Annotated in this window: 47 protein-coding genes and 2 tRNA genes (1 of these 49 running past the window's edge); 27 read left to right on the plus strand and 22 right to left on the minus strand. The window is 35.4% G+C overall.

The features are described from left to right. The 4 genes from G530_RS0114090 to G530_RS16995 all read left to right on the plus strand — a co-directional run. Positions 1-68, plus strand: partial view of a universal stress protein gene (locus G530_RS0114090; protein ID WP_026935150.1) — the final stretch only. It extends 808 nt beyond the left edge of the window; only the last 68 of its 876 coding nucleotides appear in the window; its start codon lies beyond the left edge, outside the window; the stop codon is at positions 66-68. A 167-nt stretch (positions 69-235) separates the two neighbouring features. Then, positions 236-841, plus strand: a complete 606-nt coding sequence (locus G530_RS0114095; RefSeq protein ID WP_026935151.1) for a hypothetical protein — start codon at positions 236-238, stop codon at positions 839-841. 132 nt (positions 842-973) lie between these two features. After that, entirely contained in the window at positions 974-1,468 is a 495-nt protein-coding gene (locus G530_RS0114100) for a YqiA/YcfP family alpha/beta fold hydrolase (protein WP_026935152.1), read from the plus strand. Positions 1,469-1,478: 10 nt separating this feature from the next. Continuing rightward, on the plus strand, positions 1,479-2,375 hold the full coding sequence (locus G530_RS16995; protein ID WP_035716504.1) for a helix-turn-helix transcriptional regulator: 897 nt from the start codon (positions 1,479-1,481) through the stop codon (positions 2,373-2,375). 11 nt (positions 2,376-2,386) lie between these two features. Here the strand turns inward: G530_RS16995 and G530_RS17000 are convergent, their stop codons facing one another. Together G530_RS17000 and G530_RS17395 are read right to left on the minus strand one after the other, a co-directional pair. Then, the gene (locus G530_RS17000; protein ID WP_026935153.1) at positions 2,387-2,728 is read right to left on the minus strand and encodes a cyclic-phosphate processing receiver domain-containing protein; all 342 of its coding nucleotides are present in this window, start codon (positions 2,726-2,728) and stop codon (positions 2,387-2,389) included. Beyond that, a complete protein-coding gene (locus G530_RS17395) occupies positions 2,703-4,409 on the minus strand; it encodes an AAA family ATPase (protein WP_051199801.1) in 1,707 nt (568 codons plus the stop codon). Before G530_RS17395 ends, G530_RS17000 begins: the two co-directional genes overlap by 26 nt. A 289-nt stretch (positions 4,410-4,698) precedes the next feature. Here G530_RS17395 and G530_RS0114120 point away from each other — a divergent pair, with 289 nt between their 5' ends. The 5 genes from G530_RS0114120 (at position 4,699) to G530_RS17010 (ending at position 7,682) form a co-directional block, all read left to right on the plus strand. Continuing rightward, positions 4,699-5,367: a hypothetical protein gene (locus G530_RS0114120; RefSeq protein WP_026935154.1), complete on the plus strand. Its 669-nt coding sequence runs from the start codon at positions 4,699-4,701 to the stop codon at positions 5,365-5,367. A 4-nt stretch (positions 5,368-5,371) separates the two neighbouring features. Then, positions 5,372-6,022, plus strand: a complete 651-nt coding sequence (locus G530_RS0114125) for a GTPase domain-containing protein (RefSeq protein ID WP_026935155.1) — start codon at positions 5,372-5,374, stop codon at positions 6,020-6,022. 95 nt (positions 6,023-6,117) lie between these two features. Continuing rightward, positions 6,118-6,495, plus strand: a complete 378-nt coding sequence (locus G530_RS0114130) for a hypothetical protein (protein ID WP_156888642.1) — start codon at positions 6,118-6,120, stop codon at positions 6,493-6,495. Further along, positions 6,492-7,235: a hypothetical protein gene (locus G530_RS0114135; RefSeq protein ID WP_026935157.1), complete on the plus strand. Its 744-nt coding sequence runs from the start codon at positions 6,492-6,494 to the stop codon at positions 7,233-7,235. Before G530_RS0114130 ends, G530_RS0114135 begins: the two co-directional genes overlap by 4 nt. Before the next feature lie 78 nt (positions 7,236-7,313). Then, a complete protein-coding gene (locus G530_RS17010) occupies positions 7,314-7,682 on the plus strand; it encodes a hypothetical protein (protein ID WP_205619200.1) in 369 nt (122 codons plus the stop codon). 120 nt (positions 7,683-7,802) lie between these two features. Here the strand turns inward: G530_RS17010 and G530_RS0114145 are convergent, their stop codons facing one another. From G530_RS0114145 to G530_RS17860, 4 genes are all read right to left on the minus strand, one after another. Further along, positions 7,803-10,367, minus strand: a complete 2,565-nt coding sequence (locus tag G530_RS0114145) for a GmrSD restriction endonuclease domain-containing protein (RefSeq protein ID WP_026935158.1) — start codon at positions 10,365-10,367, stop codon at positions 7,803-7,805. Positions 10,368-10,370: 3 nt separating this feature from the next. Next, positions 10,371-12,293, minus strand: coding sequence for a DUF262 domain-containing protein (locus G530_RS0114150; protein ID WP_026935159.1), 1,923 nt, complete (start codon positions 12,291-12,293; stop codon positions 10,371-10,373). Positions 12,294-12,450: 157 nt separating this feature from the next. Continuing rightward, on the minus strand, positions 12,451-12,582 hold the full coding sequence (locus tag G530_RS17940) for a type I restriction-modification system subunit M N-terminal domain-containing protein (RefSeq protein ID WP_205619201.1): 132 nt from the start codon (positions 12,580-12,582) through the stop codon (positions 12,451-12,453). 170 nt (positions 12,583-12,752) lie between these two features. Further along, positions 12,753-12,917 carry a hypothetical protein gene (locus G530_RS17860; RefSeq protein WP_240472171.1) on the minus strand — a complete coding sequence of 55 codons (165 nt, stop codon included), beginning with the start codon at positions 12,915-12,917 and terminating at the stop codon, positions 12,753-12,755. Here G530_RS17860 and G530_RS17945 point away from each other — a divergent pair. The 5 genes from G530_RS17945 to G530_RS0114175 all read left to right on the plus strand — a co-directional run bounded on the left by G530_RS17945 (position 12,855) and on the right by G530_RS0114175 (position 24,174). Continuing rightward, a complete protein-coding gene (locus G530_RS17945) occupies positions 12,855-12,983 on the plus strand; it encodes a hypothetical protein (protein WP_422678748.1) in 129 nt (42 codons plus the stop codon). The genes G530_RS17860 and G530_RS17945 overlap by 63 nt on opposite strands. A 215-nt stretch (positions 12,984-13,198) precedes the next feature. Then, positions 13,199-14,770: a DNA cytosine methyltransferase gene (locus tag G530_RS0114160; RefSeq protein ID WP_026935160.1), complete on the plus strand. Its 1,572-nt coding sequence runs from the start codon at positions 13,199-13,201 to the stop codon at positions 14,768-14,770. Between the two features lie 6 nt (positions 14,771-14,776). Then, positions 14,777-17,179 (plus strand): hypothetical protein, encoded by a 2,403-nt coding sequence (locus G530_RS0114165; protein WP_026935161.1) that lies wholly within the window; start codon positions 14,777-14,779, stop codon positions 17,177-17,179. A gap of 6 nt (positions 17,180-17,185) precedes the next feature. Continuing rightward, complete coding sequence (locus tag G530_RS0114170) at positions 17,186-18,667, plus strand: hypothetical protein (protein WP_026935162.1); 1,482 nt, start codon at positions 17,186-17,188, stop codon at positions 18,665-18,667. Continuing rightward, positions 18,667-24,174, plus strand: a complete 5,508-nt coding sequence (locus G530_RS0114175; protein ID WP_026935163.1) for a hypothetical protein — start codon at positions 18,667-18,669, stop codon at positions 24,172-24,174. The genes G530_RS0114170 and G530_RS0114175 overlap by 1 nt, the downstream gene beginning before the upstream one ends. A 27-nt stretch (positions 24,175-24,201) precedes the next feature. On the opposite strand, the gene G530_RS17015 is transcribed toward G530_RS0114175, so the two are convergent. Further along, positions 24,202-24,864 (minus strand): HhH-GPD family protein, encoded by a 663-nt coding sequence (locus tag G530_RS17015; protein ID WP_051199802.1) that lies wholly within the window; start codon positions 24,862-24,864, stop codon positions 24,202-24,204. A gap of 382 nt (positions 24,865-25,246) precedes the next feature. Between G530_RS17015 and G530_RS17020 the strand changes: the two genes are divergently transcribed. The 5 genes from G530_RS17020 (at position 25,247) to G530_RS0114205 (ending at position 29,203) form a co-directional block, all read left to right on the plus strand. Continuing rightward, positions 25,247-26,617: a phage integrase SAM-like domain-containing protein gene (locus G530_RS17020; RefSeq protein ID WP_051199803.1), complete on the plus strand. Its 1,371-nt coding sequence runs from the start codon at positions 25,247-25,249 to the stop codon at positions 26,615-26,617. 3 nt (positions 26,618-26,620) lie between these two features. Further along, entirely contained in the window at positions 26,621-27,244 is a 624-nt protein-coding gene (locus tag G530_RS0114190) for a hypothetical protein (protein ID WP_026935164.1), read from the plus strand. Between the two features lie 261 nt (positions 27,245-27,505). Next, positions 27,506-27,781, plus strand: coding sequence for a helix-turn-helix domain-containing protein (locus G530_RS0114195; protein ID WP_026935165.1), 276 nt, complete (start codon positions 27,506-27,508; stop codon positions 27,779-27,781). Between the two features lie 10 nt (positions 27,782-27,791). Further along, positions 27,792-28,181 (plus strand): hypothetical protein, encoded by a 390-nt coding sequence (locus G530_RS0114200; RefSeq protein ID WP_026935166.1) that lies wholly within the window; start codon positions 27,792-27,794, stop codon positions 28,179-28,181. A gap of 101 nt (positions 28,182-28,282) precedes the next feature. Further along, positions 28,283-29,203, plus strand: a complete 921-nt coding sequence (locus tag G530_RS0114205; protein ID WP_156888643.1) for a hypothetical protein — start codon at positions 28,283-28,285, stop codon at positions 29,201-29,203. A gap of 66 nt (positions 29,204-29,269) precedes the next feature. Here the strand turns inward: G530_RS0114205 and G530_RS0114210 are convergent, their stop codons facing one another. Beyond that, entirely contained in the window at positions 29,270-29,740 is a 471-nt protein-coding gene (locus G530_RS0114210; protein WP_026935168.1) for a DUF4468 domain-containing protein, read from the minus strand. Between the two features lie 222 nt (positions 29,741-29,962). Further along, positions 29,963-30,217: a hypothetical protein gene (locus G530_RS0114215; RefSeq protein ID WP_026935169.1), complete on the minus strand. Its 255-nt coding sequence runs from the start codon at positions 30,215-30,217 to the stop codon at positions 29,963-29,965. 166 nt (positions 30,218-30,383) lie between these two features. Here G530_RS0114215 and G530_RS0114220 point away from each other — a divergent pair, with 166 nt between their 5' ends. Both G530_RS0114220 and G530_RS0114225 read left to right on the plus strand, forming a co-directional pair. Then, entirely contained in the window at positions 30,384-30,746 is a 363-nt protein-coding gene (locus G530_RS0114220; RefSeq protein WP_026935170.1) for a hypothetical protein, read from the plus strand. A gap of 387 nt (positions 30,747-31,133) precedes the next feature. Further along, positions 31,134-31,559 (plus strand): hypothetical protein, encoded by a 426-nt coding sequence (locus G530_RS0114225; RefSeq protein ID WP_026935171.1) that lies wholly within the window; start codon positions 31,134-31,136, stop codon positions 31,557-31,559. Between the two features lie 152 nt (positions 31,560-31,711). Here G530_RS0114225 and G530_RS0114230 read toward each other — a convergent pair. The 4 genes from G530_RS0114230 to G530_RS0114245 all read right to left on the minus strand — a co-directional run bounded on the left by G530_RS0114230 (position 31,712) and on the right by G530_RS0114245 (position 36,770). Next, positions 31,712-31,795: transfer RNA gene (locus G530_RS0114230), tRNA-Leu, on the minus strand. Between the two features lie 16 nt (positions 31,796-31,811). Next, positions 31,812-31,884: transfer RNA gene (locus tag G530_RS0114235), tRNA-Gly, on the minus strand. A 334-nt stretch (positions 31,885-32,218) separates the two neighbouring features. Further along, a complete protein-coding gene (gene mutS, locus G530_RS0114240; protein WP_026935172.1) occupies positions 32,219-34,834 on the minus strand; it encodes a DNA mismatch repair protein MutS in 2,616 nt (871 codons plus the stop codon). 103 nt (positions 34,835-34,937) lie between these two features. Then, on the minus strand, positions 34,938-36,770 hold the full coding sequence (locus tag G530_RS0114245) for an ABC transporter ATP-binding protein (RefSeq protein WP_026935173.1): 1,833 nt from the start codon (positions 36,768-36,770) through the stop codon (positions 34,938-34,940). A gap of 367 nt (positions 36,771-37,137) precedes the next feature. Here G530_RS0114245 and G530_RS0114250 point away from each other — a divergent pair, with 367 nt between their 5' ends. Next, positions 37,138-38,661 (plus strand): tetratricopeptide repeat protein, encoded by a 1,524-nt coding sequence (locus G530_RS0114250; protein ID WP_026935174.1) that lies wholly within the window; start codon positions 37,138-37,140, stop codon positions 38,659-38,661. A gap of 25 nt (positions 38,662-38,686) precedes the next feature. Here the strand turns inward: G530_RS0114250 and G530_RS0114255 are convergent, their stop codons facing one another. From G530_RS0114255 to G530_RS0114275, 5 genes are all read right to left on the minus strand, one after another. Continuing rightward, the gene (locus tag G530_RS0114255; protein ID WP_026935175.1) at positions 38,687-39,247 is read right to left on the minus strand and encodes a Pycsar system effector family protein; all 561 of its coding nucleotides are present in this window, start codon (positions 39,245-39,247) and stop codon (positions 38,687-38,689) included. A gap of 143 nt (positions 39,248-39,390) precedes the next feature. Continuing rightward, positions 39,391-39,726, minus strand: a complete 336-nt coding sequence (locus G530_RS0114260) for a hypothetical protein (RefSeq protein ID WP_026935176.1) — start codon at positions 39,724-39,726, stop codon at positions 39,391-39,393. A 257-nt stretch (positions 39,727-39,983) separates the two neighbouring features. Then, entirely contained in the window at positions 39,984-41,480 is a 1,497-nt protein-coding gene (locus G530_RS0114265) for a YfcC family protein (RefSeq protein ID WP_340139856.1), read from the minus strand. Positions 41,481-41,549: 69 nt separating this feature from the next. Beyond that, the gene (locus G530_RS0114270) at positions 41,550-43,571 is read right to left on the minus strand and encodes a S9 family peptidase (protein WP_026935178.1); all 2,022 of its coding nucleotides are present in this window, start codon (positions 43,569-43,571) and stop codon (positions 41,550-41,552) included. 66 nt (positions 43,572-43,637) lie between these two features. Further along, the gene (locus tag G530_RS0114275) at positions 43,638-44,066 is read right to left on the minus strand and encodes a hypothetical protein (protein WP_026935179.1); all 429 of its coding nucleotides are present in this window, start codon (positions 44,064-44,066) and stop codon (positions 43,638-43,640) included. Positions 44,067-44,229: 163 nt separating this feature from the next. Between G530_RS0114275 and G530_RS0114280 the strand changes: the two genes are divergently transcribed. Beyond that, complete coding sequence (locus G530_RS0114280) at positions 44,230-44,775, plus strand: RNA methyltransferase (protein ID WP_026935180.1); 546 nt, start codon at positions 44,230-44,232, stop codon at positions 44,773-44,775. Here the strand turns inward: G530_RS0114280 and folK are convergent. Next, positions 44,772-45,908, minus strand: coding sequence for a 2-amino-4-hydroxy-6-hydroxymethyldihydropteridine diphosphokinase (folK, locus tag G530_RS0114285; protein WP_026935181.1), 1,137 nt, complete (start codon positions 45,906-45,908; stop codon positions 44,772-44,774). The genes G530_RS0114280 and folK overlap by 4 nt on opposite strands. Before the next feature lie 154 nt (positions 45,909-46,062). On the opposite strand from folK, the gene G530_RS0114290 reads away from it, so the two are divergent. After that, the gene (locus G530_RS0114290) at positions 46,063-46,719 is read left to right on the plus strand and encodes a queuosine precursor transporter (RefSeq protein ID WP_051199807.1); all 657 of its coding nucleotides are present in this window, start codon (positions 46,063-46,065) and stop codon (positions 46,717-46,719) included. A 31-nt stretch (positions 46,720-46,750) separates the two neighbouring features. Then, the gene (locus G530_RS0114295; protein ID WP_026935183.1) at positions 46,751-49,456 is read left to right on the plus strand and encodes an AsmA-like C-terminal region-containing protein; all 2,706 of its coding nucleotides are present in this window, start codon (positions 46,751-46,753) and stop codon (positions 49,454-49,456) included. Positions 49,457-50,209: 753 nt separating this feature from the next. Here the strand turns inward: G530_RS0114295 and G530_RS0114300 are convergent. Continuing rightward, a complete protein-coding gene (locus G530_RS0114300) occupies positions 50,210-51,007 on the minus strand; it encodes a DUF2797 domain-containing protein (RefSeq protein WP_026935184.1) in 798 nt (265 codons plus the stop codon). Between the two features lie 113 nt (positions 51,008-51,120). Between G530_RS0114300 and G530_RS0114305 the strand changes: the two genes are divergently transcribed. Together G530_RS0114305 and G530_RS0114310 are read left to right on the plus strand one after the other, a co-directional pair. Beyond that, a complete protein-coding gene (locus tag G530_RS0114305; RefSeq protein ID WP_026935185.1) occupies positions 51,121-52,632 on the plus strand; it encodes a GH3 auxin-responsive promoter family protein in 1,512 nt (503 codons plus the stop codon). A gap of 17 nt (positions 52,633-52,649) precedes the next feature. Beyond that, positions 52,650-53,246, plus strand: coding sequence for a sugar O-acetyltransferase (locus tag G530_RS0114310; protein ID WP_026935186.1), 597 nt, complete (start codon positions 52,650-52,652; stop codon positions 53,244-53,246). A 91-nt stretch (positions 53,247-53,337) separates the two neighbouring features. On the opposite strand, the gene porV is transcribed toward G530_RS0114310, so the two are convergent. Both porV and G530_RS17720 read right to left on the minus strand, forming a co-directional pair. Continuing rightward, positions 53,338-54,510, minus strand: coding sequence for a type IX secretion system outer membrane channel protein PorV (gene porV, locus G530_RS17025; protein WP_051199804.1), 1,173 nt, complete (start codon positions 54,508-54,510; stop codon positions 53,338-53,340). A gap of 12 nt (positions 54,511-54,522) precedes the next feature. Beyond that, positions 54,523-55,962 (minus strand): hypothetical protein (locus G530_RS17720; protein ID WP_035716513.1); only part of this gene is annotated, 1,440 nt, incomplete at its 5' end.

The raw sequence follows: 55,962 nt of genomic DNA on the forward strand, positions 1-55,962 counted from the left end.
ACCTGTCTTTCCCTTTTCTCATACTACCAGCTAAATCCAAAGGATCTAAAAATCATGAAATAAAGTAGTTTTCATTTTCCATAGCTTAAATGTCTAAAAGTGAATTCTAAATAGTAATAATATGCCAGTATTTGGTTTTCAGGGTGATTATTGTTCATAGAACAAGTCATTTTGTAATTAAGATTTTCTTAAATAACAAAATGGAACAAAAATTTTATAAGAGATTGGTAATTGAATGAACCAATCTCAAGAAAAATACTATATCCTTTTTCCAAAGTGGAGCCTTGATCCAAACCAATGGTCGATGGTGATGGATGGCACTGCAGTTATTTTAACCTTATTAGGATTTATTATAGCATTCTGGCTATACAAGGTTCAGCGTGAAGACAAGGCTACAGATGCCCATCGATTTTTTATCGCTTCTTTACCAGAATTAAAGACCTCTATAACCCATGCGATCAAAGATCTAAACGAGTTTAAAGAATCACTTGATCTGGATAAAGTTGTAGATCCGGTACTTTCAGTTTCTCTTAACGATAAATTTCTGGAAAAGGTCAATCTGGTAGCTTTAAACCGATATTATGCAAAAAACGATAAAGCCAATCTAGAACGATTCAATAAATTACTCGTAGACTCTAATTTTTTCGGTGACTATCGTGATTATATCACCAATCAGATCAAATATTTTAGGTCGATATATCTGGAAAGAGAAGAAGATCATTCAGGTGATATTTCCCAAATGAAAAACAAAATCAGGGATGTTTTAGATAATGATATTTCCAGGTTTGAAGAGATTCTCGAGAATATAGATCTACTATTAGAAGAACCTCCCCAGAAATAATTCGCTTCTACGATCTTAATTTAAAACTCTTTCAGGATCACTCCCGTAAGTTTAAAATTTTGAATTCCAGCTTAACGACATATTTTGTCGTCTTCTCTTGTTTTATTTGTTCTGAACATTTAAATTAACAGAATGAATATTTTATACCTCCACGGACTACAGAGTAAACTTAGTCCTGAAAAAAGAAAAGTATTGGAAAAATACGGAGAGGTTTTCGCTCCGGATATTGATTACTCCGAAGATCACCTCCGATATGTAGAAATTCTTCAGCAATTTCCTGAGACCGAATTCAATGTCATAATAGGCAGCAGTATGGGTGCTTTAAATTCCTATATAATTTCAAACTGGATCGGCAGGCCAGCTCTTCTGTTTAATCCTCCATTATCCAAACATCCCTGGAGTGTTATGTATTCTGTACCAAAATTTATTAAGGGCAATGCTTCAAAACAATTTGTTTTAGGAGCAAGAGATGAAGTGGTAGATCCACGAGAAACCTTAAACTACATAGCGAATCAGCTTTCCAACGATGAACTTACTATAAAGATCTATCCCCATATGGGTCACCGGATCCCTCTTGATTTCTTTGAAGCTGAAGTAAAGCAATTCTTCGACAAAATCTGTCACTAAAAATTATTTTATGTCTGTACGCCAAACTATAAAACGATACACTAAAATCATTTCATTACTCCGGCTGCGTCCAATGAGTTTTAAGGAAATTCAGGAAGAAATGGAAAAAGACCCAGATGCCGTTGAGGAAAATCTTACTACTTCAATACGCACTATGCAACGAGACATCAAGGCCATCGCTTCGATATATGATATAGAGATTAAAAATGATTTAAAGATCAATAAGTATCATATAGTTGAAGACGTAGAGGATCTTCCTTCAAGAAGGCTTAGAGAGAACTTTGAAATTTTGAATGCTATTAGAATGTCCAGAGGATTTGGTGACAGCCTGATTTTTGAAGAAAGAAGATCTCTGGGAACAAAACATATGACCGGATTAATTCATGCGATTCAAAGTAATTTATATGTTGAGTTTATTTATGAAAAGTTCTGGGATGATTCGATAAAGAAAAGAAAAGTTGCCCCCATTTCTTTAAAGGAATCAAGAAATAGATGGTATCTCATTGCCAGGGATGAAAAAGATGGTAAAGTGAAGAATTTTGCCTTAGACAGAATTAAAAATCTGACCATAGAGAAAGATAATTTTGTACCTGTACACTATGATGTGGATAAAGAATTCAGTCAGAGCTTTGGAATTATCAACGGTACCGATGAAAAAGCTACTGAAGTCATTTTATCTTTTACTCCGGAACAGGGTAGATATATAGAATCGCTACCACTACACCATAGTCAGTCAATAATAGTCAGATCAAAAGAGGAGATTAGGTTCAAATATTTCATCCGCCCAACCTATGATTTTAGGATGGAGATTCTTTCCTATGGCAGCAAGATAAAAGTAATTAAACCTGAAAGCCTTCAGAAGAAGATTGTAAATGAATTGCAGACTACCCTGGCTCAGTATGGCTAATTGATACTATATTATTCCAAACTTCTTAGAAAATTTCTCAGAAGCCGGTTAATATTCGCTTTTCCAACAGGATTAGCACTCTGGGAACTCCACAGTGGTGGCGGAACATTATGATCCAGGCAGTAATTAACTAACCATTTAGCACAATCATATCCGCTGGGAGTATCTTCACCAAGATCATGATCAAAACAGATTCCTTCTGGTAAACCGTTTGTCAGAATCCAGTCCTTAAACTGAAAATAATTCTTTAACCAAACAACTTCCACCTCTTTGCCAATAGGACTGTAAGCTAGCCAGTCCATTCTCCTATCTGCTGGATCACGCATATCATCGAGCCAGATTAGCACCTTCATCCGGCTTCTTTTGGAATCCAACAATCGTTTTCTTTTCGGCTTTAAATCCACTTCCAGTATTTCCAAGCTTTTCCTGAGCACAGAATTCCACGATTCCTTTGAAATCAATTTTTTCAGCATTGATAATTTCATGCATAAAGATCTTACGGGTTATATTTTCAATTTCTCCTCCTGAAAACTTATACCTGCGAGCTAATTCCAGGTATTGTTCTGAAGCCAGAAAGTCAATTTTATTTTTCCAGATCTCTTTTCTAGCTTCCTCCCCTGGTAGATTTATCTGAACCTTGAACAGGAAGCGCCTGGCAAACGCAGGATCCAGGTTATCAATAAGATTCGTTGTAGCAATAAATATCCCCTTAAAATTCTCCAGCTCTTCCAGGAGAATATTCTGAATGGTATTTAGAGTCTGAGCAATGGAAGAGTCTGACACATCCAATCTCTTTGATAGAATAGCATCTGCTTCATTAAACAATAGAATAGGTGTATTCCCGGCAGAGTCGGCCAAACTTTCATATTTGGTAAAAATCTTTTTAATCAACTTTTCACTATCCCCAAACCACTTGGACTTAGTTTCACTAATATCCACTTTCATCACCTCCCTACCTGTACTTTTAGCGATTTGCAAAACACCTTCCGTCTTTCCTGTCCCCGGAGGACCATAAAAGATGCAATTAAAGCCTGATGGAAGCGATTTTTCTTCTAATTGCTTCTGAATTTTTCTAAACCGGTCATTTTCTAATGCATTCGAAAGTAACCTTAGATTCTTTTTTTCCTCCGAATTGTAAAAGAGCTGCTTTGCCCGAATTTCCTGATGAACTATAAGATCTCGTTTGTCATTTTCAGAGATCTTAATCCCTTCATCCTCCAAAAGCTTCAATCCTTTCTTACCTAATCTTAATCTCGAGTCATTGAAGAAATTAGCCTTATCCAATTCCAACAAATTAGAACTGATCAGGATATTCTTACCAGAAATAAATTCCTGGGACTTCCGTATTTTCAAGACTGATCTATACTCAAAAATGTTTAACAGGCGAGACATGCTTATAGCCTCATCCCCAGAGATACTTATCCATAGCATATAAACCAGAATCGCCTGTTCCATACTTGACAGTTTCAAGTTTAGAATCTCCTTAATAAACTTAAAGTTCGAATATGATTCCAGATAATACCGTATCCGGCCTACACATTCATACTCATTGATTTCTTTATCCTCACTTTGATCTGCGAGATCAAAACATTTTTCAAGTACTTCAATAGCCGATTCTACGGTATTATTAGGTTTAGGTATGGGAAATTTGTCTTCAAGAATATACTCCTTAACAATATCAGGTATTATATAGCTCTCCCTTCTTTTACTGAATTTCCCCGTAGTCATTTTAGCCTCAATTAGAAACTGCCTTTTCAGATTACTAAAAGTCTCAGACTGAGCTAGGATATCAATTACGTTACATTTTAGATGATTGCCTATGGAGGTATAATCTACCATCTCATCTTCTATAAACTGGGTAAAGATTATAGAAAAAAGGTAGGCTTCAACTGGAGTTATCCTCAGATTAACTGATAAAAGATGTAGTTCTGATTCAAGTTTATTAAAAATGGAGGCTTCAAACTTTTTTTCTTTAGAGGTGTTATAAATGGTAGAAATCGCCTGTAAAGTCTTTTTATTTACTTCTATTTTCATTCACTGATTCTTTTCCACAAGATTAATAGCAGTGAATGCCAGATCGTGACGCTAAAGACTAAAATTTAATTTCTGACAAAATCTTACGCATTTATTCGAAAACGTTAATCTTCCGATTCTGCACGTTTACTCAACAACATATTTTCGTGTGGGCAAAAGTTATAAATTGTAAGAAATTTAGCTTGAAGTAATGAGTCAGGTAATTTTACGGTTAACCGTTATCTAAACCGAAGTTTTTAGTTACTTTAGAAATCTAATTCAGCCCTAAAATCTATTTACTAAACTATTAATGCCAGCCATAACTACTGATTACTCGAACACTTGCGAGGAAATTAAATATTACCATAAACAAATCCTGGAGGAAGCCAACCATAATTCAAAAATCAAGGAATTATATAAAGGTTGTCAGATCTTATTCAGCCCTTTACATCCTAAACCTAAATTTCTCTTAATTGGTTTCAATCCAGGGGGAGGTTATTATAAATGGCATGGAGAAATTGTAGAGCAATTCAAACCAATGCCGGCTCTTGAATATTATCTAAATAAGCACACCCTAGGTGAGCAAACCAAAACTCTTTTCAAAAAAGCGGGTAAAAATTATGAACTTGAGCATTCCACAGTAAAGATTAATTTCTATACCTGGGCAACTGATAATGTATCAGACTTCAATGAACTTATGCGATTATTACCTAAGGAGCTCAGTGCAAACTTATTTCATTATTCAAGGGTTTGGACCAAACAACTGATAGAAAGTATTCAACCTGAATACATTATTTGCGAAGGATTTAAAGCCTTTGATGAAATTGAGGTTCTATTCTCCGATAAATCGAAAGTAAATCATGAAGAACATGTTAGATCATTCATGACTGTAGAGGGAACCAAAATAATTGGATATAAGAGAAACCAAGGTAGTATTATAGGAAAAAGCGAAATAGCCAACTATTTAAATAAATTTTAAAATTATGACTTCACTACTAATACCCTGGCCATTAATAGTTTCTGCAGTAAAAGTCATTGCCGGAGTATCAACATTAGGATTAGGCTACTATGGTTTAAAAAAATTAGGATTATTCGAAAAAAAGAAAGACATAACAATAGCAGTACTAGGACTAAAAGGTTGTGGAAAAACAACCCTACAAAATTACTTAAGACAAACTGAGCATGAGGAAAACACTCCAATAAGCGGAATCGATTTAAATGAAATTATTCTTAGTCATGGAAATAAAAAGATAAGACTAAAGAAAGGAAAAGATGTTTCTGGAGATGACACCGCTATTATGCATCAATATGAAAATGTTATAGATGAATCTGACCATATTATATTTATCACTGATAGCAGCAGACTTATAACGGAAGCTAATTATCTTAGGAAGAGCAGGGGGTTATTAAACAAAATAAATAAAAAGATTAAAACATCGGAAGGGGATAAGAAATTAATTCTCATTGGATCACATCGGGATTTACTACAAAATAGAGGTCCCAATAAAAAAATAGATGATTCCTGGTTATCTAAACAGTTTTCAGGTTTGAATGATAATATAGCAGTTACAGTATTAATAAACTTAACCAATAAGAAAGACCTTTTGGGATTCAAAAAATCACTTTTTAGCTAGGCATGGAGCAAATAATATGGATACAACATGAAAACCTAAATGAAAGCTCTTATCTATTCATAAACAACCGAAGAGTAACTAATTTGAATTCAGCTTTGGCAACCGAAGCAATTCATTTATTGATAGAGGAAAAAGGAATTCTACGAAGAATCGACTTTTCTAATAAGTCTGGAGACTTAAAGAATATTAAATTTTACAAAGATAGATTCTTAATAACTGGAGCTCTTCTTGATAAAGATGAGAAAAACAGAAAGATGACCTACAACTATTCTTTTATACGAGGTAAATTGGAAGCAGGTAAAATTAAAAATGACTTTTTCGATGTTGTTGAAAATAAATTAGATAAGAGAGTCGATCATTCGGCAATTTCTGAAGCTATTTCCATTATTCAGAAAAAAAAAAGATCTATTAATTTCAAGTATATTTTAATAATAATATTAATCCTAACAGCCTTAATTTTCGTAATATCATGAATCATGAAGTAATTATATTCGTTAACGAAGACGATGCAGTAGCCTATGAATGGGAAACAAGTAAATACCAGCTCACGGAAAATAATGTTGAGTTGATTGATATAAATGAAGTTGAGAACCTTAAAAAAAGTGGTATCATTTTCTCTGGAAATGCGAGACCAGGATTAAACTCCATTTATATAAAGCATCCTTTTGCTAATCAGGAATATGTAGAATTAGAAAGCTCCCCAGGTGTAATTCAAAGAGAAAAGTTGAACAACTTTTCTATGATTTGTCGCCTTTTAGGCGCAACGAGAGTAAATACTAATTACACTTCTACGAAATTTATTGATTCTGAAATGGCTGCTAAATTTGGAATTTCCATTCCTAAAGGTAGCCTAGATGTTGAGACCAAGAAGAAAAGAGAGGAAGCAAACCAAGAAGATTACGTTCTTAATGACACTTATGGAGAAGGTCAACCTCCAAAACTAGAACAAGTTTACGATTTCGTGCGAAAAAAAGGGCTAGATATTGACAAAGATATTCAAGCCTTAATCAATAAACGGGATCCCCAGTACGGTTTAGATAATAGACTGAAAACTCATAATGTTAAACTTGAAGTCTCTAATGAAGTAAATAATCTTTTTGAAGTTGCGGCTAATGTTGGGGCTGTGAAAAGTTTGGTTTCAATTTCAGGTAATTACCAGCAAAAAATTTCTTCTCAGGAGAAAATAGTCTTAGAAATTGAAGTTGAATTTTAGAATATAGGAGTGTTAGAACCAAACCGACCGTACCACCGTTACGAAATTGATTTATTATTCACCAAGAGAAAAGCTGAAATGCAAAAAGAGGCATTGGTAAGAGGCAGTGATAGCAGAGCTTTATATACCGATTGCTACACCGGAGAAACTTTGCGTGGTGGTGATCGATATGACTACGAACATATCCGATCTTCAGAAGCAGTTTTCATTGAGTATCGCGACCGATTGACAAACCATGAAATTGCAGAAGTGGTAAACTGCCCTGAGAATGTCGCTGTTACTTTGCGTACAATTAATCAGTCTAAGGGAAAAATGAGGCTGGAGGATTGGCTGTCTAACCAGGATAACGTCGCTAAACACAAAATTAATCTTCCTCTTGCGAAAAAATCAGCAGCTAATGCAGATAAGGGAATTAAGCAGAAAGTAAAAGAAATAGTTTCTAGATAGTTTGAAACTTAACCGGAGTTAATGGATAGCAGGACGCTTTGATGAGTTAGAAAAAGTCCATAAAGCATTTTTGTGAGTCTATGATTATCGTTCGGGTTTACTTATGGAAGTAATTTTAAACTATTTACTTAATACAGACTTTTTTGAAATAAAATCGGTATTTATAGCAGAAATAATCTTAGAAATGTTCACCTCTATATCCGAGTTATATAATTCTTCATCAACTATTTGTCTTTTGCATATCCAGCCATTATTCTCTTTTGAATAATTCTCTAGCTCCTTAACCTTATTATGATTATATCTAAACCCAAAATTTATCCTTTGTGGTTCGAATTCTAGAGTTACTACCGCATCGCCTATTTCAAATTCATCTTCTTCAATTTGTATTCTAAATTCACCTACATTCTTCTTGTAGTAAATCCTAAATCCTCTATAAAAAGTTTGTTTTGTAAAATCATCTACTATATAATATCCATCCCAAATCTCATCATCGATTTGCCATTGTGAATCTTTCTCTATTAATTTTTCTATAAGGTCATTTCTGTAGTTGGATAATAGAAACTGCTTATCATTATTGTTCCAGGTTTCCTTATTGTAAAGAAACATTTCACCCGCATACCATTGGATTTTTTTAGATTGGGATTCAGCGCTGTTCAGGAGTTTTGCGTTTTTTACCAAATTATATCTCCATAAGTATTCTTTATTATCATAATTTGATATTATACTCTTAAGACCTTCCTCGATAGTTCCATTATATTTCTGGAGATAACTTATAACTTTATTTACTGATTCTTTCACCTTGGATTTATCTAACAATTCCCTCCAATGAGTGACCGTATACTTTAAATAAATATTTTCATTAATCTCACTCTGAGCTAGAACCGCCCTGGTAACAAGAAAGTTTTCACGATATTTCTTATAGAAAATTTCTTTAGCAATATTCTTCCTGATGGTAAATTCTTTCAGACCTAGACCATCCTCTAACAAAAAATCAATTTTCCCTTGAAATACATTATGATTTTCGGCATCCTGGAGTTCGTCCTCCCAACGTGAATCTTCTATAATTAAATTAGCTTTTACTCTTTCCTCACTAATTTGCTCACGTCTAAAACCTGATATTCTCCCATCATTCGACAGATAGGATATTATCTCAAAACAGTATTCAGAAAGTTGCTTAATACCTCGTATAGCCCTAGAAAATGTAGTAATATCATCAATCGTATTATTTTCTATTAAGTTTCGGCATACTCTCATCCAACTAACCAACTTTTTTTCATCTAAATCAGAGTTTGATGAGTTTATCAAGAATAACGATAAAGCATAAAATCTAACCTTGTCAGGATAGGTCATTGTACCCGAAATAAAAGATCTGAATACAGTATCTTTTTCTTTACTATAACCCAGAGTTAAATTATTATCCGAAAAAACCTTTTCTGTGAAGCCAAGTTTATAACCTTTCTTTGAAAATGCCTGAATGATTTTCAAAACTTCATTAAGTTTTTCATCAGTAAAAATTTTTAATGAATAGACCTTCCTTGTTTTGTGAAGATTGTAAATTTCAATTTTTTCGAAATAGTTAATAGGCACGAATTTATATTCTCCATCCTCCCCCTTTTCGGTAAGGGAAACAACTGTATCTCTTAAACTTTTACTTTCATCAGATTTTCCATCGAGATCAAATATGGAATTCTCAACAGCGTAAATCTGAGCCATATTTCGGAAATACCTCATATATTCCTCATCAATAAGCATATTCTCTTTATCCTTATTGAACCAAAATAAATCTGCCCACAGCGTATCAAGTAAAAGTTTCCAATCCTCAACTTCTATAATCCTATTAGAGTTAAGACTCTCCCTAAAATCTATACGCTCAATCAGCCATGCCTTAAAATTCTCAAAAGCAGTCAGAGATTTACCTCTCGCGTTCATCTTAACGTAAAGCTGATCTGTTAGATCGTAATCTTCCAGGTTTAAAAACTCAAAATAAATTTTATTCTCTTTAGTTAAATAGTACCAATATTCATCCAATACTTCTTCATTGCGAAATTGTCTAAAGATCTCGTCAAGCATAGTTAGCATACCTTTTACCGTTGGATCATTTTTCCAATACGAAAAAAACCATTCTGAATTTTCTATCTGTTCAGAAATAGGATTGGTTTTATCTACTTTATTATGATTCTCTGCTAAAGCCTGACAAAAGTCTATAGAACTACTTCTAATTAAATAAGTAAAGTTTTTTAGTACGGAAACATTCTCATCATTAAATGGCATTAGAAACCAGTGAACTAAATAAAGTGTTGTAAGTCTCTGTTGCCCATCTAATGGAATAAAAGTTGTTGAAGTATTGTGACTATTATTTTCAGGTTGCTTTATGACCTCAGTGGATATTTCAATATCAACGTTTTTAGAATAAGATTTGACAGCTTCCATCATAGCAATAACCGCTGCTTCATTCTCAGTTCGTTTCTTTTCATCGTTAAGACCATCTATTTTACCATAAATAAAATTTAAATGAAGGCCTATGGAGTTCCTGGTGAGGGAATTTTTAATTTGACAAATGAAATTCACCCTTATATCTTCAGATTTGATGTTATCTCTACCCTGAGCATAATCTCTTTGAATTATTGGTATTTCAATCTTATGGTCTTTTATTAATTTCCAGAACGTAATATTATTTTCTTTCATTTATTAACTCTTTGGTAGGTATGCGGCTGTCAATCTTTGAATGTTGTACCTATAATTACTTCTATCAGTGAAACCCCAAAACTCTAGGTGTTTAACATCCTGGGTATAATATTTAAGAAAAACATTTTTAGTGCAAATCGGGACAAAATGCTTATTACCCTTTCCATTATTCCATTGTTTTTGATCTACACTTAAAATATAATTTCTTTTATCTAAAAACCGCCTTTTGCCTAATCCACTATTGGTATTAGAATCTAAAAGAGCCATATTATCTATCTTGTGAACATTCATTATATCTTTAGTCAATTCTAAACTTTCATTAAGGAGCTTTTTTTGAGCTTCATCGATTTCATCCTTGAGATCTTGATTAGTGATAGTTTTTTCTAGGTCCTTTACTATTGGATCAACTGAAGACCTGAAATAATCTAAATGAGATTTTAATCTTTTAATTTCACTTGCCTCATATTGGTCTAAATCTAATTCATTTAGTTTTATAATTCTTTTCTCAATTTCCTTTGGCCAAAGTTTCAGTTCATTTATCCAGATCCTTAAATCTTTAATGGTATCAATACTTTCTGCATTCTGTGCATGAATATGTTCCAAACTCCATTTCTCATTTTTGAACTTGTCGAATGGAAACCTATACTGAGCCTCACTTATTTGATAGGTTTCAATATTGAAGAGAAGAAGTAACTTGAAAGTTTGATTGTATGAAGTTTCGTAGTTCAAGCTATTTAAATCATAAATATATTCTTCATCCTTTTTTTCTTTAAAACTTCCTGCTATATAGCCCTCCAATTTTTTACGAAATTCTTTTTTTCCTAAATCCTCTGTTTCATCTAAAATTTCTTTGAGCGATTTGATTTTAGCGTAAACAATATATCCTACTAAATGATAAGTTCTTCTCTCTTTGTACCATTCTCGAAGTTTTAGAAATAAAAATTTTACCTTACTCCAATCTAATTCGAATCTTCCACTAGAGTATTGGTGATATGTAAAAAGTTTATCAACCTTGTTTTTCCCAACAATAAGCTCAAAAAGATAGTCTATCCTCGTTTCGTATTTTGATTTATCTGTCTCGTTACTTATAAAAAACCAGAATTTATCATCTTGAAGTTTTTGTTCTATGGTATCCCATTCCGAAGCCAATTTAGATTGTCGAAGAAATTGCACTTCGCGATTGTCGTTCCGCAGATCATTTATAAATATAGCCTTGATCAATTCAGAATTGGTAAGTGCTATTTTACCACTGTTTAAATTCCTGAACACTGCTTTACTGTTTTCTTCTTTATCATCCTCGTACCAGATAAAACGGGTCTGGAGTAACAATTTATCTTCAAATTGTGTTATTTGAAGGGGTTTCTTTTGTCCGAACCAGGATTTAATTATTAGATAGGCTCCAAAAAAATGATAGCAATCAATATTATTAAATTCGCGATTAGCTTTCGAAAAGGAATTCCACTGTTCTGTTATTGCTTTCTCATTTGCTCTAACACTGTTACTATAGCTTATAGAAAAAGGTTCTAACATGGGAATAATACAATCCAGAAACTTTGCACTGCTTTTCCTCGTTTGGTAATTGATTTGATAAATGGAAGAATTAATTACAGATAAAATGATATGGATGGTTGTAAGACGCTGCTGCCCGTCTATTACTTCATAACTATAATCATGATTTTTATTGAAATATTTTTCTGCCTTTTCAACCACCAGTAATTTTACAGCAAGCGGTTGTAGACAATAAAAGATTTCCTTCTTAGGATCGTAATCATTAATATCATTCAAGAGATCCATGACTTGTTGGGCTGTCCACTTATAACCTCTTTGATATTCATCAATAAAAAAATTGAAGTTTTCAAATTTACCTACCGGTCTTGTATGTAAATTAGAATTGTAATCTGTTCTATTTATTAATTCTGTTTTCATTAAACCAATCTCGTTTTCCCGGTTAATAATTCCTGTATCATCCCTTGCCTGATCTGCCCGGACTTTACCATTTTTGACTCTAAAATTTCTACTTTTTGGTCCATATTACTTAAGATTTGAGCAATTTCATTTTATTCCTCAATTGAATTTGGAAGATTTATCTCAATAGGTTTTTAACGAAAAAAAGGGTGAGAACGTAATCTTTGTATTGAGAGGCATCCATCCCGCCTCGTATTTCATTACAACTCTTCCAGAGAGAGCTGTATAATTCAGATTTCCTTATTGCCATAAATAGCGTGTAGTTTTAAATCAAGGATATATCCGCGGAGTAGGGTAATTGCGGAATGCTCGTAAATCTAAAGATTTTCTTGAAGAAGAGAAAGTGGTTTTTCTTTAAAACTTAGCTTTTTTTTCAATCATTTAAATTCCAGACCGTTGATTTTTATTTCAAGTTCCTGTTTAATATCCCGAACGTAGTTTTGCAAAATCAACTTTGAATATCTTTATGGAGATATCGGCAAAGAATTTATTCATGTACATCATAAAACAGATATAGCTACTATTAGAAAGGAATACAATGTTGACCCAATTAGGGATCTTATTCCAGTCTGTCCCAATTGCCATTTCATGCTACATAAGAGAACACCAGCCTTTACCATTGAAGAATTAAAAAATATGATTAAAAGATAGTTTAGAAGAGAATTGATTTACAAGTATTTAGATTATTATTTGGAGATACCAATTATTTATAACAATCTCTAACCTCTTTACCACCTACATTTTGTTTGATATTTAACAAAAAATTATATTTTTGATTTCAATACTATGAGTGATTAGAACTCTTAGGAACAATTCCCTACATTCACCCACTAATTAATAATGATGGTGAAAATTTTCTTTAATTAATGTCAGATCAAAAAAAATACGTCGAGCTTTTTGCTGGTTGCGGAGGTTTAAGTCTTGGATTGGAGTCAAGTGGCTGGAAATTAGAATTAGCAAATGAGCTCAGCCCGATGGCTGCAGAGACATTTGCTTATAATATCTTAGGTGAAAACCTAAAAGGTGGAGAATACAATAGTGATAGTAAAGTTTCTTATGTTGAGAATATCAAATCTATTGACGTTAAGGACTGGAAAAATAAACAGCTGGTAGTAGGCGATGTAGTGAAACTAGTTGAAAATTTAAAATCACGCCCGGAACTCTTGGAAAGATTTAAAGGTATTGATTTAATATCTGGAGGACCTCCATGCCAGGGATTTAGTATGGCTGGTAGAAGAACTGAAAGAGATCCAAAAAATAAACTACCCTATGCTTTTGTCGATTTTGTTGAATTTGTACAACCTAAGGCCGTAATACTAGAAAATGTAGAGGGGATTTTACGACAATTTAGTAAAGATGGAGGAACCAAGCTTCCCTGGCTAGAAGTCGCGAAGGCCTTCGCCGCTATTGGCTATGCACCTTTATGCTTTTTACTTAATGCGAGGCAATTCGGAATTCCTCAAAATCGTCCTCGTTTCATTATGTTAGGTTTAAAAAAATCTCTGAAATCAAAAATTATAAAAAAGCTGAAATCCCGTCAACAAGATGAAATAAAAAAAATCTTTCAGCATGCATTCGAGTTTGCGGAAAAAGACACTTCTTTTATCATGAAATATTCAGGTAAAGACCCTGCTATTCATATAGATGTAATTAACCCTAGGTTTGCTGAAATGCGTAATTTAAATGCATCAGAAATTTTTTTAAACGAAAACCTCTTCCCTGAATTCATAGAAGAAGAGATTTCCGTTGGTGAAGCTATAGATGACCTTGCAAAATATGGATATTTCAAAATAAAATCGTCTGAAACAACAGTTAGGAAACCAATAAGTGGTAATAAATATTCTCAATCCCTTTCTGATAAATTTACTCCTATTTTGAATCATCCATTGGATCATACCTTAGGGCTCCACAATCATGAGCTGAGAAATCATTCAGCAAAGGTTCAGAATCGCTTTATTTTTCTTCAAGAAATAAGGAAAATAAAAAATAATGAAATCAGGAATTGTTTAGAGAAATGTTTGAGGGGAAAGGAAGTTGAAGATAAATATTTAGAGAGAATAAGGGCTACTTTATCTAATAAGCCACGTTTAGATGGCATTATTAACACCAATTCAAATTCTCAACTTCTTGATTCAATTGAGAATATTAGGTCGAAAAAGCATAGCCAAAGAGCAATGGCAAAAAACCTACCTGCTCCAGCCCAGTTAACTATCCCTGATGATATTTGTCATTACTCAGAAAAGCAACCGAGAACATTAACGGTTAGGGAAATGGCAAGAATTCAATCATTCCCAGACGAGTTTGTCTTTAGGGCTAAAATGACCACGGGAGGAAAAAACAGGAGGTTCGAAGTTCCCCAGTATACGCAAGTTGGCAATGCCGTTCCTCCACTATTGGGAAATGCTCTAGGAAAATGGGTTTTAAAAATTTTAGAATAATCTAATATGAAAAGAATTTCAGGAGGAGAACAAAATAAAAAATCAGGTACTAAATGGACTGAGGAAGAATTACTGGAAGTGTACCAACTTTATAAAAGGTTAGGTGGAGAAGGACTTCATGAGAATAACCCTGAAATTATTAAAACGGCCCAAGATTTAGGCCGAACCGTTCGTTCAACCGAAGCCCAAACTTTAATGTTCCGAAATTTAGATAGGAACGGTGACTACGGAATGGGCAATATGAATAAGATATGCAAAAAAATTTGGTCTAGAATGGAAGGAGCAAATCCAATCAATGGGGGAACTTTATTCAATCCTGATAAGGATAGGAATAGTGATATTGTAGAAAACAATAAAAATTACCCTGCCGGACTATTGGAATGGGCCGGTCATAGAAAAGGAGGAGTAAAAAAACCATTTGATCAAACGGGCCGTCCAACTGGAAGTGTGATTTACACTCAATTAACCCACAAAATTGAAGCCTGGGTAAATAGTTTAGACAGTGACTCTCCAAGAATTATACTTCTTATTGGAGGACCTGGTAATGGTAAGACAGATGCTTTAGAACACTTAATTTCTCAAATTGATATCAAGTATAAATCTTCCTATTATCAGGTGATTTCTGAGAAGATACAGGAAGCTGGCAATATAGCCCCAAGAGTAGTAGAAATTGACTTGGATGAAAATCACTTTGGCAAAAAGAAGTTGAAATTAGTTCAAGATGCATCAACAGGAAAGAAAGGTTTTACAAGTGGAGAATGCCTGATAGATGATATCATCAACGCAATAGAAGATAATTCTGTTTATATAGCCGGAATAAATCGGGGTATTTTAGCCGAAGCAGTTAGCAAAGCGGAACCAAATTCGAAGGCTTATAAGGTTTTCAATGCTATTGTACAAGGATTAACCCAGTACCTAGATCCAAAGTCGCTTTGGCCTTTAGGAGAGGAATTACCTTTAAAGGAAATAGCTGTTTGGCCAATGGATGTTGAAAGTTTAGTGGACTTAAATGATGATTTTGAGACAACTCCAGGTTTTCAAATTATCAACGAAGCGGTATCAGATAAAAATTGGAATTGTCATGAATGTAAGGCGCAAGACTACTGTCCTTTCTTTCAGAATAAAAATCGGTTATCGGAAAAAGAATCAGCTCTCGGATTACTTCAAATTTTACGTGATTATGAAGTTATTGCAAATAAAAGATGGAGTTTTCGTGAATTATTTTCGCTTTTCTCTTACATCCTAGTAGGAACTGAACAAGAATTTAATGGTTATAAAACTCCTTGTGATTGGGTAGAAAATCAGACAAAAGGCATTTTTAGCACCCAAAATCAAACAAGGATCTATTCAATATGGAGTCTCAATGAGCATCTTTACCACGTAAGGCTTTTTAATAAATGGCCATCATTTAATTCGATAAGAAGAGCTAATAAAAGAACAAATAAGGAAGTTGCAGACATTCTAAATCAATCCTCTATAACTAAGCATTTTTTCGGGTATTTCGCTTATAAGCGCCCTCAAAAAGTTAATAAGCCTCACATAACCAAGTTGATTGATAACAGCTTTTTTGAATTAATGGATCCAGGCCAATTAAGTAATGAAGATGAAGATTTTGACAAACTGGAGCTTAGTGTAAAGAAACTTGAAAGTAATTTTTCTTATTCAATCGAATCTGGTTATGAAAGCATAAAGCATATTTTAAATCCTTTGGAGGATTTACTTTACAAGTATCTAATTGAAATTGAATCACAGCTGGATAATGAAGTAAGATTTGAGCCTTCTATTTCTTCAATGCGCGTTGAAAAGATCTTAGTTATCCTCAGGGCCATAGCATCGAGATACATAAAAAGAATTTACTTCACCTCTAAAGGTATATCCAAAGATGAAATTTTTCTCCAAAAATATAGAACTCTTAATCCAGGCATGGATCCTACAGGTAATAATTTGAAGCGCGCCAAACAATTATTTGATAATTTGGTGCAGGAACAAGATGGACTAGAAATGGTTTTAAACTCCTCTATATCGCAACCCCAACTTGATCAAGAAACAAAGATATGCTTAAGAGTCGGCCGCCTCAAGATAAAAAACCAATATATCAAAGATCACTTGAAAGACGTTCCTCGTCCCAAAACAAAAGTCTTCAAAATTAAGTTTAAAAAGGGTTATATAAATGTACCCCTTACCTACCAATTATATAAGGCTCTGTACTTAGTAGAAAATGGAGTTAGACTTTCTTCTCTTCCTTCTGAAGTTATTTCAATGTTAGACAGTATAAAATCAAAGATGGCCGGTGAAATAGTAAGAGATCACGACTTATTAGAAAACGCAACTCTTAAAATTGGCTCGTCTAAAAATTATTATCGAATAGACGAGGCCGAATCTGAAATCGAAATTTCCACCCAAAACTAGTCATAAATGGATTTTAACAAGAAATATATCAATTCAATATTAGAATTAGGTTTAAGACCGGAATATAACATTGGTGAAGTGTCTTTGGCAGCCTTATATCGCCAAGTAGGATGGAAAAATTTTGATGATAAAAGAAGGTTTAGTGAAGGTAAAGTCAACGAAGAAGGAAAGTTATTTTTTAAGGAGTTAAACAATGGGGTGAAAAAAGATGGTGATATCCTAATCTTCGATGATTGGAAGCTAATAATCGAATCTGCCCTTTCTACTCCTAAAATGAGATCACAAGCTAAACTAAAATATCCTACTTTATATCCCTTCGTACCAGATTGTGCTTTGTACTCCAATGCTGCTAGATTAAGTAGTAATCCGTGGAATCCAGGTAATTTAATCGAAAAAATAATCTTGTTAGGGGTGGATTCTAAAAAAGAAGCAGACGAATTATGGAAGGATTTATTTACGGCCCTTTCTTGTGACCACGAAGATAAAAATGAAGATTTCCTTGCAAGATTAATTACTAAGCAATTTCACCCACGCCGACCAAAAAATGTGATTTGGGAGATAAACCAATTCACACAAAAAGTAAAAAAGATTGATAAAGAAATTCTCAGGAATTCACCAGCTGCAATTTTCACAGAAGATCTAAAGAAAATTATTTCTTTAAAAAGTCAATTGACTAGAAGACAATGGTTGTCTATTCTGGAAGCTAACGTCCGCATTGTATGCGCAGCTCATATATTATGGATTTGTAATTTAAATTCAATTGTTTGGAGTTTCTTTAAATCTGCCTTGAATCAAGAGATTTTTAGTAAAGAAAAGTTGCATCAAGATTTAAAATTTCAGGCTAATGAGCTTTGGAAATTAGAAGAAAAAGTAGTTCCTATTATTAAGGAACAAGTACAAAGGTTTGTAAAAAGTCAAATTAGTATCAATTTTATTCTTAATAAACTTGAAAAAAGCGGGACTAAAATTTCTCTGGAAAGCTTAGATGAAATCTATGAAATAGGGAGAATAGTTCAAGAAAATATTACTACTAACCGTTGGAACAAATCCATTCTGGGAGAGATTAACGAAGTAAGCGAAGAAGACACTAGGCTGTTAAACTGTAAATCAGGCATCTCTAAGAGAATATTTGAATTTGTAAGGTATTCTATTGGACAGAAACAAACTGCTGATCCTCATAAAAAAAATTATGATCAATCATTTTGGCTGAAAAAAAATGGGAATTACTCCGCGGCTCCATGGATATTGGATTTAGGGCCGGCTTCAATACTATCTATGGTTTACTGCTGTAGCTATAAATATGATCAAAACCGAACAATTAAAGATCTAATGCATCACTTGCAACGATATGGGATAATTATTAATCAAACAGATCTTGAAACTAGTAATTTGTTAAATACGCTTTCAACGCTTCAAGTAGTAAGTGACTCTCCTGATGCCGAAGGTGGAATGGTTATTATTAATCCTTTTTCTAAAAACAGAAATTAATGAACAGATTTCATCGAATTCTTAAAAATTATATCATTGAAAACTCAAGAAATTGCTTTAGTAACAGTGGTAATGGAATGGCTCGTGTTTTAGTTAAAGGAATTCCCTTTACCATAGCAGAAGATTTTGTTCAAAATATAGTTGAATTAGGAGGGTTGGTTATACAAGATCGTAAGATTCCAATTTTTCTATGTGATGATAAGATAGATAACTGGGTAGAACCTAAGGATGAGAATGGAGGAGTATGCGGAAAAGATTATGTTTTAAATCTTCGAAACAGCAGGTCTTTTAAAAATATTATAGTATTGATAGGACAGGGCTCATCATTAGATAAGTCAAACACCACTAGTTTTATTCCAATAGGAATTAATGACGAAGTTCAAGATGAAATTTGGACTAAGCAAAATATGGTCCAATATATCGTTGAACATGCTCTAAATGATGGATCTTTTCCATTTTATAATGATAAAAATAAAAGAGATGAAGTTTATACGATACTAGAAAACTTCAAACCGGGAGACTCTCACCAAGGTGAACATGAAAGCCAGTGGGAGTTTCTTCAGCAGATCTCAGAAAGAGGAAAAGAAGGATCCTTATCAGAATTAAAAGCTCTTATGGGTTTCATTAGTACTGATAAACCGGAAAACTTCAACCTTAGTAAATGTGAATTAATTTTTAGTAAAATTGCTGATTCTTTTGAATCTGGTATTCGAAAAACAATAGATGAATGGCTAGAAAAAAATATTGACGAGCATACTCAAGAAGCTTTAAAAGAGTTCGGAAATCATTTTTCAATGGTAAATGATTCTATTTCTTCTTTTAGAAATTCACCGTTTTACTATTACAGTTCTATATCCTGGAATACTCATTATGATTGGTGGGAAACTTTAAATGAGGAAAAATGGCAAGAAATTTTAGATGAAACCGTTGATACAGAGAATGCTTGTAAAGTCGAAGTTACCAATGCACTATTCCGAAATTTAAAGCCGTGCCCGATTGTACTGGATGAAGCAAACTTTAAAATTACTCATAGAAGGAACCTAGATATAAATAAAGATCTGGAAATCTTCAAAAAAAAGAGGGGGTATGAAAAAATCGATCAAATATCAATCGATAATCCATCGAAGGTGGAATATGAGGGGAAACCCAGTATACATAAAACTCCTATTTTTTATCAATTTAGGATAGAAGGTTATAACAACAGTACCCAAAAAATAATTAGTTTAAAAAACTATGAACCAGGTTTTGTATTTGATATTGCTCAAATCGAAAAAGTGTCATCCCTAAAAAATGCAGATAGAAGGGGCTCCAAAAACAAAATTTGGAAATCAAATTTGGTTCTCAGTAATTCAGGATCTCATGAGTTAAATTTTTATTGGGATGAAAAAAGATTTGAATTTAAAGAGGGGGTTTACAAAGAAACTTCGACTCAAGACTCTAAAAAAATAGTACTGAAACCCCTTCTGCAAGAAGCTAAAGGCTCTGCGGTATTTAGCTTGGAAAATGAAATCAATATTACTATTACCCTAGTAGATAAGGAAGATGGCAGCCTCAATAAAATTTTAATTACTGCCCTAACCAACGACAAAGAACCGGTTGGAGTCTTTAACATATACGACCAGCTAATAATAAAAAATAAATCAAACAAGGGTATAAACGAAAAGGTTTCACTTAACCCCTCTTGGAATAATTTACACCAAATTCAGGATTGGATAATTAATAGTCCAAATCAATCCTACTTCCCAATTTTGCTTGGGACAGATTTCAGACAAAATTTTGAAAAGCCCGATTGGAATAATAAGGCCTTAATCTCTGCTTTCGATTTAAATATTGATTGTAGACCGAATTTAAAAAACTATACTCCTCCTTCAAATTTGGTTGAAATAAGAAGACAGATTATCGATTTGATCATTAATGAAGAACAAAGTCAAGAATCTTTACAACCCCTAATAGAATACCGCCCTTTACACAATGGTATAATTAAAGAGAAGTTACTAGGATTAACACTAGATTATTTAAAACAATATCAGGATTGGTTTGAATCTGATCCAGAAATTGCTTCGTGGTTTGATATTATAGCTATTAATAAAGTTCAAGATGATGTTTTAGAAAATGATCCTTTTGCGATACTATTAAACCCGTTCCATCCAATTCGAATTGCCTGGCAGTTACAAGCTCAAAACATATTAAACGATGCATTAGGAGAAATTCCATGCCCCGCAGCAGGAATTTTTGAGTCTTCACAATTCCCTGATTCTTTCGCCTTACCATGTCATCGATCTCAATCTCAATTCGATTATAAAACGTTTCTTTCAATAGATAGTGATAGCACATATTGGAGTCTTCTATGGAATAGCGAGAAATTAAATGAAATTAAGAATATTAAAACTACAAGCATCTTCGACAAAACCTTTGGGCTACAGATCCAAGGTTTAGATGATGGGCTTTCTAGCACCCAAATAGAGCACACTTTGTCAGATATTTTCCAGATAAAATCGGGGCAAAATAGTATAAATGCTCAAGTTTTTAGTGAATCATCCGAAACTAATTTATTTAATGAAGGTGTAGCGAATTGGGTCTCAAACAACCTAGGAGATCATAAATTTATTAATAATCGCAAGGAGGTAAGAGACATTTGGCATTCCAGTGGTAGTAAAAAATTAAATATTTTTGATACCCGAGAACTACGTTTTCAGCCAAGCGCAGAAGAGCTTGTTGATATAACTTCAGATTCTGGTTATAATCTTAAATGGTATAATATAGACCGTCAAAAATCAAGGGGGAATTTAGATCTAACAATTATTAGCCACCTTTCTAATCAAAGTCCGGCTTTGATACAGAGCACAACATCATCAATAATCTTCAATGGGGGAGTAAGTAGGGAGAGAATTAGGTACTCAACAGAAAACGATTCTGGGAAAATTTCATTCACTGAATCTCGTCTTTATACCGAACAAAACCTAGAAGAATTACAAGATGATTTAAGTAAAGCCCTATCTAACTTGATCTATATTATTGAAGGAAAGGTAAATTTAACCAGTTTTGGTCATCTCAATACCACTCCTCAACTTAGCTTTGTAAAAAGCAAACTGCTAAATTCCGATTATTGTGCAATTTCTTCTAGTGCAGTGGATCCTTCAGCTTTTTTTGATTCGAATGGGAATAATCTTCTATGGGATTACGAATTACCCTCATATTCAAAAAAACAATCCTCTAAAAGTGGTTTCTACCTATTAGCTAAAAAATCAGAAACAATTGTTGCTGCAGTTAATAGGAGTGTCCGTAATATTCAAGGAATGGGAAATGTCAGTAATAAGGTTATTGACGATTTGTTAGGTGAGATTTCTGGCAGGGGAATCCCTACATTGAAAACATTAGCTTCAGGTGGGGCGAGTGCTAATGGGGAAATAGGCATGCTTACAGCTATGCAACTTTTGCAAAATTTTGATATCGATGATGAGAGTTTCGAGTTTTTTCCTTTTAAGGATGGGAATAAGTTTAACCTTTTGGTCCCAGTTGACCCATTTTCCAGTCAATTAAACGCTCTTTACGATAGGCTTCAAATAGAGAAACTAAGACCAGACCTTTTAGCTATAAGTATTTGCTTGAACGGCGAAGATATTAAAGGTATAAAAATCACACCGATTGAAATCAAGTACAGAAACTCTAAAATGAATTTTAGGGAATTGAAATCAGCATTAGAGCAATGTCATAATTTCACCAATTTCTATAACATTTTGTTGGAGAAAAGTTTAAAGTCTACGATGTGGGACATTGCTAGATGCAGGCTCCTTTCTGATATGTTATCATTTTCTTTTGCCACATATGGAAGAAGATTAAGCAATCAAACCGATAAAATTAAATGGGCTGAAATTCAGACTAAAGTTATTAACTCAATCAACAACCATAGCAAAATTACCCTAAATGACGAAGGCCGATTGTTAGTAGTTTCAAATTGGAATATTACTGAATTTGATCAGGTTTCAAGTAGGAAGTTCAAAGATGTTCTAAAAATTTCGTTTGAAGACGCCAAAGACCTGCTATTAAAGCAAAACCAAGATAAATTTTCAAATTTAGGAACGATAGTTGGAGGTTGGAATTTAATGTGCGCAGGTTGTTCCAACGATGGAAAAGAGCAATTTAATAATGATTCCTTAGAAACGACGGAGATCAAAGACGAAATTAAGGATGAAAAAGAAAATTATCAGAACGCTCTTGATAAAGGTGTAAAAGAAGGAAAGGAATCAGCTGGAGAAGAAATAGAAAATACATTATCTGGTCAAAAAGAAGAATTAAAAGAGAAGAAGGTCCGTGAAGAATTTTATTTTAATGATGGAATTAAATTTTCAGTAGGAAAACAGGAAGGAGCTTTAAAAGAAATTGACCATATTTTCCATCCTAGTAATACCAAATTAAACCAACTTAATGTCGGTATTGTAGGGGATTTGGGCACTGGTAAAACACAGCTCATTAAGGCCTTGGTATACAACATAACTAAATATCCTGATCAAAATCGAGGTACTACGCCTAAGTTTTTGATTATGGACACTAAAAGGGATTACGATGGAAGTGGGGATAAAGAAAGTGACAGGAATTTTGTTAAAAGTATCAACGCTAAAATTGTAAAACCGCATAACCTTCCAATTAACCTATTTAATATTCGGAACAATAAAGGAGGTCACCCAGCATTAGCCAAAGCGGAATTTTTTATCGATATTTTAAGTAAAATTTTTGGAGGAATAGGACCAACCCAAGAGCATAATATTTTATCTGCTGTAATCGAATGTTTTGAAGAAAATGGGTACCAGCCTTATCAAGACGATTATAGTAATTTCATCTCTCCTACTTTAAAAGATATATTTATCAAGTATGAAGATAAAATAGGTAATAAAAAAGATGTTCCATTTTCTATAATGTATAAGCTTGTTTTAGGCAGGTATTTTGAGCCCGATGCAAATGAAACTATAGATTTTAAAGATTTCTTCAACCAGTCCGTAGTTCTAAGTTTAGGCGGGATAGCAGGTAATGATAAGAACCTCAAAATGGTGATGATATTTTTCCTAAATATGTACCGGGAATACATGCTAGGAGTTAAAAAATTAGAATTTATAAATTCAAATGGATACCAATTAAGGTCAATTGATAGTTACCTATTAATTGATGAGGCGAACCTAATTATGGAATATGAATTACCGGTCCTCCAGGATATATTACTTAAAGGAAGGGAATTTGGTATAGGAATTATTCTGTCCTCTCAATATTTATCTCATTTTAAAAAATCCGGGACAAATTACATTGAACCTTTATTGACATGGTTTGTACATAAAGTTCCGAATGTATCCATTCGAGAATTAGAGGCCTTAGGATTAACCAATGTAGATGACGGCATGATTAACAAGGTTAAAAATTTAGAATGCCATTATTGCTTATATAAAGGACTAGGATCTCCAGGTGAATTTATAAGAGGTATTCCACACTATATACTAGATAAAGAAAATAGAAAATAAGGATAAGGAAGGATGCCTCACTGTGCTCTAAATATTTTTGAACTGATATTTACATTTATTGTATAGTGGACATATTTGACAATTCGGGGACCTTTTTTTACAAACCAAAGATGCGAAATCAAGAATAGCCCAATTTATTTGGGCTTTTTTTGGATAATCTACTACCCTTTTTGATAAACTTTGTAAATATGGGTCGTGACGAATATCTGCTAACTTCCTGGGACCAAAGAATCTTTCTAAAACTCTAGCCATGTTAACATCTAGTAATGGAGAAGGATTGTTAAGAATAAACAGCTCATAGGCATTAGAAATATATTGCCCCATCATAGGTAACTTTTCTGCCTCTTGCCTAGTTTTAGGGAACCTCCCCTTTCTCCTTTTCATCTCTTGAGCCAACTTGTACATCCTGGCGGCTCTTTGCTTATATAACCCGATTGGTTTTAAAGCCTCCTGAAGGTCCAATTCAGTTGCTAATCCTAATCTCTTCCAAGAGGGATATTTTTCAATAAATGATGGGAAAAAGTTTGATACAGTTGTTGCTTGGGTTCTTTGGAGTAAAACCTCAGAAATTATTTTCTGGTAATTATTCGCTGAAGGGTTTCTCCAGGGAAAGGTTCTACCGTTTTCTTCAAACCAATTAATGATCCTTTCTTGGAAAAGCTGAATTTCTTTATGTGTAATCTCAATCATATAAGTTCCAATACACGGAAAATAACTGAATATTATTTATTTCTCGATTAATAATTTCAAACTCTTCAAAAAATAAGAAAGATATTTTTCACTAATAAACGGAGAAATAACGGAGAAAAAACACGCTATAAAAACAAAAAACCCTCAAAATCAACAGATTAAGAGGGTCTTTGGTACTCGGGACGGGACTTGAACACCTCTATTTTTAACATTTAAACACCTCAACAAAAATAGATAAAAAGCCTTATAAATTCTATTATTACAAGTATAATGATACTTTCACGAAAATAGAATAAAATAGAAACAAATTGAACTAATAAGAATTACTGCGTACAAATGAGCGTACAATTTTATATATTTACATTGTTCAAATGTATTTATTATGGCAACCATTTATTTTTTATACCGATCTACGCGAAAAACTGCACCTTTAACCGTTCGACTTCAAGACCACGACCAAAAAGGCAAAAAATTCCAATTTCAGGCAAAGACTCAATTTGAAGTCTCAAAAGTTTATTGGGAACAAACCCGGCATAAAAAAAGAAATGTAAGTGCAACCGATAAGAAAGAAATTTCCGAAGTCAATAAGGAACTATCCAAAATTGAAAACTACCTAATTAGTAAATTCAAAGAAGAAAAGCCAGAACCCACACAAAAAGACTGGCTAAAAGAAACAATTTACAATTTTTACAACCCACAAAAAGACGAACAAAAGAGCGATCTTATAATAGATTGTATTCAGCACGTAATAGATACGGCAGGAACGCGCGAAAATTCCAGAGGCGGTTTAGGCTTATCAAAGAGCCGGGAAAAATCCTATAACAATCTTTTGAACGTGTTTAAAAAATTTCAGGGTAACAAGAAGTATATAGTTAAAGATGTAGATATAAACTTTGGAAAAAGATTTTTAAACTGGCTATTAAACGAACAAAAATATTCTGAAGGTTATGCACGAAAAAAGATTGATGATCTTAAATCTGTTTGTGCAGATGCTGAGGTAAATGGCATAGAAACCAGCCCACAATTGAAAAAGGTTAAAGGCGGAAAAACTACAAATGATTATATAATCTATTTAAGCCCCTCAGAACTTAAAAAGATAGAAAAGACTAAGTTAGTTAGCGAAGCACTACAAAACGTTCGTAAATGGCTTTTATTAGGCTGTAATATAGGGCAAAGAGGTGGCGACCTTTTAAATATTACTCAGGAAAATTTCATTGTTAGAAATGGATTAGAGATAATCGAACTTAAACAGCAAAAAACAGGAAAAAATGTTACTATTCCAGTTCTACCCAAAACCAAAGAAATTTTAAAAGAAGGATTACCTTATAAAATTGCAATTCAAAATTTTAATAATGGTTTAAAGGAATTGTGCAAGATTGCCGAAATAGACGAATACATACCAGGTGCAAAAATTGCTATGGTAAATGAGAAAGGGGTAGAATTACCTAAAGACGAAAACGGTAAATATATAGGCAAAGGAAAAAAAAGGAAAATTACCGGGGAATTTCCTAAACACGATTTAATTACTTCACACGTTTGCAGGCGATCATTTGCAACCAATCAATATGGTAATTTACCCACCCCCCTAATAATGCAGGTCACGATGCACGCCACAGAAAAACAATTCTACGGCTATATAGGCAAATCTTCTATGGACTATGCTCAACAAATAGCGGATTTCTACGCCAAACAAAATACCAAAGAAAATAAAGAAACTAAATTGAAAATTATTAGCAAAACCAGTAATTCTTAATCAATGCACAAAGAAGATTTATACTTACTCCAAATTGCTCAAAAAAATAATAGAATAAAACTCCTGGAATCTGAATTGAAAAACAAAGTGTTTTTTAGAGATAATCTAATTGATGAAAGCAACTTATTTATAGATGAGTTAAGAAAGCACACTCATACACCTTTGGAAAAATTTAGTATGCAAGACCTTAATTACAATTTAAGAGAAATAAAGACCTTATTTAAATGGTTTCAAAAATACTGTTATGATAATAAATCATATAAATGGAAGGTAAAACAGGCTAAATTTTTTATTGAAAGATTTCAAATTAAACCTGACCTTTTTATAGTTTTTGTAACCAGCATTTCCGAAACATATTTTATTAAAGGAAACAAAACAAAGGGTTTTGCTTCTCTGAAAAAATTTCTACATAGATTAGAAACTTCAAAGAGTTTCAAAAACGCGAATTTTGAATTATCAAAACTTAATTTAAAAGAAGACACGAATATTTACCATTTTCTAAATGATTGGAGAGAACTGAATAAGCATTTAGACTTGAACCATGACCAAATGGTTGATTTAGCGGACAAACTATTCAATACAGGATATAAGAAAAGTCACCTGAGAAACTTATATATGCAGAAATAAAAACTTCTTTTTTATTACTTCATTTTTTCTGATTCTATATTAGAAATACTGACCTTACACACTATATAAATTTCTACTGGACATTACTCGCCATTGCTCATAGTTTTTCTGGGAGCCTTTCATTCATATTAAATTTGTTTCAAAATAAAAGGCAAAAGACTAACTCGAAAGTCAATCTAATGCCCTTGTAAGTGTAGGAACTGCAAAGGTAAAATATTCGAGTAAGACTTAGCCTAATCATTAACTAAATCTTATTTGAAAATGAGCAACGTAACTCAACTCTACAACACGACCCCTGAGAAACTCCAGGAATCAATTTTAAAGGGCATACAAGCCCAATTAAACGATTTAAAGAAGTCTTACCAACCCAAAGAACCAGAAGAATTTTTGACCCGTGCTGAGGTCGCAAAAATGCTTAAGGTGGATATTTCTACCGTTCACAACTGGACTAAAGCAGGTAAATTACAAAGGTTTGGACTCGGTAAGAGAGTCTATTATAAAAGATCTGAAATAGAGAAAGCAATTATTCAACTTTAAAATTTCAGATATGGCAACGCAAAACATTCCTACTCCAGTAATTCACACTTACAAAGAAATAAACGCGGGAAAATACGCAAGTGTTAAGCATTATGAACTTGATGAGGTTTTTAATGGCAAATCTTTACTTTCTGAAAAAATAAATATTCAGAAAGACCGCAAATATGCTCGATCTATGCCAGACTACTGGTTAAAGATTAGGAACGGCAATAAGTGGAGTAAACCCCTAACTGGTTTCTTTCCTACCGACTATGAAGGTATTTATTTTGGTGACGTATTTTATAAAAAGCACCTTGTATTAGCCGAGTTTTTAAACAACGGCAAAGAGGTTAAAATTTACTACTACCAAAATTATTATACTCGACAATTCCAAAATTTAGCACCTGTAACAGTTAGTTAGTGTTTAGCAACAAAAAAGAGGGGTGCGTAACCCCTCTAATATTGTTCAAATGCTGAGTATACTGGCAACGCATACCCCCTTCACAAATATAAGCAAATACTTTGATTGACTACACTAAAATAATGCTTTTAGGCATAAACCCTATCTTTATATTAGATAATAATTGTTTTGAGTTTAAAACTGTTGTTTCCCGAAATGGAGGACAAATTCATAAACACATAGCAGAATATCATTTTTGCAAAATCACCGTTTATGAATCTGGATTAATCTTATTTACTGGGAGTATTCATAAACTATATAACTCTATAAAAGGCATACAGGCCCCTAACTATTTCTCTAATATTCAAACCCAGAATAAAGGTTTTAACGGTAATCAATTTACACTTTCAAATATTATATACGTTAGAGATCATTTAATGAAATTATTTAAATGTGAAGCAACGCAAATGGTTTTTCAAAATATAGAATTCGGTATTAATACCACACCAAAGATTGAACAATTATCGTTTTTGCAAGGACTACTCTATCATAAAGGAAAAAGGTTCGAAAGTAAATATAATGGCAATTTTTACTATTGTGAACACCAACAATATCGAATTAAAATTTACAACAAGTCTGAGCAGTATGGAATGATAACACCAACAACACGAATAGAGATAAGCCTGAAAAAATCAAAAAAGATTAACGAATTAGATATATACACGTTTGCCGATATTACCACATTCACTTTAGAAAACGCCAAATTAGAACTTCTAAGGCAATTGGATGAAGTGGTGTATTATGATTATACAATTCGAAAAAATAACCTAACCAAAACACTTCAAATACGTATGCTAAAATATTGTATTCCTAAATTTTGGCTTATTGATTTGAAACCTCATCATAGAGATAGACATAAAAAGAAACTCCAGGAAACTATAATAAAGTATTCAGAAAATCTTAAAGCCAAATTTGCAATTGATATTTTAAAAAAGTGTGTAACTATTAACCGCTTAGAAAGTACTGAAATGTGTAACCATTAACTAATCTATATACTGTTAATCATTACACACTTTCAGCAATTTAAAAATTAGAAATCTTGGTTTTTTTTACCAGTCTTTATTTTCTGGCTTTAGCATTGCTGTTTCAAAACTTGTAATTAGGTTTTCGATTTTTTGCTTGGCTGATTCCTCATTATACAGTGTATACATATTCCCCTTCATATAATCGAATTTTTCTGGAGTAACGGTAATCTTACCTGCTTCATCCTTAACCTGAATATTAATAATAGCATAAGCATCCTGAGCCGGTCCGTATTGATTGGCAGCGGTAATAGGGGATAAATAATATTTCCCTGTAACTGTTCCAGATTCTTTATCGGAAAATTGGACAACTGACTCAGCATTTTTAAAGGCTGAAACCATCCAATTATTTGCCCTCACGTAAAGATCATTTTTGTTTGTGTTTTCAACTGGAACTACTTTAGTAATTGGCTCAATAGATGAGGTTGCGCGCGTACCGCAACTTTGGAAAACAAACAGCAATGCAATTGCACTTGCTATAACGCCTAAATTTTTCATAATTAATAAGTTTGGTTGATAAAAATTAAGGAATCGGAAGTAGGGTATAATTCCAGTATTAAAACTAATATATTTTTTGTTATAATGAAAAAGAGTTTTCTTACACTATAAAAAAGGTTGTTTTTCACACGATAAAAAAGAGTTTTCGGAAACCATAAAAAAGATCGAAATAACCTTGATTAATCAAACGTTTTCAAATACTCCTAATCTGTTTACGGCGAACTAAAGCGTTAATCCAAATAAAACCCCAATTATAATACTTGCAACAAAAGCAATAACAACAATCCATTTTATCAAGGCAACATCTTTGGAAATTTTCCGTAAAAATTCAGATTGATTTTTCATTTGATATAGATGTTCTTTGAGTAGTTGAACATTATCAAAATCTTTATACTCATTATCAAATTTACTTCTTACCGGGTCATAACTAGGTTTCCCCTTTTTCTTTTCCCGAAATTCAATAGATGCTGTACTCATAACTTTCAAGTTTAACGGTTAAATATAAATATTAATTAATTAAAGTTTTTTAAATATATCCCTATCTGTTCGCGCGTATAATTTTATTTAATATTTAGAGTAACTACAATTCTTATTCAGTACTCTTTTTTCCTAATTTTATATTCCATAAAACTTATTGTTCAAAATGGTAGTAAAAACGATATTAGGAAAAAGCATATTAGACCAAATACCCTCAAAGGTTATTGATCATTTAAGAATTGCATTTAAAGATAAAGGATTAGATATTGAAAATGATATTCCAAATTGTCAAATGGAAATTACAGATAGAGGTAATTGTTGGGTAACAGATACTAGGCAAAAAACATTTGAGTCTAAAGGCACTCTAATAGGCACTTTTAATATAAATGGATCTGGATTTTATTACCCTAATAGTTATAGAAATATTGAAAGACTTAATAAAGTCGCCAAAATTAAAACAGAGTTTTATTCTGTTCCTAGAAAAGCAAAAGAACTATCTAACTTAGACGATTTAATAGAGAATTTGTAACTGAATAATAAATCCTCTCTGCTTTTTTCACAAACTGTATGTAAAGAACCTGACAAAACCTAACATTAAATCTAGACAATTTAGACAGTATAAAAAGAATTTTCCGACCATTACGCGCGCGTATACGATTAGAACTACTTAGAGTTAATTAAGACAAAGTAAGGTTTTATGGAGGTCACCACGCGCACACGAAAATGCTAACATTTGCTAACTTTTAAAAGACTTCATTGGTATCTGTTCGCGTGTTAACAAACACCTGTCAAAACCTGACATTTCAAATTGTTACTGCACCTAACAAAACCTAACTTTATTTTTGTCCATTTTAGAGAGCATTAAAGGTTTTTTACAACTACGCGGGTGTAAACCTAAAATAACTATATTTAGAAGATGAGGTTACTATTTACATTTTTAATATTTTCCTTCTGGTTAAATACTTTTTCTCAGAGTAAAACCTACAACTCTAAATTAACTGAATACTATATAACCCAGAATAATGCAGAAGTCCCTTCTGAATGGATAAATAGAGATATTTTAATAGATGAAGATTTTATTAGAATAGTTACTAAAGATAAGTCAACAACTGAAATTCAGACCTGGAAGATAAATTACACTGAGAAAAATTACGATACCTACAAATCTAACACGGTATATTATACCAATTTAAACAGTTCAGAAAATGAGTTTGAAAATCCCTCTGTTTTTACTGTATATAGAAATAAAGCCGGGAAAGTCGAACTTATAGATTGGCAAATTCCCACCCCACTAAACGGCAATAAATCAAAAACCTATTTTTATCGGTTTCATATTGATTAAAGAAAATCGGAACAATACGCGCGCGAGGTTAAAATTACAGTTTTTACAGCACTAAAAAGGCTTAAATTATTCGTTGCGTACAAATAAGCGTACAGATAGAAGTGTTTAAAAACAGAAAACCCTCAATAACAGTTAGTTAAAGAGGGTTTCAGTACTCGGGACGGGACTTGAACCCGTACGAACTAATGTTCATTGGATTTTAAGTCCAACGTGTCTACCAATTCCACCACCCGAGCATATTATTATAAACTGAGCGAAAAACGGGATTCGAACCCGCGACCTCCACCTTGGCAAGGTGGCGCTCTACCAGCTGAGCTATTTTCGCGATTTGTATGAACATTGCAATAATGACGTCGCCCTTATTGCGGAGGCAAATTTAAGACAAATCTCATAATAGCAAAGAATTTTTTAATAAAAAAGTCCGTCCAGATTCGATTAATTACCCCCTGGTTTTCTTACCGCTTCATTATGAGCAAAGAGCAAGAAAAATTTCGAAATTTATTATATGTAGAGAACGGAGTTGTATGGTTACAAATGAATATAGATTTCTCCCTGCGGTCGAAATGACCTATATAACTGTGAGATCCTGAAACCAGTTCAAGACGACGTAAGGTCATGGTATTCTTTTTAAAAGATAATAATCAATTCTCAACTACCTATTATCCAGTATTATTCTTCCCCAGCATTCTTTTAATCTCATTAAGCTTCATCAAAGCTTCTACCGGAGTTAGAGTATCAATATCGATTCCCAGTAATTCCTGTTTCAGGTCTTCCAGCAGAGGATCATCAAGATTGAAGAAGCTTAACTGCATTTCGTCTTCTGCAGATTGTTTAAGCACCGCACCGGAGTCTTCCATAGAATGAGAAGCTTCCAGTTTCGCCAGGATCTTATTGGCTCTATGCAAAACCATTTGAGGCATTCCAGCCATTTTCGCTACATGTATCCCGAAACTATGTTCGCTCCCTCCTGGAACCAGTTTCCGCAGAAATAACACATTATCTTTTAGTTCTTTCACAGAAACATTGAAGTTCTTGATCCTGTCAAAGGTTTCACACATTTCATTTAACTCATGATAATGTGTGGCAAACAATGTCTTTGGTTTTGAAGGATGTTCATGTAAATATTCGCTTATAGCCCAGGCAATGGAAATCCCATCATAAGTACTTGTACCACGGCCAATCTCGTCTAGCAACACCAGGCTACGATCTGAAATATTATTCAGGATACTCGCCGTCTCATTCATCTCTACCATAAAAGTAGATTCACCCATAGAAATATTATCACTTGCTCCTACCCTGGTAAAGATCTTATCTACGAGTCCGATTTCGGCGGCTTTGGCGGGTACAAAACTCCCCATTTGAGCCATAAGTACAATAAGCGCTGTTTGTCTTAAGATTGCCGACTTACCACTCATATTAGGACCAGTGATCATAATGATTTGTTGTTCTACCCGATCTAACTGGACATTGTTGGTTACATAAACTTCTCCCGGAGGCAATTGCTTTTCGATTACCGGGTGTCGCCCTTCTTCTATATTAAGGGCGTGACTATCTGTAATTTCAGGTCGGTTATAATTTTCAGTTTGGGCCTGCTGGGCAAAGGAACAAAGGCAATCTAATCTCGCGATCAATTTTGCGTTCTGCTGAACCGGGTCTATATAATCGGCCATCCAGGCGATCAGCTTTCCGAATAATTGCTGTTCCAGAAGATGAATTTTCTCTTCCGCACCCAGAATTTTAGATTCATACTCCTTTAGTTCTTCGGTAATATATCTTTCAGCATTCACCAGCGTCTGCTTACGAATCCAGGTTTCAGGAACTTTATCTTTATGCGTGTTTCGAACCTCTATATAATAACCGTAAACATTGTTGCTACCTATCTTAAGAGAAGAAATTCCTGTTGCCTCGGTTTCTCGCTGGATCATACTATCCAGGTAATCCTTACCGGAAAAAGCAATATCTCTAAGCTCGTCCAGTTCTTTTGAAAAACCTCTCGCAATCACATTCCCCTTCTGAACATTCACCGGTGCTTCTTCACTGATACTCTCTGAAATCTTTTCACGAAGCAGGTCACAGGAATGCAAATTATCACCGATCACCTTCAAGGCTTCATTTTCACATTTAATTGCCAGGTCCTTTACCGGAATGATCGCATTCAGGGAATTCCTGAGTTGATTTACTTCCCGCGGACTAATTCTTTCTGTAGCAACTTTTGATATTAGTCTTTCCAGGTCACTGATCTCCCTTATCTGATCCTGAATATCAGCATGCACATCAGGATGTTTTATGAGGTAATCTACAACCTCCAGTCTTTTCTCAATTAGATCTGCATTTTTTAACGGAAGGGCCAGCCAGCGTTTCAGCAATCTACCGCCCATTGGAGAGATCGTTTTATCAATCACATCTAAGAGCGTGACTGCATTGGCCGCAGTAGAATGATATAACTCCAGATTTCTAATCGTAAATCTGTCCATCCACACGTATTCCTCTTCAGCAATACGATTTATAGAAGTTATATGCTGAAGTCTATGATGCCTGGTTTCCGCCAGGTAATATAATACAGCACCGGAAGCGATCACACCTTCTTCCAGATGATCTACTCCAAAACCTTTTAATGACTTTGTATTAAAATGGCCATTCAGAGTTTCTTCGGCATAATCACTTTTAAAGATCCAGTCGTCCAGGTAAAAACAATGATGGTCTTTACCAAAGCTCTCGCTAAACTCTTTTTTATATTTCTTCTGAACCAGGATCTCACTAGGGCCAAAATTCTGAAGCAACTTATCTATATATTCCCGGTTTCCCTGTGCACAAAGAAATTCACCCGTAGAAACATCCAGCAATGCAACTCCCAGGATCTTTTTTCCGAAGTGAACAGCACAAAGAAAATTATTCGATTTGCTCTGAAGTATATCATCGTTCATGGCAACTCCCGGTGTCACCAACTCGGTTACACCACGTTTTACGATGCTCTTGGTCATCTTTGGATCTTCCAGCTGATCGCAAATGGCAACCCGCTGCCCTGCTTTTACCAGTTTTGGCAAATAAGTATTCAGGGAATGATGTGGAAATCCTGCAAGTTCTGTTCGCTCTCCCCCGTTATTTCGATTGGTTAGAACGATATTCAGGATCCGGGCAGCCTTTACCGCATCTTCTCCAAAAGTCTCGTAAAAATCCCCTACCCTGAATAATAACATCGCATCTGGATATTTCTGCTTGATGCTATTATACTGTTGCATTAACGGGGTAACCTTCTGAGATTTCTTTGCTGCCAATTTCTGGAAATTTAATGTGCGCTAAAGTAAGTAAACTATCGCATTATTGTAAAATGAGAATAGCTCGATTTTCCCACAACTTATAAAGAACAAAAGTGAATTCTTATTGATATCCAGCGGCCTGAAGATTAAAAAGTTCAGCATATAGTTTATCATTTTTCATTAACTCTTTATGCGTTCCAATTTCTAATACTTCCCCGTCTTTTAACACCATGATCCTATCGGCTATACGTACGGTGCTGAACCTATGCGAAATGATCACTGCGGTCTTACCTTCGGTTAGTTTTATAAACCTCTGAAACGCTTCGGTTTCTGCCCTGGCATCAAGAGCAGAGGTTGGTTCATCGAGAATAAGAACTTCGGAATCTTTCATATAAGCCCTGGCAATGGCGATCTTTTGCCACTGACCCCCGGAAAGATCTTTCCCGTGTTTAAATCTTTTTCCCAGCGGTTGTTCATATCCTAAAGGCAGGTCTTTTACTACTTCACGCGCCAGGCTTTTCTCTGCCGCGCCGTCAATTCTAGACTGATTGGAAATTTCACCAATTTCTCCCATGGCGATATTTTCCCTCAGGGTTAATTCAAATTTCACAAAATCCTGAAAGATCACTCCAAAATATTGCTGATATGCAGCCTGATCATATTTTTTTATGGGTATCCCATCTAAAAGGATCTCCCCTTCGGTAGGTTCATAAAATTGCAACAGGAGTTTGATGAGTGTGGTTTTACCAGCACCATTTTCACCTACGAAAGCTAGTTTCTCACCTGCTCTTAGATCAAAATTGATATTTCTAACCACCCATTTTTCAGACTTGGGATATTTGAATCCGACATTCTTAAATTGGAATCCCGTTTTGATATTCTTTGGTAGATCAAGTTTACCTTCTTTAGAACTTTCAGCATAAGTAAGATCTAAAAATTCGAAGTAATCCTGAAGATAAAGTGCACTTTCAGTAATCTGAGTGAAACGGGTAAAAAACCCCTGTAATTTAGACCTCAGCCTATTGAAAGATCCGGAAAGGAATGTAAGATCACCCAGACTAAAAACTCCGGCCACGGTCCTGAAAATAATAAAAATATACGCCCCATAATAAGCTCCTGTACCTATTACATTAAATATGGAGCCCCAACCCGCGCGCTGTTTAGCCAGCCGTTTGCTTTGTAAATAATATTTATCTGAAAGCCCTTTAAATCTATCGGCCAGGTAATTTGACAACCCGAATAACTTAACCTCTTTAGCCGTAACATCACTGGCTCCGGCATATCTCAAATAATCCAGTTCCCGCCTTTCCTGCGTCCAGCTTCTGGCCAGAGAATAACTTGTTCCACTAAATTTGATCTCATTAATGATCGTAGGAATAATAGAAACAACCAGCAAAATGATCAACCAGGGTTCAAAGGCGACCACACCGGTAAGAAGTGAAATAATCACAATGACATCTTCTCCCTGGGTTAGTATATTAGACATTAAACCTACCCTACCAGTTGTTTGCTGTCTTGCTCTTTCCAGCTTATCATAAAATTCTGAATCTTCCAGCTGATCCAGATTAAGCTCTGAAGTCTTTTTTATGATCCTGACAGAAGTGTCAATTGAATACTGATCGCCAAGTAAAGCATCACTAAGACTAATACCTCTGCTTAATAAATCTGAAATAATTGCAAGTCCAAATTCTGCCGCCACCAGGATCCAAAGTTGATCCAGGTCCTTAGTATCTGCCGCGATCTGTATTACTACCTCATCAATGATCAACTTCCCTAACCAGAGCATGATCACCGGCAAGACCGCATTCACAATTCTCCCGGAAACATTGGTGTAAAAAAGTAATGGATTAACCTTACGTATTTCCTTAAAAAATCGAGGTACAAACTTCAGAGAAGCAAAACTTTCCCTGAAATTGATGTTATTGGTTTCAAAAGATTTTTTGGGTCTGGGCAAGCTCTGGGAATTTTAATTGGTTGCAATTTAAGACATAACTTTCACATCCATGAGTCGGTATTTCCCAGAGAAAATTTCAGCATAAAAAATGACACCTATGCAGGTACTTATCTGATTAAAAGCTTCTGGTTACGACTGAACTTCTCAGATTAAGAATATTCTGAAGTAACAGAGGTTAAAGCCTGAGTGACAACTTAGTTTTCAGAAAATCTAATCGCTGCGGATCACTTCCCAGTTTTTCCAAAGGTTTAAAAAGTTTATTTCTTTATAAGAAAATTTTCATTGACCCCTCTCTTCACCACTTTTGTTGCCTGAAAATCACTAACTTAGTATAATTCACTTTTAATTCAACCAAAAATTTACGACTATGTTTTATTTAAAAAAACTACCAATATCCTTGATTTTTGTTGCAATGCTTTTTGCAACTTCTTGTAAGGATACTGAAAAGGAAAATGAGGAAGTAGAAGCCGAAACCGATTATTCAGCAAATGAATTACCTGTAAACACAAAATCTGAAGAAGCCAGGGAGGCTTTTGATGAGGGACTGGCCTATTTTGATGAAGGCAACCAGCGAAAGGCCCGCGCTAAGTTTGATGAAGCCCTGCAACACGACCCGGAATTTGTATCAGCTCAAATGTATAGAACCTATACAGCAAATTCAGCTAAAGACTGGGCCACCAACAGGGAAAAGTTCATGGGAATGCGCGATAAAGCTAATGAAAGCGAAGCAATGATGATGGACATGACCGAGGCCGGACTAAAAAGTGATGTAAATAAAGAATTAGAGGTTAGCAAAAAATTAGTAGAGAAGTATCCAAAATCGGCAAGAGCCATGGATAATCTTGCCATTTATTATGATAATAATGATCAGGAACAAAAAGCCAGAGAACATTGGAAAAAAGCCCTTGAATTAAATCCGGAATTTGTACCGGCAATTTCAAGTTTGGGCACTTCCTATTTATTTAATACTCCAAAAGATAAGGCACAAGCTAAAAAGTATCTGGATATGCTGGTTAAAATAGCACCAAACAGTACTCGTTCTCATATTTTAATGGGAGATTATTATCGCGATCAGGATAATTTAGAACAGGCTTTGTCTAGCTACGAAAAAGCCGCATCCCTAGATCCTGAAGACGATGTAGCTCTTGCAAAATCGGGGCACGCAAATTCTATCCTGGGTAATTATGACGAAGCGCGTAAAAACTTTAAAGATGCCAGGGAAGCAAGTGAATTTGGAACAAACCTCTCAGGTGAAGCAAATACTTTTGTTTATCAGGGTGATTCTGAAGGGGCATTAACTTTCCTGGAGGAGGGAACAAAATCTTTTGATTCTTTAGACATCCCTGAGAGCAATAGAAATATTGCAAAATATCAGGCTGCCTATACCGCTGCACATATCGCAATGCATGATGGAAACACGAAACGCCTGGAGCAAACCGTGAATATGATGAAACCAATTTCTAAGAAATTAGTTGCTGAGGCTAACAGTCCGGTCGTGGCAGCAAATCAGGATGCGATACTAAATTATTGGGATGCAATGGTTTTAACCAGTAAGAAGAACTACAAGGAAGCTTTAAAGAAAGCTGAAATTATAAAAACTGCCGTTGACTCTATCAACAGACCCGATAAGCTGGAGCCTTATCATCGTGCCATGGCCGTGATCAATTATCACATGGGTGATATGGAAAAAGCAATGGAACATATAGCGAAAACAGATGAAGATTATATCCACGACAAATACTGGAAAGCTAAGATCCATGAAAAAGCTGGAGATACTGAAGCGGCAATGGAACTATATGAAGAAATCTCAGAGGAAAGATTCAATTCAGTTGAATTTGCTTTAATACGGAAAGAAATAGATCAAAAAGTTAGCACCAATAAAGAGAGTTAAGAGAAGTAGGTCTGTAATAAATTATCTAGATAAAATCTGCAATAATATAATATACAACGATGATCAGTAGTAGAATAAACTGAATTGCCAGGAATTTTAAAGCTTTCTGAACATTCTGAAATTTCAAATTTGCGATCTTCGCATTGATGAAAATTTGCTGCCCCAGCTGATCGAATAATTGTTCTTCGTCCAGACTTATACTGAAGAATGTTTTAGAGAATTGCTTTATATCACCGAATTTTGAGATCACATCCCCAAAAAAGAAAATATTTTTTTCATACTTAGATTCGATCCTGGGCATAAAACACCGGATACTGTAATAAATAGAAGTTACGGCACATAAAAACCAGATGACCATTAGAGCATAAATGAGGATTTCATTTTCAAAATGTGCCAGTACTAATCCTATATTTTGATATACAAAGTTCAACAGGATCCCGTAAAAGGAAAGAATAAGCCCTGCCTTGATCTCTGAAGCCTTTATTAAACTGGAAACATAACTTATACTGCCCCAGTAGTGATCAATAAGATCGTCTGTATGCTTATTTCTTAAGTGTGCTGAAGATAGTTTTTCAGGATTCTCCATAGTTTTAAATTCATGGTTTTTACTGATATTATATTCTAAACCATAGTTTGGCTAATTTTATCTAGTGCTACGCTTAGCCCTGGCGAATAAATTTTAACTGAGACTCTCAATCACCCAGGACGAATCTGCCTGGTTTATATTTTCTAATACAGAATATTATCCAGGATCTTATCCAGGGTATTTTCCATCATACTGAATTTTTTATCTGAAAAGAAAATTTCAAACATCTCCCTTCTTAGATTTGAAAGCTCCTTATGTGAATATTCGTGCATCACCAGGTTGTCCTGAATTTTCTCGAGGCTCTCCTCTTCTGTATCTTCAGAAAATTCAGCGTTCATTTTATCGAAGGTTGCTTTATCTGTTTTTGTTTTGATCAATTCAATCTCCTCTTGTGTTACTTTGGAATCTGCATTGGCACAGAGCAGGAGAATATAGATCTGAAGTTCGGCTTTGGTCCAGTGTTGCTGTTGGTTATTCATAACTTAATTCTTTTTGATTGGTGTGGAATAAATCGTAAGCTTAAACTGCAAGATCCCGCTCTTTAAATGAAATTAAGAGGAATACAACAGTATGCTAAAAGATCACTTCTAATCTACTAAATAATTAATTAACAACACTTTAGAGGATGTTCAAATTTTGAATATTCACCATAGGATTCGTTAATTTTCTATAGGCTCACCTAAAATTAATTTGGGAAAGATTCAAAAAAGTTATACTGGTTTTACTGAAATCAGCTCTAGTAAACCGATACAGTCAGGACCAGCATTAAGATTACCGCAAAAATTACCAAAAGAGGCCAGATAAATTTTAACCAGCGGTCATAACCTATTTTCACAACTCCTAAAGAAGCAAGGATCAAACCGGTAGGATTAATGATCCCGAATAGTCCGTGCCCGTACATATAAGCATTAACTATCATTTCTCTTCCAATATTTACACTATCACCAAGCGGCGACATAATGGGCATAGTGAGCACTGCCATCCCTGAAGTTGAAGGTATAAAGAATGATAATCCGTTATATATGGCAAAAAGGCTGTTTATAAAAACTCCTTTGTTCATTCCTGTTGTAAACGTACTGGCATGATACAGGATCGTATCGCTTATTAGCCCATCTGCCATTAGAATTGAGATTCCCCTGGCGATACCAATAATAAATGCTACTCCCAGTAGTTCTCCTGCTCCCTGGCAAAAAGAACTAATAAATTTTTCTTCTTTCATTCGGGATAATAGACCTATTAAGATCGCTGCACATAGAAATACAGATGACATTTCAATGAACCACCATCCCAGGCTTGAAACACCATAGATCATTACTACAAAGCTGAGGGTGAAAACAAAAAGAATGAGGCGCAGATTTAAATTCAATTTCGGAATAGCCTTCACTTCTCCGGTCCCGAAAAGATTATTCATCTCCTGACGCTGATCATAAATGAGAGATTTTTCCGGCGAAAGCCTCACTTTCCTGGCATAGTATAAAATGAACGCTATAGTGGTTACAATACAGATAAGGAACACCACCATTCTCAGGTTAAGTCCCGTGGTCCAGTTTACTCCGGCAGCGTCTGAAGCAATAATCGTGGCAAAAGGATTTGTGGTAGAACACATCACACCCACCTGAGATCCCAGAAAAATACAGGCAATCCCAACCAGTGCATCGTACTTGGCCGCAATAAAAACTGGAATAAGTATAGGTATAAATGCCAGGGTTTCCTCGCCTAACCCAAAAGTAGTACCGCCAAGAGCTATAATGAACGTAGTGAAAATAATGAGAAGATATTCTTTACCCTTTAAAATACGTGTGAGAGATACAATGCCAGATTCAAAAGCTCCGGTCACATTAATCACCCCAATAAGGCCGCCAATAAAAAGCACCAGGAATATAATTTCTGATGCTCCAATTATACCTTTGACCGGTGCCTGAATAAATTCAGAAAAACCCTGAGGATTTGGATCTACATAATTAAACGTTCCGGGTATACTAATAGGTTTATTAATAGCACCGCCCAGGAAATTATCAAGAGAAAGTTTAATATCCAGGGCATCCAGGGTTTCTTGTGTAGCTGGAAGTGTTGTAGTCTTCCCCATACTGCTCCTTAGGAAAAGCTCTTCAGAATCGCTATAAAAAAGAGTGTCATAACTGCCTGCAGGAATAAGCCAGGTGCCTATAGCCACCAAGGCTGCAATAATAATAAGTAGTGTCTGGGCAGACGGAAATTTGATTTTCTTGATCATAGACCTATTTTATTTGTAATCGGGAGCAATAAAAATTATTCCGTTGGAATCAGCAAAGTTCTTTCGCTCTTAATTTTTGTATTTATCAAACCACGCCAGAATACTTGAAATTTTAGCGATAAGATTACTGGGTTTGCTCGCTATCCCGTGTGATGCCCCTGGTATTCTTACCATGGCAGACTCCACCCCTTCTAATTTTAAGGCAGCATAGAACTGTTCAGATTCGGCAATTGGAGTTCTATAATCTTCTTCGCCAGTTAAGAGCATTGTAGGTGTTGTTACATTGCCTACATAAGAAATTGGAGACCTTTTTAGGTAAGGCTCAGGATCTTCCCAGGGCTTTTTATCGAACCAGTATTTACTGAAGAAACCTGGATTATCTGCATAAAGAACAAAACTGTACCAGTTTATTACCGGTTTGGCTACCACAGCTGCACGAAAACGGTCGGTTTTTCCAACGATCCAGGCAGTAAGGACTCCACCACCGCTACCACCGGTAACAAATAGATTATTCTCATCTATAAATCCTTTTTCAATAGCTGCGTCTACCCCAGACATTAAGTCCTCATAATCATGGTTGGGATAATCGTGGTGAATAAGATTCCCGAATTCTTTACCATAGCCGCTGCTTCCACGAGGATTGGAATAAAGTACAACATAACCAGCGGCTGCAAATGCCTGTATTTCCGCTGAAAAAACGCTCCCATAACTGGCAAATGGACCTCCATGAATTTCCAGGATAAACGGATATTTCTTTGAAGGATCAAAGTCTGGCGGAGTAACCAGCCACCCCTGTATCTCACGATCATCAAAGGAAGATTTCCAGGTGATCTCCTCTACATTTCCTAGCTTTCTATAAGAAAATAAATCTTTATTTACATTGGTGATTCGCTTCATCTTTTTGCCATCAAGAACAGCCAGATCTGCCAAGTTCATTGGCGAACCATAAGTATAGGCAATATCCCCTTTACCGGAGACTGAAAAAGCACCGGCATTGTAAGGCCTCCCTAGAGACAATCCGCCGATACCTTCAGCAACAACTTCAACTTTTCCATTTAGATCTATATATCCAATTTTTGTATCTCCGTGATCGTTATATTGAAAATAAAGACCTTTACCTTTTCCGTCCCATTGAATATTTTCAATATCCCTGTCAAAATCGCCAGAAATCAATTTAGATTCTGTTGCATTTGCTTCTCTTATATAAAGATCACTTATCTGGTATCCCAGATATTCATCATCAAACCCCAAGTAAGCGATCGTATTATCATTGGGAGAAACTACTGGGTGGTTATCCGGTCCCTGTCTGCTGGTTATGGCATTCACAGTTCCTGTTTTAAGATCAAGCTCATAGACCTCAGAATTCATTGGATCCAGATCTGAATTTTCATGAAGATTAGCTGAAAAAAATAGTTTATCATCTTCTGCAGACCATACCGGTGTACCGTGATCATTGTCTGAACTGGTAATCTGTTTCGGGGAACCACCATCGGTAGAAATAATAAAAATCTGATTATTTCCTTCTTTCAGGTATCCCCGGCCATCACCTCTATAATTCATTTTATCAATGAAGATTGGCCCATCATTCCACTTGGCACCTTCGGGTTTGGCTGGCAGTTTTATAAAGGATTCGGTTTTTTTTGGAACGAACATAGTGAAGGCTAGATAATCGCCATTATTAGACCAGGTAGCTTCACCGGGTGTTTTTACTGAATTTGTAATTGGAAAGTACTCCTTGGAATCCAGCCACGTGATAAAAAGCTTCATTTTATCATCCTGCATATCAGATTTAAAAACCAGCTTTTTACCGTCTGGAGACCATTTTGGAGACATATCATTATGATTGCCCGTAGTTAGCGGCCGGTTTTGAGACCCATCAGAATTTACGATCCATAAATTAGACAGGTTTTTATCTGTCATGATATCTTTAAAATTCCGTACATACACGATCTTTTTTCCATCTGGTGAGATCTGTGGATCTGATATATATTCGTAATCGAATATATCTATTAGCTGTAATTCAGTTTTCTCCTGAGATATTACAGGAAAATAAATAAGAAGCAATAAGCTAAGAATAAGTAGTTTTCTCATAAAATATTTTATAAATAAAAGATGGGACCTAAATCCCATCCAAGTTATCATATTTAATAAATATAGTTATTCTTTTCTGGCCATGGTGTTATCCCAATCTTCGACATACGTCATGAATTCTTCAAGTTTCGCCATTGCCTTGTCTGGTCCTCCGGCGATTTTGGTCATAGAATTCATCCATTTAGCATCATCTGGAGTAGTTTTATAATTTAGAGTTTCCACACCCTCTTTCATATTCCAGATTACCAGCATATCATAATCTCCATTTACAAAATGATATACAGTAGGCGCATCGATCCCGGCATCCTGATCTGCCTTGGCGAAATAATTCTCAATAATGCCCATGGCCGGCTCTTTTTTCATAGGCTTGAACTTGATATAAGACATACTAACCCATTGTGGATTATCATATTTTTCTGCCTTTACCTGGCCAAATGAATAACAGCTCACCATAAAAAATATGGCAGCTACAAAAAGTGTTTTAATCGAATTCATAATATCGTTGGTTTTAGTTAATAAATAAACCAAAACAGAAATAGCAGTTCTCGTGAAGAATTAGGGATTTAAGAATTTCTAAGTTAACAAAAAAATCATAAAAAACTGTTTTACAGAATGATACAAAACAGTCCATAAAAATTCAATTTTCTATTTTTGCGGCATGAATAAGAGGAAACTAAAGAATGCCGAATTAGACCGTAAGAGTATTGAAGAATTTAAAGAGGCAGAGAAAACGCCAATTATCGTAATTCTGGATAACGTAAGGAGCCTTAATAATATAGGTTCTGTATTTCGTACCGCAGATGCTTTCCTGATTCAGAAAATATATCTCTGCGGAATCACCGCCAAACCACCACATAAAGACATTCAAAAAACCGCACTTGGCGCTACGGAAACTGTGGAATGGGAATATGTAGAAGACAGCCTGGAATTAGTTGAAAAATTAAGTTCTGAAGGAATACTGGTGTATTCTATTGAACAGGCCGAAGGAGCTATGATGCTTAATGATTTTATTCCAGAAACGAATAAAACCTGTGCCGTTGTCTTTGGAAACGAGGTAAAAGGTGTGCAACAAAAAGTGGTTTCAGCAAGTGACGGTGTTATTGAAATACCTCAACTGGGAAGCAAGCATTCGCTGAATATTTCAGTAAGTACAGGGGTAGTTTTATGGGATCTATTCTCAAAGTTTAAACTTAAGAAATCCTAATTTACCGCCTTGTCAATTTCAGAAAGCAGCCACAAATAGTCTTTACGATTGGAAACAAAATCGAGCCCTGAGATGTCTATCACCTGCACTTTCATATTGCTCTGAGACTTAATAAAATTTAAATAGCTTTTATTGATGTCTATCAAATATTCCGGCTGGATATTCTGTTCATAATCACGGCCGCGTTTTTTAATATTTTCCAGCAATCTATCGGTATTTTGGTATAGATATATGTACAACTCAGGCTTCACCAGCTCTTTATACATCAAGTGAAAGAGTTTATGATATAAAGAATATTCATCTTCATGAAGCGTGATCTTGGCAAAGATCAGGGATTTGAAAACATCATAGTCGGAAATAACAAAATCCTTAAAAAGATCATATTGTGCGAGATCATCTGAAAGCTGCTGATAACGGTCGGCGAGAAAGGACATTTCTAGCGGAAAAGCATAACGCTCCTTATTCTCGTAGAACTTTGGTAAAAATGGATTGTCCTTAAAACGTTCCAGGATCAATTTAGCGTTGAAATCTTCAGAGATCATGGTTGAAAAACTGGTTTTCCCGGCCCCAATATTCCCCTCGACCGCGATATAATTGCAGGTTGGAAAATTGAAATTCATTTCGGGCTTGGTAAGTTTTTCTGCAGTAACCGAAATTTCAGAAGTATCTGTAGTCTCTTTTAATAACTGGCTCATCCTTTTTCCGGAAACTGGGTGCTTCTCTGAAGCGGCAATATCATTCAAAGGTTGTAATACAAAACTGCGATCAGGAATCCCTGGATGCGGAACAATTAAAGATCCGGTTTCTATTACTTCCTCTCCAAAAAGGAGTATATCAAGATCTATCGTCCTGTTTTGATAGTTTTCAGCATTAGATCGCTCTCTTCCCAGCTCATTTTCAATATCCAGAAGTTGAGTTAATACATCCTGAGCATCTAACCTGGTGGAAACGGAAATACAGGCATTAAAAAACGCATTCCCTTCAAAGCCCCAGGCCGGGGTCTCATAAATTTTTGAAACTTCAAGGATCCAACCAATGTTTTGGTGTATCTTTTCAAGGGCCATTTGCAGGTAACCAAGCCGGTCGCCAATGTTGCTTCCCAGTGCTAATATTACTGTTTTAGGGGATTTCAAGACGTATTAAGAAAATTTTAATAGGTAGCGCAAAATAATTTCACAGCAAATTAAGCAAAACAAAAGCACATACTCTTAATTTTGATAAAAGACTTAATAACAAAATTTGGCAAAACTCTACCTGAAAGAAAAGCTTAAGGCTCAGCAAATATATATGATCCTTACTGCTTTGTTTATCGCTTCCCTGGTTGTTTCCAACCTTATCTTTCAAAAGTTTTTTTACTGGGATTTTTTCGGACTTTACACTTTTGAAATATCGGTTGGCATCCTGCCTTACCCCGTGACTTTTCTTATCACAGATATTATTAGTGAGGTCTACGGAAAAAAGAAAGCGAACCAGGTTGTGACCACAGGTATTTTTGCATCGTTCTTTTCTTTATTGATAGTTTATATAGCAGATGCCGTGCCGGCCACAAGCTGGTCACCAATAGGTGATTCACTATTCGAAAAGGTTTTTGGAGCGACCGCAATCGCGGTTTTTGCCTCGATGGTGGCTTATCTACTGGCACAGTATATAGATATACAATTGTTCCATTTCTGGAAAAGACTAACTAAAGGCAAACATTTATGGCTGAGAAATAACTTTTCAACTTTTCTTTCACAGTTCGTAGATACTTTTTCGGTCTTGTTTTTGCTTTGTAGTTTTGGAAAGATAGATTGGGAACTATTTAATGGACTGTTACTTAGCGGATTTTTATTCAAAGTAATTATTGCCGCAGTTGATACTCCATTTTTATATGCCGCAGTATATGGATTGAGAAAATATTTCAATCTAAAACCTGCGGAAGAACTCAAATTTGAAGCTGTATAGATTTACAGCAACTAACAAATTTTATCAAAAGATGAAAAAAGCTTTAAAAATATTCGGTTTTATTATACTCACCATTATCATTTTATTGATCGTGGCTCCATTCGTTTTTGAATCTCAGCTAAAAGACCTCGTGAAGAAAACAATGAATGATAATTTAAATGCCCAGGTAGATTTTAAAGATATCGACCTTAGTATGTTCCGCAGTTTTCCGCAGGCAACTTTGGTAATAGAAGATCTTAGTATTATTAATAATGAACCTTTTAAGGGCGACACACTGGCGTTGGGTGAAGAAGTTACGTTAGAGATGTCTATAAAAGAACTTTTTAAAAGTAGCGACGAAGCTAAAAAGATAGATCGCCTTAGCCTTAACAATGCCTACGTCAACATTAAAGTAGACTCGCTTGGAAACGCCAATTATGATATTGCGGTTGAGGACACTACCACTTCTACTTCTAACAGCAAACCTTTTAGCCTGGATCTTAAACATTATGAGATCAATAATTCCAGGGTGAAATATGATGACAAGAGTTCTAAGATTTCAATGGATATCGAGAATTTGAACCATGAAGGGAATGGTGATTTCTCTTTAGATCAGTCTGAACTTGATACGTATTCTGAAGCTTTAGTTTCACTTGATTATGATGGGGTCAATTATCTAAATCAAAATTCTGTGATCCTGGATGCAGTTTTCCAAATGGATCTGGAGAACATGAAATATACGTTCCTGGAAAACGAAGCTAAAGTAAACCAGTTACCGCTGACTTTTGATGGATATGTTCAGGTAAATAATGAGGATACTGAAATGGATATTACTTTTAAAACTCCATCTTCAGATTTCAAGAACTTCCTGGGTGTAATCCCTGAGATCTATGCGAAGAATATTGAGAATGTAGATACCAATGGTGATTTTGTGGTTAACGGAAGGATCTTCGGAAAAGCTGACGTCACATTTATTCCAAAAATGGATATCAAGATCACCTCTAATAATGCCTCTTTTAAATATCCCGATCTTCCAAAAAGTGTGCAGGATATCAATTTAGACATGGAAGTATTAAATGACACCGGTCTTGCCGAAGAAACTTATATCAATATAAAGAATGCAACATTTAGAATAGATCAGGATAGGTTTACCGCCAACGGAAATATTAGTAACCTTACTGAAAATATGCTGGTGGACCTGGCTCTGAAAGGAACCATAAATCTTGCGAATATCAGCCAGGCATATCCTTTGGAAATGGAACAGGATCTAAACGGGATCCTTACCGCCGATGTTAAGACCAGTTTTGATATGAATTCTATAGAAAAGGAGCAATATCAGAATGTGAAAAGTAGTGGTACCGCTTCCATTCGAAATTTTAAATATTCTTCTCCCGAAATTCCTAACGAAGTACAGATCTCTAATGCAGATATGAGCTTTAACCAGGGGAATGTAAGAGTCCCAGATTTGAAAATGACCACAGGTAAAACAGATATTTCTGCTTCAGGATCACTGCAAAATCTTATTGGGTTTTTACTGACAGATGAGCAATTAAAAGGAAATTTCCAGGTACAATCAAACACATTTTCTGTAAATGATTTTATGGTCGCCGAAACTGAAGAGATCACTACAACAGATGAGAACGGAAAGGACCAAACCGTGGCAAAAACTACCGGAAAGGAAGCCGTTAAAGTTCCTTCTTTCCTTGATATGGAACTTAGGTTTACTGCAAATACGGTTATTTACGATAACCTTGAACTTAAGAACGCGAAAGGTTTGCTCATCATACGAGATGAAACCGCAAGATTACAGGATATTTCAACTAATATTTTTAACGGTAGCATTGGAATGAACGGATTAGTTTCTACGAAGAACCAAACTCCGGTTTTTGAAATGGATCTAAACCTGAACTCTCTGGATATCGCTTCTTCTTTCAACGGCCTAGAATTAATGCAAAGTCTTGCTCCTCTGGCCAGTGCTATCGAAGGTAAACTTCAGTCTACCATGAGCCTTAAAGGTAATTTGAATGAAGATCTTACTCCGCAATTATCAAGTCTTGTAGGTAATGCTTTAGCTGAATTATTAACTGCAGAAATCAACCCGAAAAAAGCTGCTTTATTATCTAAACTTGATAGCCAGCTGAACTTCATTGATTTCAATGATATTGATCTAAGCAAGCTAAAAACAAATCTAACATTTCAAGACGGGATGGTGCAGATCGCCCCTATGAATTTCAATATTAAAGGCATAGATTTTCAGGTTGCGGGTAGTCACGGTTTTGATATGAACATGAATTATGACCTCAAACTAGACGTACCGGCAAGATATCTTGGTTCTGAAGTTGGAAAAACTCTGGGTAAGCTAAGCGGTGAAACTATTGAAAATACTACTGTAGAATTACCCATTGGGATTACCGGTAATTTCCAGAGTCCGCAGATCAAGGTAAATATGCAGCAGGCAGTGAACAATCTTACGCAGAAAGTGGTTGCCCAGCAAAAAAAGAATCTTGAAAACAAGGCGGTAGATGCGATCAATGATATTCTTCAGGGAAAAAGAGATCCTAATAAGCCTTTCGATAAAAATGATACCACGGCTGTAAACAATCAGAAAACCGACACTACTTCTGCCAAAGTTCCGGTTACTAAAAGAGATTCGATAAATAAATCCTCACAGAAACAGGTCGAAGATGCAGCGAAGAATATATTAGGTGGATTATTAAATAATTCCAGGAAGAAAAAGGATACTACAAAAAAAAATTAATAGCGGCACTTCGACAAGCTCAGTGCTACAATCTACTCTAAGCGTCACCCTGAACTTGTTTCAGGGTCTCAGAATAGATGCTGAATCGAGTTTAGCAGGACAGAAATCATAAATCATCCCGACCAAAGGGAGGGATCTAATTGTAGGTGTAAATTCAATATGAGATTTCTCCTGTGCTATGCTCCGTCGAAATGACCTTCAGGATTTCGCAAAAATACTACTCAACTTATGCACGTCACCCTGAACTTGTTTCAGGGTCTCAGAATAGATGCTGAATCGAGTTCAGCAGGACAAAGATTATAAATCATCCCGACCAAAGTGAGAGATCTAATTTAAAGCAGTATTTCAATATAAGATTTCTCTTTCGCTATGCTCTGTCGAAATGACCTTCAGGATTTCGCAAAAATACCTCTCAACTTATGCACGTCACCCTGAACTTGTTTCAGGGACTCAAAATAGATTCTGAATCGAGTTTAGCAGGACAGAAATTATAAGTCATCCCGACCAAAGGGAGAGATCTAATTTAAGCAGTATTTCCATATGAGATTTCTCCTGTGCTATGCTCCATCGAAATGACCTTCAGGATTTCGCAAACATACCCCATAACTTATGCACGTCACCCTGAACTTGTTTCAGGGTCTCAAAGTAGATGCTGAATCGAGTTCAGCATGAGGAAAAAACGTATTTGAAGTCACCGCGAACCTAGTGAAGCAGTCTACACACGAGATTCTTTCGCTTTGCTCAGAATGAGCATTAAACCAGAACTTTCATTTCTACAACCAGCCCTTCATTACCTCTAATATTGAAAACAGTTCCATCCTCAAATATGAGGTACTGACCTTTGATTCCTCTAAGAACTCCTTCGTAAAATGGGTTTTTCACAAGGTTCAAAGATTTCACCTTCTCTGGAAATTGCTGCACCGGGAATTTGATCTCGGTTTCTTTATTATTAGCGATATAATATTCCCTGGCTTCTTCAGGTATAAATTCCTTCAGTTTTTCACGCTCCTCTTCCAGATTAAGATCTCTGATATCATTGGTGAGCATTTTTCTCCAGTTAGTCTTATCTGAAACATGATCTTTTAAAGCCACTTCGGTGATCCCGGCTAGATACCTATTAGGCACCTCAACGATCTCAATAGCTTCATGTGCACCCTGATCTATCCACCTGGTGAGCACCTGTGTCTTTCTGGTCACCCCAACTTTCACATCGCTGGAATTAGCCAGGTAAACAATATGTGGCTGAAGCTGTGATCGTTTTTCATATTCCAGATCACGATCTGCCTCACCTAAATGAGCCTTACTTTTCTCAGGGCTAATAACCCAATCTCCAGCTTGTGGGATGGCGCTAAAACAATCATAGCAAAATCCCTGGCGGTAAATCTTCTTTTCCAGGGCGCAATTTAGACACTGATATCTAAGAAAATTGAGGCTCATTTTTTTCCCGAGCATCTGATTCATATTGATAAAATCATTTCCCCAAACAAGGTAATACTGAACCACATCAGTAATTTCTGTTCTCATTTTAGTTAGAACTCCTTCGTATCTCATCTAAATTTTTATTTTAAGACTGAATGAATTTTTTGCAGGCTACAAAGTTTCGTTTATTTTTAACCAAATAACCGAACGCCCTTTAAATATAAGCGTTAAAGATAAGAAGAATAATGCCAATTCCATTAGTCAATTCAATAGCTTCATGGTTTCTCAAAAAGAGAATTCATCAAATGGAATTGTTCATGAAGTACCCTAATGAGGTTCAGAATGAACTGCTTAAAGATCTTCTCACGAAAGCAAGAAACACTGAAATTGGGAAGAAATATCATTTTGGAGAGATCAATTCTTATGAAACTTTCCGTGAACGGGTTCCAATCCAGAATTATGAGGATTACCAGGAGGTTATAGAGCGAAGCAGGAAAGGTGAAAATAATATATTCTGGCCCACTCCTATTCGGTGGTTTGCCAAGTCTAGTGGAACTACGAGTGCAAAGAGTAAATTTATTCCTGTGAGTCAGGATTCTTTAGAAGAATGCCATTATGCGGCAGGTAAAGACCTTCTTTGTATTTATCTGAATAATAATCCGCAGTCTCAGATGTTTACAGGAAAGAGTTTGCGCCTTGGAGGTAGCAAGGAATTATACCAGGAAAACGGAACTTCATACGGTGATCTTTCAGCTATTCTAATCGATAATATGCCATTCTGGGCAGAGTTCAGCAGTACGCCAAGCAACGAAGTTTCCTTAATGCACGACTGGGAATACAAAATGCAGGCGATCGTTGATGAAACTATAAAGGAAAAAGTGACCAGTCTGGCTGGTGTTCCTAGCTGGATGCTGGTATTACTTAATAATGTATTGGAAACTACGCGGAAACAAAGCCTTTTCGAAGTCTGGCCTCATTTGGAAGCCTATTTTCATGGTGGAGTTAGTTTTGAACCTTATGCATCCCAATATCAAAAAATACTACCTAAAGAAGATTTCAGGTTTTATGAGATCTATAATGCATCTGAAGGTTTCTTCGCCTGCCAGGACCATAATGACACTAAGGATCTACTATTGATGCTTGATTACGGAATCTTTTATGAGTTCATCCCGATGGATGAGTATGGAACCAACGAGGAAATGGCCATACCATTGAACGAGGTTGAAATTGGCAAAAATTATGCGGTTGTAATTACCACAAATGCCGGGCTATGGAGATATAAGATTGGAGATACCATAAGATTCACAAATTTGAATCCATACAGGATAAAGGTTTCAGGAAGAACTAAACACCATATCAATGTATTTGGGGAAGAACTGATCATTGAAAATGCAGAATCTGCATTGAAAAAGGTTTGCCTGATGACTAACTGTGAAATTATAGACTATACCGTGGCTCCCATCTTTATGGAAGGTAAAGAAAAGGGAGCACATGAATGGATCGTAGAATTCAAAACACCTCCAAGAGATTTTGATAATTTCACCAAACAATTAGATCTGGCTTTACAGGAAGTGAACAGTGACTATGAAGCCAAGCGCTATAATAATATGACGCTAAACATGCCAACGGTTCACCAGGCGAGAAAAGACCTTTTCTATGACTGGCTCAAGAAAAATGATAAAGTGGGTGGACAACATAAGGTACCTCGCCTGTCTAATTCCCGAACTTACCTTGAGGAATTACTAAAAATGGCATAAATTAAATTCAAATAAATATGGCTACTGAAAAAGAAAAAATACCTGCTCAACTGCCATATTATGCTTTGGATGAAGAACTTTCTCAGGAGCGACTAGCGGCTCAGAAAGCCTGTTTTAGGATAAACTCTATTTCACCGGAACTAGCGGAAGAATGTAATGAGATACTTAAGGAATTACTGGGTTCTACTAAAGAAAACTTCTATATAGAACCTCCCTTTCATTGTGATTATGGCCACAATATTTCTCTAGGGGATAATTTCTATTCCAATTACAATCCCATCATTCTCGATTGCGCCGAAGTCAGCATTGGCGATAATGTGATGTTGGTTCCAAATGTGAGTATTTTTACCGCCGGGCATCCTGTACATGCGAAAAAAAGGAATGAAGGATTGGAATATTCTATTCCGGTAACAATAGGTAATAACATTTGGATTGGTGGAAATACGGTAATTAACCCTGGGATTAATATTAGAGATAATACAGTGATAGGTTCTGGAAGTGTTCTAACCAGGGATATTCCTTCGAATGTGATCGCCGCGGGAAATCCTTGTAAAGTGATCAAGGAGATCACTGGGAATGATAAGAACTATTATTTTAAAAAACGGCGGTTTTAGAATAAGCTTGATATGGTTTTTATGAATCTCATCAAATAAAAAACGCCTCAGAAAACCTGAGGCGCTTTTAATATAAGCCTATATAATTACTTTAAAAGCTAGCTGCTGTAGCTGTATTATCGGGATTTTCAGTTTTAACTTTTGATCCTAGATCTATACTCAGTGAAAATTTCATTACGTTATCCTGCTTGAAACTTATATCATTTTGTATAGGTGACTGATAAGCAAAATCAAAAAGGAATCTGTCATAGGCAAATCCGGCGCCCAGGGTTACATGATTACGATATCCCTTCTCTCTACTTTGAGTGATATATCCCGTGCGCAACTTCAGGTTTTCATTAAAACTGAATTCTGTACCGAAAGAAAAGATCACTTCTTTCATCTCCTCAGAAAATCCACCGGGAGCATCTCCAAAACTGGAGAACCATCCTCCAACCACGGTTTCATCTGGCAGGTTTCTTTGATCATCTGTAGCCGGCACTAAAAATTTTAAAGCTTCCGCGTAAAATGAAAGAACATCATTAGTACCACTGGCAATATGATACCCACCTCCCAGCTTCAGGGAAGTAGGTAATGGATAAGAATATCCTGATTCTTCGGCATATTCAAGTTTGGAGCCTAAATTCTTCAGATTAAATCCAAGCGTCCACTTATTCTCTCTTGCTGCAATTGGAGCCGAAGCATAATAACCTGAAATATCAGCACTCACAGCATTGGCTGTTTTAAACTGAACATTCGAACTTCCCAAGTTATCGGCAATATTTGATCTAATATAACGACCTGAAATTGCCATCCCAAATTTCTCATTTAGCAAAAGACTATATGATAAGTCAAAGGCCATTTCATTAGGATTATAATTTCCCTGATTTAAGATCTCATTGCCCATAAGCTCTTCTACCTCGACTTCTCCAAAACTGAAATATGTTAATGACCCGCTTAAGGCCGAGCGTTCATTAAGCATTTGATGGTAAGCCACATTTGCATGAAATACATCATCGGCATATCCAATGAACTGTGGAATATAAGACAGTCCAACTCCTCTGGATTCCAATCCTGCAAATAGGAATTTTGCCGGATTATGAAATTGCCCAAAATCATCTGGTAGCGTAGCTACTCCGGTTTCTCCCATTCCTCCTGCTCTTGCATCGGGAACGACCTGCAGAAATGGTGCCCCTGTAATGACGGGGCGTACCAGATCCTGACTTATTGCTGAATGGGCTGATAAAATGCTAACCAGACCAAATAGTATATTATTAATTTTCATGATTCTTTATTTTTAAAATGCAACTATTTTCTTAAGGTAAACCTTACCATCTGTATCTGTAATTCTTACTAATAATGTTCCTTTAAAAGGAGCTACATCGACCTCCATTTTATTCTTCTTATTCCCATTAAAACTCTTAAACTTATTCGTTTCAGTTTCTATCACCACTACTCTGCCAATCCCTGACCTGAAAGGAAGAATTACATTCGCTTTAGAATTACGCTTCAATAGTGTAGGCACTACGTGAGCATCTTTAGTATCAACCGCATCCATTTCTACCTTGACAGTCGCCATGCCGGTTCCGGTATTCCCGGAAGTATCTGTAGCGCTTAAGACTACTTCATAAGTACCAGGTCTATCAAAGTAATATTGATCAAGGGCTAGACTGACTTCACTACAATTATCTGAAGTCCCTGCATTAACATCTTCAGGAGAAATAGTCACATTGTCTTGTGGATCAAGATAAATGGTAATATCACGAGTAGCTACCTCTGGAGATGTCACGTCTTTCACTATCACCAACTGATCCTGAGTAGTCGCATTCCCCTTACCATCATCGTAGGTCCATGAAATTATGTACTCACCCTGTTCAAAGTAAGAGACATCATTTTGAGTAGTACCTCTAATAACACCGGCACAATTATCTGTAGCAGTTGGTACAGAAATATCGGAAATTCCACATTCTACTTCTACCATTTCAAGTTCGGCTGAATCCGGAACCGGTACAGTAGCATCTTCAATGATGATTTCCTGTTGCTGGTAAGTCACATTTCCATTATTATCCTCATATTTCCAGGTGATCATTGTAGAACCTTGTCTGGTGATAGGGAAATAAAGATCTCCCGTCACAGTGACATTATCACAGTTATCTACAGCCATTGGCTTAACCACATCGGCTTCTTCTACGATACAATCTTCATAAATAGGCTCAAGTGATTCCATCACCGGGACCGGAGCGATATTATCTTCTACTCTTACCATAGCAGTGGCAGAAGACTCGTTTCCGTTAACATCTGTTGCAGAAAGCGTTACCCTATTTTGTCCAACGTTTTCGCAAGTGAAGTTTGTTATATCTAACTCTAGCACGTCGATTCCACAGGCATCATTCGAACCGTTATCGATATCAGCTACTTCTATTGAAGCCATTCCGTTTTCGTCTAACTGTACTATGATGTCCTGGGCTAGTACTTTTGCAGCGATATTATCTTCTACCGTTACAATTGCCATTTCCGATGACTCGTTTCCATTTATATCTTTTGCAGTAAGGGTTACTGTATTTGAACCAACATTATCACAGTTGAAATCGGTCATATCCAAGTTAAGAGTTTCGATACCGCAGGCATCGTTTGAACCATTATCGATATCGGCAACTTCAATCGAAGCTTTTCCATTTACATCCAACTGAACCGTGATATCCTGCGTTAATACTTCTGCACCAAGCTTGTCTTCTAC

Source organism: Christiangramia echinicola DSM 19838 (assembly GCF_000423065.1).
GTDB classification, from domain to species: Bacteria; Bacteroidota; Bacteroidia; order Flavobacteriales; family Flavobacteriaceae; genus Christiangramia; species Christiangramia echinicola.

Bases quoted from the DNA above. Each gene is read 5' to 3' on its own strand.
- G530_RS0114295 (WP_026935183.1), top strand. From the start codon at position 46,751: ATGAAAAAAGCTTTAAAAATATTCGGTTTTATTATACTCACCATTATC.
- G530_RS17020 (WP_051199803.1), top strand. From the start codon at position 25,247: ATGGCAACCATTTATTTTTTATACCGATCTACGCGAAAAACTGCACCT.
- G530_RS0114150 (WP_026935159.1), bottom strand. From the start codon at position 12,293: ATGAAAACAGAATTAATAAATAGAACAGATTACAATTCTAATTTACAT.
- G530_RS17860 (WP_240472171.1), bottom strand. From the start codon at position 12,917: ATGGCAATTGGGACAGACTGGAATAAGATCCCTAATTGGGTCAACATT.
- G530_RS0114215 (WP_026935169.1), bottom strand. From the start codon at position 30,217: ATGAGTACAGCATCTATTGAATTTCGGGAAAAGAAAAAGGGGAAACCT.
- G530_RS0114175 (WP_026935163.1), top strand. From the start codon at position 18,667: ATGAACAGATTTCATCGAATTCTTAAAAATTATATCATTGAAAACTCA.
- G530_RS0114125 (WP_026935155.1), top strand. From the start codon at position 5,372: ATGACTTCACTACTAATACCCTGGCCATTAATAGTTTCTGCAGTAAAA.
- G530_RS0114210 (WP_026935168.1), bottom strand. From the start codon at position 29,740: ATGAAAAATTTAGGCGTTATAGCAAGTGCAATTGCATTGCTGTTTGTT.
- G530_RS0114275 (WP_026935179.1), bottom strand. From the start codon at position 44,066: ATGAATTCGATTAAAACACTTTTTGTAGCTGCCATATTTTTTATGGTG.
- G530_RS0114095 (WP_026935151.1), top strand. From the start codon at position 236: ATGAACCAATCTCAAGAAAAATACTATATCCTTTTTCCAAAGTGGAGC.
- G530_RS0114255 (WP_026935175.1), bottom strand. From the start codon at position 39,247: ATGGAGAATCCTGAAAAACTATCTTCAGCACACTTAAGAAATAAGCAT.
- G530_RS0114300 (WP_026935184.1), bottom strand. From the start codon at position 51,007: ATGAGATACGAAGGAGTTCTAACTAAAATGAGAACAGAAATTACTGAT.
- G530_RS0114225 (WP_026935171.1), top strand. From the start codon at position 31,134: ATGAGGTTACTATTTACATTTTTAATATTTTCCTTCTGGTTAAATACT.
- G530_RS0114220 (WP_026935170.1), top strand. From the start codon at position 30,384: ATGGTAGTAAAAACGATATTAGGAAAAAGCATATTAGACCAAATACCC.
- G530_RS0114270 (WP_026935178.1), bottom strand. From the start codon at position 43,571: ATGAGAAAACTACTTATTCTTAGCTTATTGCTTCTTATTTATTTTCCT.
- G530_RS17000 (WP_026935153.1), bottom strand. From the start codon at position 2,728: ATGAAGGTGCTAATCTGGCTCGATGATATGCGTGATCCAGCAGATAGG.
- G530_RS17015 (WP_051199802.1), bottom strand. From the start codon at position 24,864: ATGATTGAGATTACACATAAAGAAATTCAGCTTTTCCAAGAAAGGATC.
- G530_RS0114170 (WP_026935162.1), top strand. From the start codon at position 17,186: ATGGATTTTAACAAGAAATATATCAATTCAATATTAGAATTAGGTTTA.
- G530_RS0114195 (WP_026935165.1), top strand. From the start codon at position 27,506: ATGAGCAACGTAACTCAACTCTACAACACGACCCCTGAGAAACTCCAG.
- G530_RS0114305 (WP_026935185.1), top strand. From the start codon at position 51,121: ATGCCAATTCCATTAGTCAATTCAATAGCTTCATGGTTTCTCAAAAAG.
- G530_RS17010 (WP_205619200.1), top strand. From the start codon at position 7,314: ATGCAAAAAGAGGCATTGGTAAGAGGCAGTGATAGCAGAGCTTTATAT.
- G530_RS17395 (WP_051199801.1), bottom strand. From the start codon at position 4,409: ATGAAAATAGAAGTAAATAAAAAGACTTTACAGGCGATTTCTACCATT.
- G530_RS0114265 (WP_340139856.1), bottom strand. From the start codon at position 41,480: ATGATCAAGAAAATCAAATTTCCGTCTGCCCAGACACTACTTATTATT.
- porV (WP_051199804.1), bottom strand. From the start codon at position 54,510: ATGAAAATTAATAATATACTATTTGGTCTGGTTAGCATTTTATCAGCC.
- G530_RS0114200 (WP_026935166.1), top strand. From the start codon at position 27,792: ATGGCAACGCAAAACATTCCTACTCCAGTAATTCACACTTACAAAGAA.
- G530_RS0114145 (WP_026935158.1), bottom strand. From the start codon at position 10,367: ATGAAAGAAAATAATATTACGTTCTGGAAATTAATAAAAGACCATAAG.
- G530_RS0114120 (WP_026935154.1), top strand. From the start codon at position 4,699: ATGCCAGCCATAACTACTGATTACTCGAACACTTGCGAGGAAATTAAA.
- G530_RS0114135 (WP_026935157.1), top strand. From the start codon at position 6,492: ATGAATCATGAAGTAATTATATTCGTTAACGAAGACGATGCAGTAGCC.
- G530_RS0114250 (WP_026935174.1), top strand. From the start codon at position 37,138: ATGTTTTATTTAAAAAAACTACCAATATCCTTGATTTTTGTTGCAATG.
- G530_RS0114310 (WP_026935186.1), top strand. From the start codon at position 52,650: ATGGCTACTGAAAAAGAAAAAATACCTGCTCAACTGCCATATTATGCT.
- G530_RS0114260 (WP_026935176.1), bottom strand. From the start codon at position 39,726: ATGAATAACCAACAGCAACACTGGACCAAAGCCGAACTTCAGATCTAT.
- G530_RS0114290 (WP_051199807.1), top strand. From the start codon at position 46,063: ATGATCCTTACTGCTTTGTTTATCGCTTCCCTGGTTGTTTCCAACCTT.
- G530_RS16995 (WP_035716504.1), top strand. From the start codon at position 1,479: ATGTCTGTACGCCAAACTATAAAACGATACACTAAAATCATTTCATTA.
- G530_RS0114165 (WP_026935161.1), top strand. From the start codon at position 14,777: ATGAAAAGAATTTCAGGAGGAGAACAAAATAAAAAATCAGGTACTAAA.
- G530_RS17940 (WP_205619201.1), bottom strand. From the start codon at position 12,582: ATGGCAATAAGGAAATCTGAATTATACAGCTCTCTCTGGAAGAGTTGT.
- G530_RS0114280 (WP_026935180.1), top strand. From the start codon at position 44,230: ATGAATAAGAGGAAACTAAAGAATGCCGAATTAGACCGTAAGAGTATT.
- G530_RS0114160 (WP_026935160.1), top strand. From the start codon at position 13,199: ATGTCAGATCAAAAAAAATACGTCGAGCTTTTTGCTGGTTGCGGAGGT.
- G530_RS0114190 (WP_026935164.1), top strand. From the start codon at position 26,621: ATGCACAAAGAAGATTTATACTTACTCCAAATTGCTCAAAAAAATAAT.
- G530_RS0114100 (WP_026935152.1), top strand. From the start codon at position 974: ATGAATATTTTATACCTCCACGGACTACAGAGTAAACTTAGTCCTGAA.